Source organism: Flavobacterium sp. H122 (genome assembly GCF_004959765.1).
GTDB lineage: Bacteria > Bacteroidota > Bacteroidia > Flavobacteriales > Flavobacteriaceae > Flavobacterium.
The window spans coordinates 288,358-338,211 of record NZ_SJZD01000004.1 but is presented as its reverse complement, the minus strand read 5'-3'; the positions used below and the strand labels follow the sequence as shown (position 1 = coordinate 338,211).

The window sequence follows — 49,854 nt, the reverse complement described above, 5'->3', positions numbered from 1 at the left end:
GCATTCGACCACTCTGCCATTTCTCCAGTATGTCGCACCACTTCCGTAATGCGAGTGCAAATATAATGCTGTTTTTTATTTCTCCAAATCTTTTTTTGATAAAAAAGGTAATTATTTTTCTGATAATTTATAACTAATTCATTTTGTATGAATTAGAAATGGAATTTTTTTCTAATAATTTATATATTCTACTATTTCTAATCCATAACCAATCATACCAACACGTTTTCCAACGTTAGAATTAGTGATTAAGCGAAGTTTAGAAATGTCTAAGTCGTGTAAAATTTGAGCTCCAATACCATAATCTTTACTGTCAATTACAATTTTTGGTGCTTTCATTTCACCTTGTTGTTGTAATTCTTTCAATTCAGCTATTCGGTTTAATAAGCTTACAGATTGCATGTCCTGATTTACAAAAATAACAGCACCTTTTCCTGCTTCATTAATCACTTTGAACATATCGTCCAATTGTTTGTCGGCATTGTTTGTAAGTGTACCTAAAAGGTCATTATTCACTTGTGATGAATTGATACGGGTTAAAATTGCTTCACCTGTATTCCAAGTGCCTTTTGTTAGTGCAATATGGATTTGTTTGTTGGTTGTTTGCTCGTATGCTCTTAATCTAAAGGTTCCAAAACGCGTTTGGATGTCAAAATCTTCTTTTTTAACAATCAAACTATCGTGCTGCATTCTGTAAGCAACAAGTGCTTCTATGGAAACTAATTTTAAATCAAACTTTTTCGCCACTTCGGCTAATTGCGGTAAACGGGCCATCGTACCGTCCTCATTCATGATTTCCACAATAACACCTGCTGGTTTAAAACCAGCTAAACGAGCAAAATCTATTGCCGCTTCTGTATGTCCTGTTCTCCTTAAAACGCCGCCTTGTTTTGCTATTAATGGGAAAATATGTCCCGGTCTAGCTAAATCGAATGGTTTTGTCTCTGGATTTATTAATGCCTGTACTGTTTTGGCTCTGTCTGATGCAGAAATTCCGGTAGTAACACCATGACCTTTTAAATCTACCGAAACCGTAAAAGCAGTTTCCATATGATCGGTATTGTTGGTAACCATTGGGCGTAAACCTAATTCTTTACAGCGGCTTTCAGTCAGCGGTGTACAAATCAATCCGCGGCCGTGAGTTGCCATAAAATTAATCATCTCCGGAGTTATTTTTTCGGCTGCGGCTAAGAAATCTCCTTCATTTTCTCTGTCTTCGTCATCAACAACAATGATTACTTTTCCTTGTCTGATATCTTCAATTGCTTCTTCAATGGTGTTGAGCTTAATGGTTTGAATGTCCATTTTTATTCTGTTTTGCGTTGTGTGAGTTTAGTATATATTTTTTGAAATGGTTCCGTGATGAAATCAAAGTTGACATCGCCGTTATCATTTACAGCTTTTTTGGTTAAATAAATTGCTAAAGGGGTAAGGAAAATGGAAGACATCCAAGCGCCTAAAAAAGGTGCTATCTGGGACTCCTGAGCCATTTTTTTTCCAAAGGTATTCATGAAATGGAATGTGATGAAAATCAACATAGCAAATACAATAGGCAGTCCTAATCCTCCTTTTCTGATAATCGCACCTAATGGGGCTCCGATAAAGAACATCAATATACAGGCGTAAGCGATGACAAACTTTTCAAATATGGAATGCCAGTGGTTGTTGATTTCCTTTTGTCTGGATTGAAATGAAGATTCGTTCATTTCCAGATTTTGCTTGGCACTTAATAAATCACTTTCTGCAACATTTAATACTATCGGTTTTTGTTCAACCGTCAATAAAGTCTCTAAATCAGTGGTTTTTGGTTTTGTAATTTTTGTTGTATCAACATTATAATTGTTGGTTACTCCAAAACGCTGATAATTATTGTCTGCAAATGATGAAACTTCTTTTTTATATGATTTGGTTAATGAATCCAAAGAGTATCTAAGATCACTGATTTTCAGCATGGTATTGGTATTCTTGATTTCCTCCTTCAGGCTTTCATCAGTGTTCAGTTTTGACAAATCAATATTGATGTTGTATTTTTTAAAATACACTTTGGCAAAAGGTAATTTATTTCTTTCCCGGTAATCTTTAGGTGTAATGTCTTCGTAATAATAACCATCGATTAAAACCAATTGAAGCAGATTTGAATTTAAAGAAGAGATTAATTCACCTTTTTTTGATTTTATGACTGTTTTTGCACCTTCTCCAAGATTTGATTTTTTATGAATGGTAACGCCTTCAAGATGCTCTCCTTTGTCGCCTGATTTCTTTTCAACTTTGATGTTGATGTTTCCTATGTCGTTAAACTGACCTTCGGCAATAGCCATAGCGGGTTTTACCTGAGCAATGTTTTTTCTGAAATTGATGAATTTATATTCAGAGTAGGGGATGACATTGTTGGCAAAGAAAAATGCTGCCAGACTTAAACCAAAAATAAAGATAATAAGTATTTTTAGTGCTCTGAAAAATGAAACGCCTGCCGATTTCATTGCGGCAAATTCATAGTGTTCCGCTAAATCACCAAACATCATAATTGATGAAAGTAATACGGTAAGCGGTAAAACCATTGGCATTAATTTAGGTGTGGCAAAGGCTAAGAATTTGACAATCATGACTATGTCAAGGTCTTTACCTGCTAATTCTGAAATAAACAACCATACGGTTTGTAGTATGAATATAAAAAACAAGATTACAAATACCGAAGTAAATGTAATCAGGAATGATTTTAATAAGTATCTGTCAAGAATTTTCATTCGAAGGATTAATCCAGATTGTTGATGTAATAATTTGGATATTTAGATTTAACAAATGTAAAGTGATTTTTTGGTAAAGCGGTATTAGTTTTAAAAGAATTAACAGTCAGTGTAACACGTGTACCGTTTTTATTTACAGTAATAGTATTGTAAATCAGGTTGGTAGCTGTGTCAACACCTACTAAAATTTGTTTTCTGTCATCTTTTGAGCTAATAGGGGTAAGCTTTACGAATTGTATTTTTTTTCCTTTAATAGTTTGTGCAATATCCCATGAATATTTGAATCCCTTGTTGAAAAATGTCAGCATTTTTGCCGGGGTATCCGCTTCATCATCAGAGCCTACCTTAGCAATCGAAACTTCCTCGTCTTCTTTTGAAATTGTGTAGGTTTTAGCTCCGTCACACATTTTTGTTACACCTAAAAAGTTTAAAATGTATTTATTACCGCTTAAAGTTACATTTCCTTTATTGTCCTGATTGATGTTCTCTTTAGTATTTTGCAGATTATATTTGAAATCAATCTGAATGTTTTTGTAAGTTTTAACTTTTGCAGTTACTTTATCCAATAATGCTTTCGCTTTAGCTTCATTTTGTGCTTGAGCTGATAAACCAACCAATAAAATTAATAAACCAATTATTTTTCTCATTTTAATTATTGTTTTGTTCATTACTTAAAAATTGTTCCAAGGCTACCAAGTCAGGAATGTTTACTGAACGTGCTTTACTGCCTTCAAACGGACCGACAATACCGGCTGCTTCCAACTGATCGATCAATCGTCCTGCTCTGTTGTATCCTAGCTTTAATTTTCTTTGTATTAACGATGCAGAACCTTGCTGTGCAGTTACTATAACTTCTGCTGCTTCCCTGAATAATGTGTCCCTTTCAGAAATATCAATATCAAGATTTATGCCATTGCCTTCCTCGCCAATGAATTCAGGCAGCATATACGCTGTTGGATAAGCTTTTTGTGAGCCGATAAATTCGGTTACTTTTTCTACTTCAGGAGTATCAACAAAGGCACATTGTACACGTACCAAATCATTACCGTTTGAGAATAACATGTCTCCACGCCCAATTAACTGATCAGCGCCACCTGAATCCAGGATTGTTCTTGAGTCAATTTTAGAAGTTACCCTGAATGCAATTCTGGCAGGGAAATTGGCTTTGATCATACCCGTAATTACGTTTACCGAAGGTCTTTGCGTAGCAATTATCAAATGAATACCAATGGCACGGGCTAACTGTGCTAAACGGGCAATAGGTGTTTCCACTTCTTTACCTGCTGTCATAATCAAGTCGGCAAATTCATCAACTACTAAAACTATATACGGTAAGAAACGATGTCCGGCTTCCGGATTTAGTTTACGCTGTTTGAACTTGTCGTTATACTCCTTAATATTACGTACCATCGCGTCTTTAAGTAAAGAATAACGATTATCCATTTCCACACAAAGGGAATTCAATGTGGTGATTACTTTTGAATTATCAGTAATAATTGCATCCTCTGAATCAGGTAATTTGGCTAAATAATGTCTTTCAATTTTATTGAAAAGTGTTAATTCCACTTTTTTAGGGTCAACCAATACAAATTTTACTTCGGCTGGATGTTTTTTATACAATAATGAAGTCAGTACAGCATTTAATCCAACAGACTTACCTTGTCCTGTTGCCCCGGCCATAAGCAAGTGAGGCATTTTAGCTAAATCAACTACAAATGTTTCATTGGAGATAGTTTTTCCCAATGCAATAGGAAGTTCCATTTCTGCTTCCTGGAATTTAGCCGATGCAATCACACCTTTCATTGGCACCATGCTCGGGTTCTTGTTAGGAACCTCAATACCTATCGTTCCTTTTCCAGGCATAGGAGCAATGATACGGATACCAAGTGCAGCTAGTGATAAGGCAATATCGTCTTCCAGACTTTTAATTTTAGAGATACGAACACCAGCTTCAGGCACAATTTCGTATAAAGTTACCGAAGGACCAACAGTCGCCTTGATTTGCGCAATATCTATTTTATAATTGCGGAGTGTCTCTACAATTCTGTTTTTATTTTCTTCTAATTCTTCCTGATTGATAGTGATGCCGCCTGTGCCATAATCTTTTAACAAATCGATGGTCGGGAATTTATAATTGGAAAGTTCCAGTGTAGGATCAAATTCTCCAAAATGAGCTACAAGTTTGCTTGCCAGATTTTCTTCAATGATATCCTCTTCTTCAACTTGTTCAATTACCAATTCTTCAGCATGATGTACTTCGGTTAGGGGTTCAGGTTTTTTGCTGATTTCAAGCGTCAATTCTGAAGCCGTACCAATTGTTGGTCTTAATGCTTCTTTATTGATCTCAAATTGTGAAGGAGCAGTTTTTAAGGTTATTTCGCCCAATTCTTCTTCATCTTCCTCAAAATCTTTCTGATTTGGTCTTGTTGTCAGAGAGTCTGAAACCGGTTCAGTTTTATCTTCTGCTTCATTTAAGGCGTATTCTTCTAAATTATACGCAACTGAAGCATCCTTGTTCAGAGGAGTATTTAATTCTTGTTTTAATTCTGACTTCGTTTTTTCAAAAGCATCCTTAATTTTATCCGGTGATATTTTTATTTTGAAAATCAGATAGATAACGACACCAAAAAGTAATGTTAATAAAGTACCTACTTTTCCTAAATAATCCTGAAGATACAGATTCATTTCATAACCAATCACACCTCCTAATTCAGGTAATGATGTACTGAAAAAACCAAAAAGTATTGAAAGAATTATGATTACAAAAATGTCCCAAAACCATGATTTTTTTAGTTTTGAAACTGCCAGATCCAACACTAAATAAGCGCCTGTTAAAAACATCAGGCGGACAAGCAGAAATGAAGCCACTCCAAAGCCTTTATAAATAAAGAAATCAGATAAAAAAGCGCCTAGTTTTCCCAGCCAGTTTTGAACATGGGATTCACGGTCAGAGAAATTTCCTAATTCGCTTTGGTCATATTTTCCGTTTACAAAATAAGAAATGAAAGAAACACCCAGAGCTATTGCTGAAAGCACTAAAAGTATTCCCAGTGTTATTTTTTGCTGGCGGCTAGGGGACAGCTTATTTAAAAACTTAGTTTCTTCCGGTTCTACGGTGTTAGTTTCCTTCTTTTTAGATTTGGCCATTTTAGTTTTCTACTTTATAACAAAAATAAATAATCTGCCGGATTATACTAATTTTGGTATGTAAATTATCGAACCGATAGTTATTGCTGTCATTGCAGCAAAAAATACTGCTCCGGCCGCAATGTCTTTTATGAATCCGATTTTTTCATGAAAATCAGGATGTACAAAATCTGCAATTTTTTCAACAGCTGTATTCAAGCCCTCAATACTGAGTACCAGACCAAAGGCGAAGACCTGAAAAAGCCATTCTTCTTTTGTGATTTCAAAATAAAAACCAGCCAATGTCATGATGACAACCAATGAAGACTGTACCATAACACTATGCTCGGTAGTTATTAATTTATATGCTCCTTTTGCGGCAAAACCAATGCTTTTAAGCCGGCCGGTAAAAAGAGTTTCATCTTTTTGAAATTCCATTTTTATAATGCAGCTAACGCAGATTCATAATTAGGTTCGTCAACAATTTCTGATACTTGCTCAGAATATTTTACAATACCATTCTCATCCAATACTACTACGGCACGTGAATGTAAACCCGCTAAAGGTCCGTTTTCGATTGTCAAACCGTAATCATTTCCAAAAGATGCATCTTTAAAATCTGAAAGATTGATAACATTCTCTAAACCTTCAGCACCACAAAAACGGTTTTGAGCAAAAGGTAAATCACGTGAAATACATAAAACTTTAGTGTTTTCTAAAGAAGATGCTTCCTGATTAAATTTTCTTACTGAAGTCGCGCAAGTGCCTGTATCTATGCTGGGAAAAATATTTAAAACTAATTTTAATCCTTTAAAATCAGTTAAGGATTTTACTGACAAGTCAGTTGCTACTAATTTAAAGTCTTTTGCCTGTGTTCCAACTGAAGGTAAGTTACCAATTGTCGCTATTTTGTTTCCTTTTAAAGTTATTTCTGCCATAATTGAATTTATAAGGGACCAAAAATAAGCATATTTTTTTAAATATTTTTTTCAAATGAATATTGCTTAGTTAAATTAATATCGTAATATTGCAATATATAAATATGATTAAAATGGGAGCTTCTAAAACAGATTTTTTTACAGAGGAACAAAACGAGCTGGCTTTGTTGTTTAAAGCATTGGCAAATCCTGCAAGGGTTGCAATTGTAGAGTATTTATTGAAAGTGGATACTTGTATCTGTAATGATATTGTAGAAGAGCTTCCTTTAGCACAGCCTACTATTTCGCAGCACTTAAAAGAATTAAAACAGGCCGGGCTGATTAAAGGAACGGTAGAAGGGAAGTCTATTTGTTATTGTGTGGATAAAGAGACTTTGCAGAAAATGGAAAATTATTTTTCTAAAATGAGAATACACTTACAAAGTAAATGTTGTTAAATATATAAATAAGGTTATTATGAAATTATCAGAATTTAAAAAGTATTTGGCAAATACGGAAAGTTTTGCCGTACAGTTACCTGACGGGACTTTTGTTCCTGAGCATTTCCATATTACAGAAATGGGAGTGATTAATAAAAAATATACGGACTGCGGAAATACCTTCAGGGAAGAAAATTATTTTACTTTCCAGCTTTGGTATTCTACAGATACCTGGCATAGATTGACTTCAGAAAAAGTATTGAAAATTATTGCCGGGATTGAAAAGAATATAGGATTTGAAGATTATGATATTTTAGTTGAATATCAGGGAGAGAAAACGATAGGTAAATTCGGATTGGATTTTAACGGAAAAGGCTTTTTGCTGACATCAACAAAAACGACCTGTCTGGCACAGGACAATTGTGGTATTCCGGTTGAAAAAGTAAAGAAAAATTTAAACGAAATTGCGGCTTGCTGCACTCCTGAATCTAATTGCTGTTAAAAAATAATGAGAAATATTTTAGTCCTTTGCACAGGAAATAGTTGCCGCAGTCAAATTGCCCATGGCTATTTAGATTTTTTTTTGAAAGATAAAGAAGCAAAAGTATATTCTGCAGGTGTGGAAACTCATGGGGTAAATCCTAAAGCCATTGTAGTTATGATGGAAGATGGTATAGATATATCAAATCATACGTCAAATAATGTTAACGAGTATACAGGAATTGACTTTGATTATATCATTACGGTTTGTGATAATGCCAACGAACGTTGTCCGTATTTTCCATCGACAGCTAAACGTTTTCATTATAATTTTCCGGATCCAGCAAAAGCTTTGGGAACAGAAGAGGAAAACTTTTCTGAATTCAGAAGAGTGCGGGAAATGATAAAAAAATATTGTGAGCAATTTGTTAAAGAAAATCTAGGAAATTAATATTGTAGGAATATTTTTGGTAACTTTGATATATAACTCAAATTCAGTTTATTATGAAAGTTGCTACAACAATTGTGAGGATTTTGTTAGGAGCATTGTTTATTTATGCTTCATTGATGTTCTTTTTAAAAATGGCTCCTGAGCCTGAAACCACAGGTGATTTTAAAGCGTTTAATACGGGTATTGTTGCTTCGCAATACATATTGCCTTTAGCCAAGACACTTGAGTTTTTATGCGGTGTAGCGTTTTTAAGTAATCGTTTTGTGGCTTTGGCTAATTTGGTCATACTGCCTGTTGCTATTAATATTTTTATGATTAATTTTTTCATGACGCCTGAAAATTTGCCTGTAGCTGTTTTTGTGTGTGTAGCAAATGTTTTTTTGATATTTAGATATTGGGATCATTATAAAGGATTATTCCAGGCAACATAAAAAAGTCCCGATACCGGGACTTTTTTATTCTTTAATTACTTTGATTGTTTTCAATTGATTTTCTTTTTCAAGTGTTATTAAATACATTCCTTCGGATAAATCCGACATGTTGATAGATTGTGTGTTTTGTAAATCAGAAGCATTGATTTCTTTTAGTTTTTTACCTATAAGATTTGTGATAGTCGCTTTTTCAAATGAAGCATTTTCTACTGTTAGTATATTTGAAACCGGATTAGGATAAAAATTTACAGATTCAAATGCTGTTGATTGATTGTTTAAAGTTGCATTTATTGTGAATTTATAAGGATTTTGATAGCTGGCAGCAGTAGGGGAATTGGTTGTTAATTTTAAAAAATAGGTGCCTGCTGTCAGTGATCTTGAAAAATTAATAGCGCCGTTATTACTGTTTTGTATTGTACCGACTAAAGTTCCTGTGTTATCCAGAATTGAGCCTGTACCCGTACCGAAATTTTGAACAACGATATTGGCCGTGACAGCATCAGCAACTACAATTTTATAAAAGTCATTATCAGCCGAAGTAGTGTTTTCCTGCACGGTTGCATAGCCGTTATATTCTTTGTTTATATCAACTTGATAAGCCAGCTCTTTAAATTCAGGTTCGTCCAAGCCTTGCATGATCAAGTCGTAATAGCCGGGTAATTCTGTATGGTTTTCAATAATATCGTAACCTGAATTAAAATAAAACACTTTTGCAGGATAAGTTAAAGCAGGGTAATATTGATTTATTTTTGAGGATGGCTCAGCAACAACTCCGTCTGTGGTTATATTTGTCCCAAAAGCATTAGTTATTCTTCCAATTATGTTAGAAAAATCAATTAAATTATCCAAAGGTCTTTGATTTAAGCCCATGATTGAAGATTCATTTGTAATTCCATTGCAATTTATGTCTGTATTATAAAAATCAGGTATAGAAGAATTGTCATTCATGTTATTGTTGTCCTGTGTTTCATTACCGCCAAACAGGAAATGACTCTTTTCTCCGCTGTAATAATAGGTTTCTTTTAAGTCTCTGATTGCTTCTGAACTTACATCAACACCGGTAAAACCAGCTAATGAACTGTCACTGGCGTTGCTGCCTCCATGAGGTGTGCCCAGAGTAAGTAATTTGGCAACATGATGTTTGCCGTCTGATTGCCGGTTTTCACTATTTTGAATGTATTCTCTGGAACATAAACCACCCATACTGTGACCAACAAGTATTACTTTGTCTTTATCGGTGATTTGCAGAATCCGCTCAATAACTCTTTTTAAAGCGGCTCCTTGTTTTGCAATTGCTGCCTGATTGCTTAATACATCGGTATCAAATGTGCCGTCAATTTTTACATTAAAATTTACGGTATAATAATCACCTTCAATTACAGAAGTTTCAAATGCAGCAATATCAGCTCCGGAAACGGGATAGAAATTTTTATTAGCTAAAGTATTATTGTTGTCAGCATTAAGGCAAAAATCAAAACGACCACCGTAAATATAGTTATACTGTGTGTCAAAATAATCAGTAGTGGCATTCCAGGTCTCTGAACTCGAATTTAAGCCATGTATGAAAATAATAGGATACGGGGTTTTGCCTTGAAAAATTATTTTATTGTTCTCATTTGGAATCTTAGGAGATTTAAGAGCAATAATTGAATCCCCTTTTTTATAAGTGAATTCAAATTCTTTAGGACGGGATTTAAACTCAGTATTGGTGTCCTGTGAGTAAGCGGCTTCAATAGAAAATGCACTAAAAATTAGTGCATAAAGAGTCTTTTTAAACATATTCAGGTTGGTATTATAAACCTGCAATATAATTTATTTTGTTAAGAAAAAGCTTATAATTAAAAATTTTGTTATTTATTGTGTTAATTTGGTTTCAAAATGATAAAATAAAAGGTGTTTCTATTTGTCGATAGAGCCTAACACACGTTGCATGAATTCGTTTAAAGCCGTTTTCTTATCTTTTCCTTCTTTGATCAATTTTTGTACTTCCAAAGCACCATACATATTAGAAATCAATTCGCCTATAACATCTAATTCTTCGTCTTTTAAAGATTCTAATTCGGTTAAGTTTTCTAATACTTCAATGGTTTCAACGATATAATCCTGATCGTTGTTTTCAATGAATTGTGTCAAATGTTTTATTACGGGGAGTTTCATTTTAGTTTTTTTGGATATTTAGACCATTAGATTTTTAGATTATTAGAATTTTTGATATCTGTTAAAAAATGTTTCCGATTCTCTTAAAATCGAATAATCAAATAATCGAATAATCGAATAATCTTTGCAGTTAAACTATTTCATTAACTAATTCAGCTAATACTTCTGCTTTGTTGGTTTGTGTTTCGTTTACTAATTTTCCATTTACAAAAGTGGCAAAAGTCGGTAAATTGGAAACGTTAGCCAGTTTTCTTGATTCGGGTGAATTTTCAGCATCAACAATTACAAAATTTATTGTTTCGTTTTCAGTTGCCAGTTTTTTGAATTTAGGTTTCATGATTCGGCAGTTACCACACCATGAAGCAGAAAATTGAACTACTACTTTTTCGTTTTCTGCAATGATATTCTGAAGCGTATCTTCGTTTAATTCGATTAACATAGTTTTTAAAATTTAAGTAGCAATGACAATAACAATTACAATTACAATATGCAATGATTGACATTAAGCATTGTTATTGCCATTGCATTTTTATTATTAGTTTTGGCTTAAGTAAGCAGCTGTACTTAAACGGTCAGCATTCATCGCTTCTTTACCTTCCTCCCAGTTTGCCGGACAAACTTCACCTTTAGTTTGTACATGAGTGTAAGCATCGATTAAACGTAAATATTCGTTTACGTTTCTGCCTAACGGCATATCGTTTACACTTTCATGGAAAATTTTACCAGTCTCATCAATTAAGTAAGTTGCACGGAAAGTTACGTTAGAACCGTCTAATAAAATATCACCTGATTCTTCATCATATACTTCTTCAGCATCTAAAATATCCAATGCTTTAGATAAGTTACGTGTTGTATCAGCTAAAAGAGGGTAAGTCACACCTTCAATACCACCATTGTTTTTTGGAGTGTTTAACCAAGCAAAATGAACTTCGTTAGTATCACAAGAAGCACCAATTACCATTGTGTTTCTTTTTTCAAATTCAGGTAAAGCTGCCTGAAAAGCGTGTAATTCTGTCGGGCAAACAAAAGTAAAGTCTTTTGGATACCAGAAAACCAATACTTTTTTGTTGTTTTTTGTTGCTTCTTCAAGAACATTGATTCTTAAATTGTCACCCATTTCAGAGATTGCGTCTACAGTGATGTTAGGGAATTTTTTTCCTACTAATGCCATAGTTAAATTTATTTTTAGAATTATGAATTAATATTTCGATGGCAAAAATAAGTAGAAAGTTCGCACTGCAGAATGATTTTAATCACATTTATAAATTAGTCTATAAATTATCTTTATAGCGTATTTATTTTCAGGCTTATTTTCTCTCATAATCATTTATTTCCGTTTGGTTTTATATATTTGTCCGCTATTAAAAACAAAAACCAAACTAACTATATGTCTTTTTTACAATTATTTAGAAAAAAATCATTAGATACAATTTTAAAGCAAGGAGGCGACGGGGAGCATTCCGGTTTGAACAAAGTTTTGACTGTTAAGGATTTAACTTTTTTCGGAATTGCGGCAATCATTGGGGGAGGAACATTTTCAGCTATTGGAAATGCGTGTTTTTCAGGAGGTCCCGGAGTAATTTTATTATATATTATTTGTGCTGTTGCCTGTGGTTTTACCGCCATGTGTTATGCCGAATTTGCTTCACGTGTACCGGTTTCGGGAAGTGCTTATACCTATGCCTATGTTTCATTTGGTGAGTTATTTGCATGGATTATCGGTTGGGCATTATTGATGGAATATTCCATCGGTAATATTTACATTGCCTTTTCATGGAGTGGTTACTTCACAAATTTATTGGAATCTTTTCATCTTCATTTGCCTGAATGGCTGACGATTAACTATAAATCGGCTCATGCGGCCTTTTTAGAAAATAAAATGGGTGAAGGACTTTTAGCCTGGCAAAATGCTCCTCAAATAGGCGGGTTAAGGATAATTTTTGACATGCCGGCCGTTGTGGTTAACATATTGATTACTTATTTGATTTATAAAGGTACCAGTGAGTCTAAAAATGTAAGTAATTTTATGGTGTATTTAAAATTGATTATCATTTTACTGGTAATTATTGTTGGTGCTTTTTATATAGATATAGACAATTGGACGCCATTTATGCCAAACGGGTTTAAAGGAGTTATGGCAGGAGTTTCCGCAGTATTTTTTGCTTATATAGGTTTTGATGCTGTTTCAACTTTAGCTGAGGAAAGTAAAAATCCACAGCGTGATTTACCTAAAGGAATGATTTATTCATTAATTGTTTGTACGGTTGTGTATATTATTTTAGCCTTAGTATTAACTGGAATGGTAAAATACGATTTACTAGGTGTTAGTGATCCGTTAGCCGAGATTTTTGCAATCAAGGGGATGAAATGGATGTTATTTATAGTTTCTATTGCTGCGGTGGCGGCAATGACAAGTGTGATGCTGGTATTCCAAATGGGACAGCCACGTATTTGGATGACTATGAGCCGTGACGGACTGATGCCTAAAAAATTCTCGGAAATTCATCCTAAACACAAAACACCAGGGTTTGCAACAATTATTACCGGTGTTGTAGTAGGATTGCCTATTTTCTTTACAGACGAGAACTTCGTATTGGATTTTACCAGTATAGGGACTTTGTTTGCCTTTGTTTTAGTTTGTGGTGGTGTATTAATGCTTTCGCCGCAAAGCGAAGCTGAATTAGCAGAAAGAGCAACAAAAGGAAAATTCAAAATACCTTATATAAACTCCAGATATATATTCCCTGCATTTGTTGCCGGTGCAGCGATATTGATTAATTATTTGTATCCAACATATTTTGCAGAAACTCTAAATATTTCTGAAGGGAATATGGCTACTAATTTACCATTAATCATTTTCTTTATTTTTACGATTATTATGTCAGTTGTGGCATTTATAAAACATTTGTCGTTAATACCGCTTTTAGGGCTGATTTCATGCTGTTATTTGTTAACAGGTATGGCGGTTTCAAACTGGAAATGGTTTGGAGTATGGTTGGTGATCGGGTTAGTGATTTATTTAGCATACGGATTCAGAAAAAGTAAACTAAATAAAAACAGAATTGAAGCTACTATTGAAGATTAAAATTGAATCCCGGTTATTTCACCGGGATTTTTTATTATATTGAATAAAAGTTTAGGCAATGCATCATTTTAAAGCCGAATTAAATATTATAGGAATCAATCCGTTTGTTTTTGTTCCTGAAGAGATATTGAATGAAATTTTTAAAGCATTCGGGAAAAACAAAGGACAAATTCCAGTCTGCGGATCGGTTAACGGTAAGTCCTATAAGCAAACTCTTGTGAAATTCAGTGGCGACTGGCGTTTGTACATTAATACAGTAATGCTTTCAAAATCTCCGCAAAGAATTGGAGAAATCATTGAAGTGACAATTGCTTTCGATACGGAAAACAGAAGTCTGACTCTTCATCCCAAACTGACTGTCGCTTTAGAAAAGAATAAGGAAGCTAAAAATGTTTTTGACAGTCTTCCGCCTTATAAACAAAAAGAAATCATCCGTTATATAGGTGCTTTGAAAAAAGAAGAAAGTATAGCTGAAAATGTAAAAAAAGCTATTAACTTTTTATTGGGACAGGGACGTTTTATTGGCAGGGATAAGCCTTGATAAATTGCAACTATTTTTATTCCTTTACCCAATCTTCTATCTCAATTCGATAAATATTCACGGGCATACCATTATAATCAATGGTTTTGTCTTTTTTCATGCCGTTATTTTCTGCAACTTTTTCAGAATTACTATTTTCAGTATGAATTATTGAAATCAGACTTTTTGAGAGGTTATTTTCAAATGCAAATTCTTTACATTTTTTAGTTGATTCATATGCGAAACCTTTTTTACGGTATGCAGGCAAAATTGAATAGGCAATTTCTATTTCTTGTTTTCCTTCAACTTCTCTAACAATAAGTCCGCTTTGACCAACAATTTCGTTGGTGATTTTATCCAACAATACATTAGCACCGCCCAAATTGTTTTTATATCGTTCAAATGTTATTTCAAACCAAAATTTGCATCTTTCATCTGGTGTTTCAATTTTATCAACTCCTAAAAATCTGCAAACTTCTATATTCTCAAATAATTCAACCCAAATATTAAAATCTTCGGTATTCAATAACCTGAATTTTAATCTTTCTGTTTCTTGCCCTTCCAGTGTATAGTTCATTCTGCAATTGTTTTTTCTATTTTTGTTAAAAATGATTTAGGACTATTAGAAATCAGCTTCTACCAGCAAGGTTATAACTTCCTTGCTTATAGGATGCTCAAAAGTGATTGATTTTGCATGTAAATGCAGACGGTTAGATTTTGTACCATATAAATCATCACCGGTTATCGACGTGTTTAATCCTAATGGATGCGAAGCATGTACCCGTAATTGGTGTGTACGGCCTGTAATAGGGTAGAAGTGCACACGGGTTTTGTTGTTTTCAATAGCAATTTTTTCCCATTCTGTTTGTGCAGGTTTGCCATATTCATAACATACCATTTGACGTGGACGGTCATCTAAATCTACCCGTAATGGCAAATCAATAAATCCCTCATTTTGTTCAATAACACCATCTAATAAAGCCTCATAGCATTTTTTTACTTTTCGCTTAATGAACTGACTTTGGAGTTGTACATAAGTTTCCTCATTTTTTGCCAGCAGCATAATTCCGGATGTAGACATATCCAATCGATGTACTACTAATGGACCGGTTGCGTCAGGATACATTTGTTTGATACGTTCGTAAACGGAATCGGTTACTAACTTCCCTGGAACCGATAGAAATTCAGCGGGTTTATTAATAGCCAGCATGACATCATCTTCGTAAATAATTTCCAAAGTTTTACCTTCAGCCGGATTTTCTAAAAAAGGATTTTCATCCATTATAATATCATCAAGCATATGTCCTAACAAAATAGGCTCGCATTTTCCTTTGCAGGCAGGATAAAACTGTTTGTGTTTACGGACTTCACTTCTTGGAGATTGTCCCCACCAGAATTCTGCCATTGCAATTGGTCTTAACTGATGTTCAAATGCATAGTGCAACAGTTTTGGAGCGGCACATTCGCCGGCACCTGCAGGTGGATTGTCATTGAATATTTCACCTATGCTTTTTCTTTTTCCGGATTGATTTAAAAAGGAATACTCGGCAAATAAACGCTGTTGCAGTGTTCCCGACATTTCACGGCGTTTTTCTTTTAGCTGATTGATTTCGGCTTCAATTGACTCTAGATTTTGTTGTACTTCTGCTTTTTTGTAATTCCAGTATTTGGTCATTTTTTTCAGCAGAATAGCTTCACGCTTGCTTTGTTCGCTTAATTGCAAATTGTAAGCTTCAAATTCTTCAATTGTCTTTGTGTTTTGAGCGTCAATTCTAAGTTGGTCACGCAACAGTTTTTGTGTTTTTATGTGTTGTTTTTGTCGCTGGATGTCGTTTTCTGCTTCCGAAAATATCTGGTTTAAAGTTTCTTTCGCCATAAGGTATTCAGAATTTTCTTCAAGTTGTTCTATCTGACGGTTCAACTGATTGATTTTTGCTTCTTCATTTTTGTAAAAGCTTGATGGATGAAGCATGTCGTATACAGTTGGTACAAAATAAGGCAGTTGATTTTGTTCTGCCAGTTTTCCTGAAAAAGCCCACAGATAACCTAATTCTCCTTTTTGGTTTTGACAAACTAGAACCCCAAACATTTTACCAATTACCAATCCGTCTTGATCTTTTTGTAAACCAAAATTATGTTCGAAATCAGTTTGTGTTTCAAGATACGATTGTAGTTCAAGTACAGCAACTTGACTTAACTCGTGAGGTTCGTAATAAAAAGGGAATGTGAATTTTTCAGGCAATGAAATTCCTGATATACTGGTTTTGAATTTTTGAAATAAAGATTTAGGCATGGGGCAAAGATAATGGAAATAAAAAAAGTTGACTAAAGAGAACACTTCGACTCTGCTCAGTGTGACACCTCAGTCAACTTTTAAAATAGTTTTGTAGTACACCTGAAAGGTTTTTAAAACCTGTCAAGTGTTGTGATATTATTTTTTCAAATGTACATCAAAATAATCTGCTATTTTAGCATACATGTGAATCCTATCTTTACCACTTACATTATGTTCATGGTTTGGATATAAGAAATAATCAACTTGTTTACCAGCCTTAATACAAGATTCAATAAAGTTCATACTGTTTTGTTGAACTACAACAGGGTCTTGTGCTCCGTGAATGATTAACAAACGTCCTTTTAAGTTTTTAGCTTTATCTAATAATGAAGCTTTTGCGTATCCTTCAGGATTTTCTTGAGGAGTATCCATGTAACGTTCACCATACATGATTTCGTAATATTTCCAATCGATTACCGGTCCGCCTGCAACACCAACTTTAAATGTATCTGCTTGTTTGGTCATTAAAGAAGTAGTCATGAAACCACCAAAACTCCATCCGAAAACGCCAATTTTATCTTGGTCAACAAAAGATTTAGATTTTAAAAATTCTACACCTTTCATTTGATCTGCCATTTCATTGACTCCTAATTGTCGGTGTGTTACATCACAGAATTTTTTTCCTCTTGCATCACTTCCTCTGTTATCCAATGTAAATACAACATAACCTTGCTGTGCCATATAATAATCAAAATAACCGGCGCCACCTAGCCACTTGTTAGTTACCAGTTGCGCATGTGAACCTCCGTAGACATAAATCATTACTGGGTACTTTTTTGAAGCATCAAAGTTGGCAGGATAAATAATACGACCGTTTAATGGTGTTTTTCCATCTGCTGAAGTTAATCTGACCAATTCCATTTTAGGCATGTCAATTTTGCCTGTAAATGGATTGTCAGCTTTAACTAAAGTGGTATTCGCCATTTTGGTTTTGATATTTAAAATCGAAATCTCATTTGGCGTTGTAATATTACTGTATTGATCTAAAATCATAGTTCCATCTGAAGAAACTGAAGCAGTGTGTGTTCCTGAAACTGAAGTTAACTGAATCGTTTTTCCCGATTTTAAATCTACTTGATATAATTGACGGTCTAAACCATTATTTGCAGTACCTATGTAATTGATTTTTGACGCGCTGTTATTAAAATCTAAAAGATCTTTAACAACAACATCACCAAAACCTAAATTTTTCAATAATTTTCCATCAGTATTGTATAAATACATTTGGTTAAAACCATTAAAATCGGTTTGATAAATGAATTGAGATGGGTTGTTTGGTACGAATGTCAAAGCATGTTGTGGCTCAACCCAAGTTGATGCTTTTTCTTCAAACAGCGTTTTTATAAAAGCACCCGTTTGCGCATCGTATTTGTTGAATTTTAAATGATTTTGTCCGGGGTTTAAAACCCCTGTGAAAATATATTTTCCAGTAGGTTCCCAGGAAACCATGGTTAAATATTGTTCTTTTGGTTCGCCGGTTTGAATAGTCACTTTTTTTCCCGAAGCAATATCAAAAACTACCAATGTTACATTCTCACTGGTCATACCGGCCATAGGATACTTGATATTCTTATTTACAGCTTCGCGCTCGTTCCAATTGGTTAACGGATAATCAGCCACCATGGTTTCGTCTTTGCGGTAATATGCTAATTGTGTTCCTGCCTCGTTCCACCACATACCATCTTTAATACCAAATTCTTGACGGTGTACATAATCCGAACCGCTTACAATACCTTTATCAGTATCAGTCGTAACATCAATTGTATTTCCGGATGCAGTTGTGATTCTGATATTGTTTTCTTTCAGCCAGGCTACATTTCCATTAGAGGCAAATTTTGCCTGTTCACCTTCAGTGGCATAAGAAATTACATTGGTTATTTGTTTTGCAGTTACATCGTAAGTTACTTTGTAATTATTCTTTTTGCCATTCACTTGAGTTTCAAAAGTGTTTGCAGTTTTCCACTCTATGACAGTTGGAAAAGTTTTTATTGTAAATTCATCTGAAGAAATTTTGGATTTTAAAGCATTTTCAAAATCTGCTTTTGTTGCCAGAGTAGTTTCTTTCCAGCCATTAGAAGCACTTTTTTCCAATAAATTTGCATAATCAGCACTTATGTAAGTAATAGATTTTGTGTTTTTGCGCCATTGCTGTGCAACTTGCGTAGTAGGAGCGTATTTTCTTCCTCCGGTAACAGTTTCTTCAATAGTCAGCTTTTGAGCAAAAGCTATGTTTCCTATTATAAGCAAACTAAAAACATATTTTTTCATTGTTTTGTTTTTTTGTAAAAGTATTCAAATGTAATAATACATTATTAATTTTTATCTATTGTGAGTCCTTAAGGTTGTTAAAAGTAATCAGAAACTTTTTTTGGTATATTGAAAATAAAAATCAGGTTGCGTTGTTTTTGAAAATAAGCGGATAATTGATTGTAAAAAACATAGTCATTTTGAGTATAATAATAATGTAATCTGTGAAAAAAAAATGAGCTCAATATTTAATTGAGCTCATTTTGTGAAAATATTTTTTATTAATCTTCATCATCTTCTTCGCTTTCTTCGTCAGCTGCATCATCATCGTCATCATCGTCATCATCGTAATCATCATCGTCAGCTTTTTCAGCTTTTTCTTCATCAGCTGCAGTATCGTCATCGATTTCCAATTCTTTCAATGCGTCTAATGAATCATCTCCTGCAAGATCGTCATCTTCATCATAGTTCTCGATTCTATCAGCAAGTTTTGTGCTGACTTTAACTAGATAAATAGTGTCTTCAGTTTTAACTTCAACAGCTTCAATAGTTTCGTTTTTAGCATTTTTAAAACGAACGATATCTGAATCGTCGTAACCTTCAGGAAATTTTTCAACCAATAAATTTAAAATTTCACTTGTTAGTTTAGAATAATCAACTATAACTCTTTTCATATTTGGGGTATTCTTTTATTGACCTAAAACGTATGCAAAAATAAGTGGAGCAACAATAGTTGCATCCGATTCAACAATAAACTTTGGAGTTGTGATGTCTAGTTTACCCCAAGTGATTTTTTCGTTAGGAACAGCTCCTGAATAAGAACCATAACTTGTTGTAGAATCTGAAATCTGACAGAAATATGCCCAGAATGGAACATCATGCATTTCCATATCCTGATAAAGCATTGGCACAACACAAATAGGGAAGTCACCGGCGATACCACCTCCGATTTGGAAGAAACCTATTCCTTTTCCTGAACAATTATCTTTATACCAGTCAGCTAACCACATCATGTATTCAACACCGCTTTTCATAGTTGTAGCTTTGAATTCACCTTTGATACAGTATGAAGCAAAAATATTCCCCATAGTACTGTCTTCCCATCCAGGAACTACAATAGGAAGGTTTTTTTCTGCGGCAGCAACCATCCATGAATCTTTTGGATCGATTTCATAGTATTGCTCCAATACACCTGAATTGATCATTTGGTACATGAATTCATGAGGGAAATATCTTTCACCTTTAGAATCAGCGTTATTCCAAATGTTGAATAAATGTTGCTGTAAACGGCGGAAAGCTTCTTCTTCCGGAATACATGTGTCTGTTACACGGTTATAGTGATTTTCCAATAAATCCCATTCTTCCTGAGGTGATAAATCACGGTAGTTAGGAACTCTTTTATATGAATTATGAGCAACAAGGTTCATAATATCTTCTTCTAAGTTAGCCCCGGTACATGAAATGATGTGTACTTTATCCTGACGTATCATTTCTGCTAATGATTTTCCAAGTTCAGCAGTACTCATTGCACCGGCTAACGTAATCATCATTTTACCATTATCCAACAAATGTTCTTCATACCCCTTTGCAGCATCTACAAGCGCAGCAGCATTAAAATGTAGATAATGCTTTTCAATAAATTGACTAATAGGTCCTTTGCTCATTTTAATCTTGTTTGTTTGTGTGTTTTATTTTGATAATAAATACAAGTTCAAAAATAAATTATTTTTTGTTGTATCCTAATATTTCTAAAATTTCTTCTGCATTTTGTTCTTCAGAGAATACCTCGTGTGCAAAAATGCCGTTTTTATCTTTGTCAATCAAGATATGCTTAGGTTGTGGTAAAATACAGTGATGTAAACCACCATGGCCTCCTATGGTTTCTTGATACGCACCTGTATTAAAGAAACCAATATATAATGGTTTCTCTTTATTATATTTAGGTAAATAAATGGCATTCATGTGTTGTTCAGAGTTGTAATAATCATCACCGTCACAAGTTAATCCTCCTAATAATACTCTTTCGTAGGAGTCGTTCCATCTATTTACTGCCATCATTACAAATCGCTTGTTGATTGCCCAAGTATCAGGTAAAGCTGTAATGAAAGATGAATCTATCATATTCCAGTTTTCACGATCATTTTGTTTCTTTTGATATAGTACCTGAAAAATTGCTCCTCCGGCTTCACCTACGGTAAATGACCCAAATTCAGTGAAAATGTGAGGTACGGGTACTTCAGCTTCATCACAAGCAATTTTAATCTGGTTTAAAATTTCTTCAACCATGTATTGATAATCATAATCAAAAGCTAAAGAGTTTTTGATAGGAAAGCCACCACCTATATTTAAGCTGTCTAATGAAGGACATTCTTTTTTTAAAGCAATGTAAACTTTCATACATTTTAATAACTCATTCCAATAGTAGGCTGTATCTCTAATACCGGCATTGATAAAAAAGTGAAGCATTTTAAGCTCTACTTTTTTGTTATCCTGAATTTGCTTGCGGTAAAAAGGAACAATGTCTTTGTAGCCAATTCCTAAACGTGAGGTATAAAATTCAAATTTTGGATCTTCTTCTGCCGCAATTCGTATTCCTATTTTGAACTTGCCATCGATTTCTTCCTGAAGTAAGTCTAATTCTTCAAAATTATCAATAACTGGTATTGTATTTTTGTGTCCGTTGTTTATTAAACGAGCAATATTTGTGATGTAAGCGCCTCTTTTAAAACCGTTACAAACTACAAATGTGTTTTTGTTTATCTTTCCTTGCTCCATTAAGTTTTCAACAATGTTGATGTCAAAAGCTGAAGAAGTTTCGATGTGGATATTGTTTTTTAAAGCTTCATTTAAAATGAATTCAAAATGTGAACTTTTAGTGCAGTAGCAGTAAAAGTATTTAGCTTCGTAACCTTGCTTTTCCATAGCATTACGAAACCACATTTTTGCTTTATTGATATTCTCAGATATTTTAGGTAGATAGGTAAATTTTAACGGTGTACCATATTCTTCTACCAATTTCATTAAATCGATACCATGAAACTGAAGATTGTCTTTGTTTAAAGTAAATTCTTCCTGTGGGAAATAAAACGTTTGATTGATTAAATCGAAATATTTTGTATTCATTTGAATTAGAGTAAATTGTAATTAAAATTAATAAAAAATCTCAATACAATTTATTCAGATGCGAATATTCGCAAAAATGATTTCCAATTCGGTATAAAGGGGTACGTCCATAGCGGGCAAAAATAAAAAAATATATTTTTTTACTGCAAAGTTTTTATTCAAAAAAATACTAATTCCTGTAATCTTTAAAAGCACTTATAATCGTTTCGTTATCAGTGGTTTGGTTTATTATGCAGTTCCCGATTTTATCTAAAAGCGAAAATTGAATTTTTCCAAACTCATTTTTCTTGTCATGAATAAGCAATTCAATGATTTGATTTATGTCGTTTTTTTCAAAAGTAATGGGGTCATAAATAGTCATTAATTGATTTTTAATTTCCATGTATTCTTCTGCCTTTAATAATCTTTTGGTAACTGAAATGTAACTTTCAAGAATCATACCGCAGGCAATAGCTTCACCATGTAAAAGTCTTTCTTTTTCAGGGTTGTCAAGAAAATAAGTCTCAATAGCATGTCCTAATGTATGTCCAAAATTCAAAGCTTTTCTGATTCCGTTTTCTTTAGGGTCTTCTTCTACAATTTTTGCTTTAATAGCAACAGATTCCTCTATTAATGAATCGAATTCGTCAAAATTGATTTCGGTTATATTTTTGAATTTATCCCAATGCGCTTTATTTGCTATTAAACCATGCTTAAGCATTTCCGCTAAACCAGATTGCATTTCTCTTTGTGAAAGCGTTTGTAAATAATTGGAATCTATTAAAACCATCTCAGGTTGTGTAATGGTACCAATCTGATTTTTTAATCCTCCTAAATCCACTCCGTTTTTGCCTCCTACAGAAGCATCTACCATTGATAATAATGTGGTAGGCACATTTATAAAGGCGATACCTCTTTTAAATGTAGAAGCAATAAATGCTCCCATATCTGTAATTACACCGCCACCTATATTAATAATAAGACTTTTTCTGTCTGCTCCAAGCTCAGTTAGTGCTTCCCAAACTTGAACACAAGTTTCAATTGTTTTGTTTTCTTCGCCGGGTTCGAGTTCAATTATTTCAAGCGCAACTTCTGTTTCAAGCTGGGGTAAAAAATATGGAAGGCAATATTCATTGGTGTTTTCGTCGACAATAATGAAAATTTTAGAGAATTTGTTTTCTCTTAAAAACTGATTTAAAATTTGGTAATTGTCATTAATGAAATGAACTGTTGAATTTGCAACCATTTTTTTAATTAATGTTAAAGATTTGGTGCAAAATAAAGTAAAAATACTAGAATAAAATAGGGCTGTGTTTTATATTTGCATAACATTATTATAATTATGGAAAAAATATTTGATAATACTAAAAACGCTTTCACTTTAAAAAGCGATACAGAGCTGGAACGTGCTTATTTTCTTTTTAAATTAATCGATTCTCAGCCTCTTGTAAAAATTGGTACAGCAGTAACAAATTTTGCTCTTAAAGCGCATTTACCTGTTGAAGGGCTTATCCGCGCAACAGTTTTTGATCATTTTTGCGGCGGTGTATCCGAAGATGACTGTATTTCGGTAGTAGACAAAATGTTTACTAAAGGGGTTTCGTCGGTCTTGGATTATTCGGTGGAAGGAAAAGAAGACGAGAGTGCTTTTGATGATGCAATGAATAAGACGTTAAAGATTATCAATTTTGCTAAAGAAAAGAAAGCCATTCCTTTTGCAGTGTTTAAACCTACAGGTTTTGGACGTTTTGAACTGTATGAAAAATTAGGTGAGGGAAAAACGTTGAACGAAGCTGAACAGGCAGAATGGGATAGAGTTGTAGAACGTTTTGATAAAGTATGTAAAGCAGCACATGAAAATGATATTGCTTTATTGATTGATGGTGAGGAAAGCTGGATGCAGGACGCTGCTGATGAATTAGTAGCTACTATGATGCGTAAGTACAATAAAGAGAAGGCTATTGTTTACAATACACTGCAAATGTATCGTTGGGATCGCTTGGATTATTTGAAAATATTGCATGTACAGTCACAGGAGGAAGGTTTTCATGTAGGAATGAAACTGGTTCGCGGTGCTTATATGGAAAAAGAAAACAAACGCGCTGAGGAAAAAGGATATAAATCACCTATCTGTACTTCAAAGCAAGCTACCGATTATAATTTTGACGATGCAGTGGCTTACATGATGGAGCATATTGATACTATGGCTATTTTTGCAGGAACCCACAATGAGGAAAGCTCGTATAAATTGATGGAAATAATGAACCACAAAGGAATTGCTAAAAACGATTCCAGAGTTTGGTTTGGCCAATTGTACGGAATGAGCGACAATATCAGTTTCAATTTAGCGGCTGAAGGGTATAATGTAGCAAAATACCTTCCGTTTGGACCGGTTAAAGATGTTATGCCTTACTTAATCCGCCGTGCGGAAGAAAATACTTCGGTTGCCGGACAAACCAGCCGTGAGCTTACATTAATCAAAAGAGAAAGAGACAGAAGAAAGGGTAAAAACTAATGAACTTAACCATATTAGGTTGTTACGCGGCCACGCCAAGGACATTTACTAATCCAACCTCACAGGTTTTAGAAATTAATAACCGATTGTTTTTAATTGATTGCGGAGAAGGAACACAGGTGCAGCTGCGTAAAAACAAGGTAAAGTTTTCAGCTATTAATCAAATTTTTATTTCGCACCTTCATGGTGACCATTTTTACGGATTAATAGGATTGATTTCGACCTTTAATTTATTAAACAGAAATAACCCTTTAACTGTTTTTGGTCCGGAAGGAATAAAAGAAGTAATTAAACTGCAATTACGTTTATCAAATTCATGGCCGCAATATGAATTGAATTTTGTGGAGTTGAAATCGAAAGAATCTGAAACTATTTTCGAAGATGACAAAGTAACTGTAAAAACAATACCTCTTAAACACAGGGTATATACTAACGGGTTTCTATTTCAGGAAAAACCTAAGGAACGTAAATTAAATGTTACAGCGGTTCAGGAATATGAAATAGAAACCTGTTATTATCAAAATATTAAAAACGGACGTGATATTACCCTTGAAGACGGCAGGGTAATTCCTAATGACCTATTATCTTTCGATCCGCCTGCAGCTAAAAGTTATGCTTTTTGTTCAGACACGATGTACGAAGAAAGTATAATTCCTATTATTGAAGGTGTTGACGTTTTATACCATGAAACGACTTTTTTGAATTCGGAAGAACATCTTGCTGAAAAAACGATGCATGCCACTGCAAAGCAAGCTGCGATCATTGCAAAAAAGGCTGAAGTAAAGCAATTAGTACTTGGACATTATTCCACCCGATACGAATCTATCGATTTGTTTAAAGAAGAAGCCTCGGTAATTTTTGAAAATGTTTTATTGGCAGATGACGGAGTAGTTTTTGAATTTTAAATACTATGAAAACAGTTGTTATCACGGGAGCGAATAGAGGAATTGGTTTAGCATTGGTTAACAAATTCCTGACAGAGGGATTTATGGTTATAGGTACTTCAAGAAAAGATCAATTTGATCAAATTTCACATCCTGATTTTCATGGAATTGTTTTGGATGTGACTTCATCTGTTTCTATTCATAATGCAGTTTCTTTGATTAAAGAAAAACTTCTGAAAATTGATTTGTTGATTAATAGTGCAGGGGTAGGATTGGATTTGAATGACGAAACTCCTGAAATTGACATTATTAAAACCACTTTTGAAACAAATGTTTTTGGTCTGTTTAGTTTTACTGAAGCTATTAAAGATTATATAGTTGACGGTGGGACTATTTTTAATATTTCATCTGTAATGGGAATGCTTAACAGAGATAAAATATTGCCCAATGCAACAGCTTACAGAATGTCAAAATCGGCATTGAATATGTACACAAAAACACTTTCGGCCAGACTGGCAGAAAGAAAGATTAAGGTAGTTTCTATTCATCCGGGCTGGGTTAAAACAGATATGGGCGGACAAGAAGCAGATGTCACTCCTGAATTTTGCGCCAACGGAATTTATCAATTATACCTTAAAGACATACCAACAAATTCTTTTTGGGCCGCTGACACACAAACACAACTAAACTGGTAACTATGGAAGATTTAAGTAATTATAGAAAATCGTATGAAAAAAGTGAGCTTCTCGAAGTAAATATTCCTGAAGATCCAATTAACTTATTCAACACATGGTTTCATGAAGTGGAAGATTTTGGTGGTGTCGATGAAGTGAATGCTATGACTGTTTCAACTATTGGTTTGGATGGTTTTCCTAAATCAAGAGTGGTTTTATTAAAAAAATATAATGAAGAGGGTTTTATTTTTTATACCAATTATAATTCTGAAAAAGGAAGGGCTATAGAAAATAATCCAAATGTTTGCCTGTCATTTTTTTGGCACTCGATGGAAAGACAGATAATAATCAAAGGCGTGGCAAAAAAAATCGCTGAAAACTTATCTGATGGTTATTTTGAAAGCAGACCTGACGGCAGTAAGCTGGGAGCTATTGTTTCCAGTCAGAGTGAAGTTATTCCCTCACGTCAGTTTTTGGATGATAAATTGAAACAATTGGAAATTGAGCTGGAAGGAAAGGAGATTGCAAGACCAAAATACTGGGGTGGTTATATGGTTGAACCTAAGGAAATTGAATTTTGGCAGGGACGTCCTAACCGTCTTCATGACAGAATCCGGTATCATTTAGAGGAAGATTTTAACTGGAAAATAGACCGGTTATCGCCTTAAATTGTAAGAAAAAACTTAAAAAATGTTAAATTTTAAACATTTCATCGATTTTATTTGCTAGTTAATCGATAATTGACCTATATTTGAACTGTAAATGAAAACAAAATTTGTTTTTAGATAGATTTTCTGAAAATAAATTCATGATAGTTTAGTTTTTTAGTTTGTTTATTTGATTGAAAAGTGCTTCTTGTCCCCAAAGAGAAGCACTTTTTCTATTTTAATACCATCTTCGTTTATTCTTTTTTGAATTTTCCGATTTTCTTGAATTATTTTTCCCGCTTCTATTATTGCTTTGTTTTTTTGTTGTATTTGTAGCTGAGTCAGCTGTTTTTTTATTTTTGGCTGAAGAATTGCTTTTCCATGGAAATGGGTGATTGTCTATAGTTTTTACTTTTGACTTTAAAAGCTTTGTAATTTCTTTCCAGTAAACTTCTTCGTCTTTCCCGCAAAATGAAACAGCAATACCTGAATTTCCGGCACGTCCTGTTCTTCCTATACGGTGTATATAGGTTTCTGAAATATTAGGTAAATCAAAATTGATAACAACCGGCAGCTGGTCAATATCAATTCCTCTCGAAGCCACATCGGTAGCAACTAAAAAGTCTATTTTTTTGTCTTTAAAATCTTCTAAAACTTTTTGTCTCGCACTTTGCGATTTATCTCCGTGTAAGGCATTGGCGTTTATATTGTGTTTGGTAAGAAACTCAACTACATTTTCAGCTCCATGTTTTGTTCTGACAAAAATTATAGCATCTTTTAGTTCTAAATCTTTGATTACGTGAAGCAAAAGTTGCTTTTTTTCTGATTTTTCAACAAAATAGATAGACTGGTTTATGTTTTGGCTGTTCGATACCGTTGATTTGACTTCTACGTATTTTGGTTTAGTAAGGAACTCATCAGCTATTTCCCTGACTTCAATAGGCATAGTAGCAGAAAAAAGAAGTGTTTGCCTGTTTTGTGAGGCTAACTTTGTAATTTTTCTAACATCGTTTATAAAGCCCATGTCCAGCATTAAATCGGCTTCATCAATTATAAGGTGATGTAAATGATTAATGTCTATAAAACCTTGCTTGTTTAAATCTAAAAAACGCCCGGGCGTAGCAATTAAAATATCAACGCCCTCTTTTAGTTTATCTACCTGTGCATTTTGACTGACACCCCCATATAGTGTAAGAGTAGTGCAGTTAGTATATTTCCCGTAGTCATTAAAGCTTTCTTCAATCTGTAATGCCAGTTCGCGGGTTGGAGCCAGTACAAGTGTGCGGATTTGTTTTCGCTTTTTCATTGATCCAACTATGGGAATCAGATAATTTAAAACCGGAATTGCAAAAGCGGCTGTTTTGCCGGTACCTGTCTGTGCACAGCCTACCAAATCATGTCCCTCAAGAATAATTGGAATGGCTTTTTCCTGTATTTCAGTAGGTTTTGTATATTCGGCTTCTTTAATTGCCTGGGCAATATTGCGATGTAAAGAAAGTTCTTCAAATGTCATTGTCAAATTTTTGACAAAGGTAAGGCTATTTTTAAATTGAAGAGTTTCCTTTTAAGAAATCGGTTACTAAATAACCTATAAGTTTGCCAATCAAATGTTGGTTTTTTTCTTCCCCTAATACAGGAGCACCTTCACAAATATGTAAATAAGCCGCATTTTTGTGTTTAGCGAAATAATAGGTGAATTGACGTAATTCCTCAACTGAAAATCCGCTCAGCGTCATAGCACTGGATGCAATATTAGGAACAGCATCAAGATCAATTTCAATACCATAGGCATCTGTTTTAATATGATCCAAAGCATTTTTCATTTCCAGCTGAAATGTCTTTTCCTGACGGATTTTAATTTCGTCATAAGTGTTGTATTTAACGCGCTCATTTATCCCTTTTATTAGGTCCAGTACGTTTTTTGAAGTATAGCTTTCATGCAGTCCGAAAACAAAATAATTTTTCAGGAAACCTTCATCGTAGGCATATGAAAATCCGTTGCCGCTGTGTCTTCCTTCAAGGATTCTAAAATCGGAATGTGCATCAAAATTTACTGCATTTACTGCTTTGCCTAATCCCAGTGCTGTTCCTTTTATGCTGCCGTATGCATTGTTGTGGCCGCCACCAATTATAATAGGGATTTTACCGGCTTTTACAATTTTATAGACAATGTGTGACACTTCTTTATCGATGTTCTCGACAATTTTAAAGAGTTGTTTACGGTCTTCAGGATTATTCTGATCTAAATTTTCAGCTTCAGTCATTTCCTGGGATACATCAACACGGCCTAAAATTATAATCTGATTTCCTTTACAGAATTTATTATGCTGGATGTTGGCAATGCTTTGTAAAGAACTTTCCCATGCCGAGTCAGCTCCCGGGCGGCCTAAATTAGCACGGACTCCCACATCTTCCGGAATACCCAGAATAACATATTTGGCATCAGTACGTTTTAAGAACTCAAAAACATCTTCATCTTTAGGTACAATCAGCATTTTTTCGCCAAATTTTACTTCACCGTTTCTGAAGCTTGTGATTTTTGATAAGTCTGATTGTTTAAAACGTATTAAATTTTCCATTGTTTTGTAAAAAAAGTCAACCAAAAATACTATTTTTATAGAAACGTGCGTTATGTTTTGTATTTTTTACCAAAAAAATTAAATTCGCATAAATAATACCTAAAAACTAAATTTAATTCATGGAAACTGATAGCCTTTCAAAAAAAACAAATAATTCAGGTTTAAAGGCGGTAATAGTAATTCTTAGTTTGTTGCTTATAGGGAGTTTAGCTTATATGTATAAACTTTCTTCGGACTCTCAGGTTGCTATTTCATTACTTAAAACTGAAAAAGAAACAGTAATCAAAGATTTGGAAACTACCAAAAAATCTTTGGAAGAGGCTATTGCTTCAAACACATCTTTATCAGATGAGTTAATTGCTGAGCGGGATAAAATTCAGCAGTTAATGGCTGAATTGGAAAAATCAAAGGACATTGATCCTGAGTCTCTGGCAAAGTATAAAAACGAAGCTGAGCGCCTAAAAGCCAAAATTGCTGTGCTGATGAAGCAAATTGAAGGTTTGAAAAGCGAAAATAAAACGTTGGTTACAAGAATTGACAGTACAAGTACTGAACTTAAAAAAACCAGATCTATTAATGATACTTTAGTGTCTAAAAATGACTATCTGGCTAAAACGGTTGAAAGAGGTTCTAAATTGTCTATTGTAAATTTACAGACTACAGCGGTTAAACAAAAAAGCAGTGGCAGACAAGTTGAAACTGATAAAGCAAGCAGAGCCAATGTTTTGAAAATCAGTTTTACAATTGCGGAAAACCAAATAGCTAAATCAGGTGATAAATATTACTATGTACAGGTTATAGACAGTAAAAATAATGTATTGGGGGACAAAAAGAATGAAACTTTTGGAGATAAGTTACTAACTTACAGTTTTGTTTCGACTGTTCGTTATGAAAATAAAACAGTGAAAGTTGAAAAAGATTTACCGGTTACTGATGTTAATGAAGGTACTTTTTTTGTGTATGTTTTTGACAAATCTGAATTAGTTGCAAAATCGAGTTTTACACTTAAATAAGACAATATTCGTATATATATTGAAAGGCTTCCTATATGGAAGCCTTTTTTATTTAATGTATTTAAAAGTATTTAATTCTTTAAAATAACCGAACAGATAAACGATAAACGTTTTTTTTTGTAACATATCGAGTAATTTTTGTTAATTTAATCTGTGTATGTACTTTTGAGGTGTAATAATGCTTTGAAATAACACAAATATATTTTCATTTTACTATTGGGTTAATAGTAAAGCCCGAAGATCTGCAGAGATCTTCGGGCTTTTTATTTAAACTTCAGTCTATTTTAATTGAAAACTTTTAAAGATTGCATACTGCATGGCAAAGTAAATAGGAAAAGTAAAAAATATACCTATGCACAATCCAATAATACCTAAATAACCTATGATTAAGGCAATTATCATTAAAAGCAGGATTTTTAAAAAGTTTCTGGAACAATTGGTAATACTATTGATAATTGCTTCGCTAGGATTCATATCCTTAAAAATCACGTTGGGCAAAGCAATTAAAGTTAATACAGAAAAAGCAATAGAAATCAGCATTGAAATTACTTTTCCAAAGCTGCTTCCTCCTATACTTTTTTCCAATCCAATATTTAAAATAAAGCCAAACAGACTTAATACAATGGTAGTTGTAACAATAGGTATAAAGTATTTTGAGTTTATATAATAAAAAAGACTGCTTATAGTAGGTTCTTCCTGTCCTTCATCTGCATCTTTCATTATTTTTAAAATGCCGGCATTAAAAGGAGCAATTAAAATTACAATTAAAGAAAGTCCGCCAAAATACATTAGTGTTCCTTCGGTTGATAATTCTTCTGGATTAAATGTTTTCATTTTTTCTGCAAAATTTTCAAAGCCAAAGAAGAAATTGACACCCGTCATGAACATCATTAGTAAAACCACCGTTAATAATAAAAAAGCTATTCCGGCAATCAAGAAAGTTTTCTTGTAAACTTCAAAACTTCTGTCCAAAGTTGTTTCAAAACTTAAATATGTTTTTGTTTCCATTTAATATAATTATATCCAGTTTAAAATTCGTTTAATCATGTTCAGTTTTCCTTTGTAGGGAGCATATCGTAAAGGTATGTCCAGCCAGTTTGTTTTTTTGACCACTGATTTTTTATGTGAAAAGGAATCAAAACCCAGTTTTCCATGATAAGCCCCCATGCCACTATGACCTACACCACCAAAGGGTAAGTTTTTATTGGCAAAATGTGTCAATGTATCATTTATGCATCCGCCTCCAAAAGAATATTTGTTTAAAATTTCTTTTTGAAATTTTTTGTCTTCAGAAAAAAGATACAGCGACAGTGGCTTTTCATAACGGTTTAAAATTCTATGTAAATGCTCTTTGTTCTCATACGAAACAATAGGAAGAATAGGACCAAAAATTTCCTCCTGCATTACAGGACTTTCTGCAATTGGTTCGTCAAGCAGGGTAGGAGCTAAATAAAGATTTTCTTCATTGTTTTGACCTCCATAAAGAAGAAACTGATTTTCAATCAGGCTTAACTGGCGTTTCCAGTTTTTTAAATTGATAATCCGTGCAAAATCTTCAGAGAGTTCAGGGTTTTCACCTAACGCATTTTCAATTTCTTTAATTAAAAGCGGTACTAATTTTTTCTTTATTCTGTAATGAACCGCTATATAATCCGGTGCTATGCAGGTTTGTCCTGCATTGAATAATTTTCCCCAGATGATTCGCTTAGCAGCCAATGGTAAATTGGCAGTTTCATCTACTATACAAGGACTTTTTCCGCCAAGTTCCAATGTTACCGGAGTTAAATGTTCAGCAGCGGCTTTAGCAACTATTTTTCCTACAGGTACACTGCCTGTAAAGAATATATAATCCCAGCGTTTTTTTAATAAATCCTGTGCTATGGTGTGATCTCCGGTTACAACAACAACGTGTCTTATATCAAAAGATTCCCTTATGATTTTTGATACAACGGCTGAAGTATAAGGCGTTAGTTCTGATGGTTTCAGAGTAATGCTGTTACCTGCCGCAACTGCTGCAATTACCGGTGATAAAGCCAGCTGGAAAGGATAATTCCAGGGAGAAATTACCAAGACTTTTCCATAAGGTTCCTTATAAATGTAATCAGAAGAAGGGAAGTTTAAAAGAGATGGAAACACTCTTTTCGGTTTTGCCCAGGATGAAAGATTTTTTAAAGTGTATTTTAAATCATTAATCACATAAGAAGTTTCAGAAATGACACTTTCAAATCTTGGTTTCTTAAAATCCTTCTGCAGTGCATCGAGTATTTCTTCTTCATGTAAAATAATGTTTTTTAAAAGCTTGTTTAAAGCTTCTTTTCTTTCGTTTATCGAATACATTGAATTTTTTCCTTAAAGATAAAAATTATATCGAATTCCAGATTACATCATCCGGAGTTGGTGCAGTAATTTCTAATATTTCCTTTGAAACAGGATGAATAAGTTTTAATTTACGGGCATGTAAATGTATACCTCCGTTAGGATTACTCCGATCAAAACCATATTTTAAATCGCCTTTAATTGGGCAACCAATTGCGGCTAACTGACTTCTGATTTGATGATGACGACCTGTGTGTAAATTGATTTCCAAAGCAAAATAATTTTTAAGTTCAGCTATTATTTTATACTCCAGACTTGCTCTTTTGCTGTCTGGAACTTCTTTTAAGTGAGCTTTTGAAGTATTACTTTTTTCATTTCTTTTTAGAAAATGTACTAAATTGTCTTCGGTTTTTGGCGGTTTGTTTTTCACAATTGCCCAATATGTTTTTTCGGTTTCACGGTTTTTAAATAAATCGTTTAAACGAGACAAGGCTTTACTGGTTCTTGCAAAAAGAACTATGCCAGTTGTAGGTCTGTCCAGTCTATGAACTACTCCCAAAAAAACATCTCCAGGTTTATTATATTTATCTTTAATGTATTCTTTTACTACATCAGATAAAGGTTTATCGCCAGTTTTATCTCCCTGTACAATGTCTCCTACGCGTTTGTTGACCACAATGATGTGGTTGTCTTCAAAAAGGACTTGGAGATTATTCTTGTTTGATATTATTTTTTCTGTCATCTGTTAACGAAATACTGTTAACTGATTAATATTGTTCATTCGCATTAGGGAAGTCAACTGCCTTTACGTCTGTTACATATTGACCAATAGCTTTAGTCATATCTTCAAAAAGATTCATATAGCGACGTAAGAAACGCGGACTAAATTCATGTGTCATACCAATCATATCATGAAGAACCAACACCTGCCCGTCAACTCCGCTTCCTGCACCAATTCCAATTACAGGTATCGAAATGCTTTCTGCAACTCTTTGTGCCAATGCAGCAGGAATTTTTTCAAGTACCAATGCGAAACATCCTATTTTTTCAAGTAATTTGGCATCTTCAATTAATTTTTCTGCCTCCGCATCCTCTTTGGCACGAACTGTGTAGGTGCCGAATTTATAGATTGACTGCGGTGTCAATCCTAAATGTCCCATAACAGGAATACCTGCCTGAAGAATTTTTTTAATAGATTCTTTAATCTCTTTTCCGCCTTCCAGTTTTACAGCATGTCCGCCGCTTTCTTTCATAACACGGATAGCAGAACGCAAAGCTTCTTTAGAATCAGATTGATACGAACCAAAAGGTAAATCAACTACTACCAAAGCTCTTTCTGCTGCTCTAACTACAGAGGAAGCGTGATAAATCATTTGGTCAAGGGTAATAGGTAAAGTTGTTTCGTGTCCAGCCATTACATTACTGGCAGAATCACCTACAAGAATGACATCAACTCCAGCAGAGTCTACAATTTTTGCCATGGTGTAATCGTATGCAGTAAGCATAGAAATCTTTTCACCATTAGCTTTCATATCAATTAATGATTTTGTGGTAACTCTTTTATAATCACTTTTAGCTGTAGACATAATTCAAAAAATTTAGAATGTAAAATTACTAAAAAGAATGGTTTTGTAACAAAATACTTAAGTTTTCGTCAAATGGTTTAAAATCAAAAAACTATGAGAAAGATTGTTGTTTGTTTACTTATACTGCTGCCGTTTTATACCAAGGCGCAAAATCAGGAAATTGAAAATACGGTAAAAACCTTTTTTGAGGGATTTCATGCAAAAGATACCACAAAGATAAAATCAGTTTGTCATGATAAAATGCTTTTACAATCTATCATGGAAGGTAAAAAAGGGACAAAACTGGAAGAAGAAAAAGCATCAGAATTCATCAAGTCATTTGCTGCTTTTCCTAAAGACTTAAAATTTGAAGAGAAGATTCTAAGTTATAAAGTCCAGATCGATGGAATGATGGCTCATGCCTGGACACCTTATGAATTTTATATTAACGATAAATTAAGTCACAGTGGTGTAAATTCATTTACTTTGTATTTCGAAAACAATCAATGGAAGATTGTACACATTATAGATACAAGAAGAAAGAAATAATTTGAATTCTAAACTTTTAAATTCACTTAAAGAAAGACCTCAATATTTAGTAGTGTTGTTCATTGTTGCAGTAACAACACTTTCTTTATTTGTGGTTAAATCGTTTATAGGCTATAAAATTGTGGCATTAATTTACTTGCTTATCGTATCGATAAAAGCAATGTTTTTAGATTTTAAGCCCACCTTATTATCTGCTTTTTTAAGTGCATTGTTTTGGAACTTCTTATTTATTCCACCAACTTTTACCTTTCATATTTCAGAACCTGAAGATGTTTTAATGTTTATTATGTTTTTTGTAGTAGCATTAGTAAACATTGTTTTTCAGAACCGGATTAGGAAAATTGAAGCCAAAAGCAGACAAAAAGAAGAAAATGAAAGAACTTTAAAGTTATATAGCACGTTATTGAATTCTCTTTCACATGAATTAAGAACCCCAATAGCTACGATTATAGGTGCTATAGATACAATAAAGGACAGTAAAGATAAATTGAGCTCCACTAACTATGATTTGTTACTTAATGAAATTGAAATAGCGGGTAATCGATTAGATTATCAAGTTGAAAATCTACTCAATATGAGCCGTCTTGAATCTGGAATGCTGAAGTTAAAATTGGATTGGTGTGATGTAAATGAGATGGTTTATTTGTTAATTGAAAAGCAATTCGATGGTAATGCTAGAATCATTTTTGAAGAGGTGAATAACTTTCCTTTGTGTAAAATGGATATGGGCCTCACAGAGCAAGTTTTAATAAATCTGATTGGTAATTCGTTACAATATAATTATGAAAATTGTCAAGTAATTATTAGTATTAGTACCGAATCTGAAAATTTAATTATAGAAATAAAAGATAACGGTGTGGGGGTTTTACCTGAATATTTACCATATTTATTTGAAAAGTTCTACAGAGTGCCTAACACCAAGTCTGGTGGAACTGGGTTAGGTCTTTCCATTGTGAAAGGTTTTGTAGATGCCATGAATGGAACTATTTTTGTTGAAAATGTAACTCCTAAAGGTTTGTGTTTTAAAATTACTATTCCTGTTGAAATGACTTATTTAAACAATATTAAGAATGAATAATGCCGAAGTATTATTAATTGATGATGAACCCCAAATAAGAAAGCTTCTTGAAATTACTTTAGAAAGTAATGGTTATAAAACTATTTTGGCTGAAAATGGCAAACAAGGAATTCTGCTGGCTGCTCATCATTCTCCCGATTTGATATTGTTAGATTTGCAATTACCTGGTAAAAGTGGTCATGAAGTTCTAAAAGAATTAAGAACATGGTATAGCAAATCAATTATCATTTTATCGGTTTTAAACAATGAAGAGGATATTGTTCAAGCATTAGATAATGGTGCAACCGATTATTTGACAAAGCCTTTCAGAAGTGCCGAATTAATGGCAAGAATACGTTCTGCAATTAGAAGAAACTGGAATGATAATTTTGAATCCGTTTATAAAAACGAGGACCTGGAAATAGACTTAGTCGCTAGAACTGTTAAAAAAAATGAAGACTATGTAAAACTTACTTCAACCGAATTTAATTTATTAGCGTTATTTATTAAAAATGAAGGTCGTGTTCTTACCCATCAATATATTTTGAAAGAAATTTGGGGTGTGGGTTCGCAAACCGAAACGCAGTATTTAAGAGTTTTTGTGGGTACACTTCGTAAAAAAATAGAAAATGACCCTAACAAACCTCAATATATCATTACTGAAAGTGGGGTAGGATACCGTTTTTGCTGATCTTTATATTTTCTTTATACTTCTTGATTTAATCTTTACTTTTTACCAACACTTATCATCCGAAATTTGTCCTGTTAAATAATTATAATATGGATAAAAATTACGGGCACAGTATCAATAGTAAAGTTACTGTTGCGTCATTGTTAGTAGCATTGGGAATCATTTATGGGGACATAGGAACCAGTCCTTTGTATGCATTAAAAGCCGTTATTGGAACTAGAAAAATAGATGAGATTTTGGTCTACGGAGGACTTTCTGCAATTTTTTGGACTCTAGTAATACAAACGTCTATAAAATACATTTGGCTTACACTTCGTGCAGATAACAATGGAGAAGGGGGGATTTTTTCTTTGTATGCTCTTGTGAGAAGATATGGTAAAAAATTAGTTATCCCAGCTATTTTAGGAGCTACAACATTATTAGCCGATGGAATTATTACACCACCTATTTCAGTTGCATCTGCCGTGGAGGGGCTAGGAATGGTTAAAGGTTTTGAAAGTAGTATTGTTGCAGGAAATAATTTAACTGTAGGAATAGTTGTTGTTATTTTATCTTTACTTTTCTTTTTTCAGCGTTTTGGAACTCATATTATAGGACGTTCTTTTGGACCAATAATGTTGGTTTGGTTTACGATGTTATTGATTGTGGGAATAAATCAAATCCTAATTCATCCAGACATTTTGAAGGCATTAAATCCTTACTATGCTTATGAAATGCTAACACAGTATCCTAAAGGGTTTTGGTTGTTGGGGTCTGTATTTTTATGTACAACAGGAGCAGAAGCATTGTACTCAGATTTAGGGCATTGTGGAATTAAAAATATCAGAATTAGTTGGATTTATGTAAAAACATGTTTGGTTATTGCTTATATAGGACAAGCGGCTTGGTTAATGCATCAAGGTCAAGATTTTTTAAATGGTAGAAATCCATTTTTTGAAATTATTCCTTCCTGGTTTTTATTACCTAGTATAATCATAGCAACCATGGCAACTATTATTGCCTCACAAGCTTTGATTAGTGGAAGTTATACATTGATTAGTGAAGCAATGAACCTAAATTTCTGGCCAAGAGTTGCGGTTAGACAGCCTTCTGAATTAAAAGGACAAATTTACATTCCTAGTGTAAATAATGTGCTTTGGATGGGGTGTGTTTTGATGATTTTATATTTCCGTTCTTCAGAGCATATGGAAGCTGCCTATGGTTTTTCGATAACCATAACCATGATGATGACTACTTTGCTGTTAGGTTATTTCTTGTATTATAGATTAAAATGGAACAAATTCTTAGTTCTTTCTATTGTAAGTGTTTTTTCAGTAATTGAATCAGCTTTTTTTGTAGCCAATGTGGCTAAAATTAAAGAAAGATGGATGTTTTTGTTCTTCGAACTGGGGATTTTCATGGTCATGTATATTTGGTATAACGCCAGAAAAATACACAATAGATATACAAAATTTACCGAACTTGGGAAGTATAGTCAAAAATTGGCTGAATTGAGTGAGGATGATTCAATACCTAAATTTGCAACACATTTGATTTACCTAACTAAAGCGGATAGAAGACATAATATTGAAGGAAAAATTATTAAATCGATTTTTTCCAAAAAACCAAAAAGAGCTGATGTATATTGGTTTTTGCACTTAAATAGAACCAATGAGCCGTATACCTTGTCGTATAATGTTTCAGAATTGATCGATGATAAAGTAATTAAGGTCAATATTAATGTTGGATTTAGAGTTCAGCCCAAAACCGAATTTTACTTCAAGAAAATTGTTCAAGAGCTCGTGGCTAATAAGGAATTAAATTTGCATATACGTCCCGATGGTTCTACGAAATATAACAATGAACCAGATTTCAAATTTGTTGTTTTGGAAAAATATCTATCTGTAGAAAATGCCTTCGAAATCAAAGATAGTATCCTTCTTAATTCCTATAAATATTTAAAAAGAATGGGAGTGAGTGATGAGAAAGCATTTGGTTTAGATAAAAGTGACGTGATTACAGAACAAGTTCCTTTGGTTTATCAGCCTATTGCAAATATTGATTTAAAAAGAGAGAATTATGAGACTAGATAAAACCAAAATAATATTCGAAAAATGGGAGCAATTAGAAAATAAAAAAGTAAAATTATTGCTAAATACTGGAGAAGAAAAAATTGGGACTATCGAAAGCTTTACTCATGGAACTAAAAATTTCATAGCCTATTGGATTTTGAAAAGTAGCAATTCGCCTTTTAATTTACTATTTGAAGATGGAGAATGGATTAAAAGTAGTGATATCCTAGAGATTTATTTCTACTCAGATAATTCAATTATTATATTATAGTTTTGCAAAATGGAAAAAATATATTTTACGCTTTTAATGTCTTCTTTGTTTTTTAGAATGACAGCTCAAGAAGATTCATCAACTGTAAATAAACCTAAAATTGATATATCAGGTTTTATAGAGGCTTATTATTCGTATGATTTTAGTGAGCCTAATTTAAAACATAAACAGCCATTTCTATACAATTACAACAGACATAATGAGTTCAATGTTAATATAGCATTACTGCGTGCAAGTATTAGTTATAAAAATGTCTATGGAAAAGTTTCTGTTCATGCGGGGACTTATGTAGATGATAATTACGCAAATGAAGATGTTAAATTGTTAAATGAAGCATTTGTTGGTGTTTATTTAGATCAATCAATGAATACTTCAATAGAAGCAGGTATAATGCCAAGTTATATTGGGTTTGAAACAGCAGTATCACATTCCAATTTAACTGTGACAAGATCCATTCTTGCTGAAAATTCGCCTTATTTTATGACTGGAGTTAAACTGAGCCATCAATTCAACAAAAAATTTTCAGGATCATTTTTAGTGACTAATGGTTGGCAAAGAATTCAGAAAGTAAACAATAAATTAGTTCCATCTTTTGGATCACAATTGGTTTATAAAGCTTCAGAGAAATCTGCTTTTAACTGGAGTACTTTCATAGGTGAAGAGTTGGTTAATACTAGTTTTACGGTTCGATATTTTAGCAATTTGTTTTGGGATTATACATGGGATGAAAAGTGGAGAACTATTTTAGGTTTTGATTATGGTATCCAAGATTTGGTTTCACTGAATGATGATTATGGGATTTGGTATAGTCCAGTATTAATTACGCAATATAAACTCAATCCGAAATGGAATTTAGCATATCGAATGGAATATTATCAAGATAAAAAGAATGTTATAATCGCTTCAGGATTGCCTTTTGAAGTATTAGGAAATTCATTAAATTTAGATTTTTTACCTAACTCTAAATGTAAAATTAGAACCGAAGGAAAATGGTATCGAGCAACTGAAAATATATTTGATGAAGGAACTAAAAAAGACAATTTTTCAGTGACTACCACCATGAGTTTTGAGTTTTGATAAAAAACATAAAAAAAATACTACCTTATGATGCATTAGATGCAAATAAGGTAGTATTATATTAGATGTGGTTATAATTAAAATAATCCGCCTCCACCACCTTGGGTTTCGTTAGCATCACGTTGTTTGCGTTGTAATGCTTTGTTTTTTCCACCACCAAAGTTATAATTGAAGCCAACATAAAGTGTTCTGCTTTCCCAGTAAAAAGCTCCTTTTTGTCTGTAAGGAATGTTACCGTCAAACTCAAAGTGCATTGTATTGAACATATCATTTAAACGTGTTGTAATAGTACCTTTCCCTTTTAAAATAGTATAAGAAGCACCTAAATCCATTTTGTACATAGGTAAACGCTCAAATTGCAGACTTAAATCACGTCCTCTGTACATTCCAAATAAAGTAAAACGTAAGTTTTTCGCAGCTGTAAATGTATGATTCATTCTGGCATTGAAGGCTACAACATCAGCTTCTGCAAATTCTTTTTCTAAAGTGTTTGCGTTTTGTACAGTACCTCTAACTGTTTTGAAATACGCATCTGTACTCGCATTAACTGACCACCATTTTGCTAATTTTAAGTTAGTTGATAATTCAAAACCAAAAGAGTTATTATCTTTAAAATTATCAAAGGATAATATTCTTTGCTCTTTATTCACATCGTCTTCATCAAAATAGGATATTCTTGAAATTTCATCATAAATTAATCGATAGAAAGCCCCAAATGTTATTGAACCTAACTTCATTGTACGTGTATAATTTGCTTCAAATGAATTTGTAAATTGCGGTTGTAAGTTAGGATTACCTCTTGATTCGACTGTTGGAGTTGTCCACTCACGTATAGGACTTAATTGCCCTACACTAGGTCTGTCAACGCGTCTTGATACATTAAAATTAAACGCATCTTTGTCATTTGGCTTGTACGTCAAAAACGCAGATGGGTATACGGTAAATAACTTGTCTTCTAATTTATCGTTTTCATTTAAATCTTCAGAATCGACGGTAGAATTTGTGATATTTCTAAAGTCACCAGATATATCATTGTATTCTAAGCGTAAACCAAATTGACCACTCCATTTGTTCCATTGTTTTCCTAAAGTGGCATATGCAGAGCTGATACTTCTATTAAAATCAAATCCAGAGTTTGTGGTTTTTGTGTAACCTGTACCTTGTTCTTCAATTTCCTCAAAGAATGTGTTTCCAATATTTTGAATTCTGCTTTCAGCTCCTAATTCTAATTTTAATGTTTCTGATATTGGGTTTACATAATCTACATTTAATTGTAAGTAATCAGTATCTCTGTTTACATCATTTACAGTTAATCTGTCATTGTTACTTTGTGGGTTGGTTGTAGCAAGAATATAGTTTGATAATTCAGGTGATTTTGTATTTGAAAAATTAGCTTGAATTTCTAGATTTTCCCCTTTTTTATCAAACTCATGTTTGAATGATGCGTCGTACGTTTGTGTTTTGTTTTCAGAATCGGAATCAAAACCTTGATTAGTATCTTTATTTGTAGTTTCAATATAGGTGCCTTCAACATCAGGATCTGTTGGGTCTGGGTTTAGCGGATTATCAATATATTTAAAACTATTATCTACAAAATCAACTATTGTATTACCAAAACCTTTGTTGTTGACGATATTTTGATTAGTGAAAATAGAGAATGTATTCTTGTCGTCTATATAATAATCCATTCCGAATTTTATAAGATGAGAAGTACTTTTGTTGTCAAACTTGAATAATTGTTGGTTTTCTGCATCAGGTTGCCAGCTTGTAATATCTCCATGATTTGCATTTTTACCATGATTCAAACCATAGTTAGTGTAGAAGTTTACTTTTCCTACTTTGTAGTTTAAGTTTAATGCTGTGTTTACTTTTGGAGTAATACCAAAAGTTACTCCAGTATTTATACTTCCATTAAACCCTGTGTTTGCATTTTTGTGTAAAATAATATTGATAATTCCGCTCATTCCTTCTGGATTGTATTTTGCAGAGGGATTTGTAATCAATTCAATTTGTTTAATTGACGAAGAGGGAATTTGTTGTAATAATTGTGTAGCATCAATATTAGTTGGTTTTCCATCAACTAAGACTCTAACATTAGTGTTTCCACGTAAGCTTAATTCTTTTGTTTGTGGATCCACACTTAAAGTTGGAATGTTATTTAACATTTCAGATGCTGTTGTGCCTGATGCAATTAAATCTTTACCTACATTCACAACTTTTCTGTCAATTTTTTGTTCAATGGTAGAACGTTCTTTAACGACACTGACTTCATTAAGCTGCTGTGCCTCTTCTTCTAAAAGAATGTTTTTCAGTGTTATATTTCTATCGTCATTTGATAAAGTAAAACTGGTTACATATTTTTTAAAACCCATAAACTGTACTTCAACAGTCAACGTTTTTAATGGAAGATTGGCTACAGTAAAGCTGCCGTTGTCTTTTGTAATTCCTCCGGAAATTATTTTACCTTCGTCTTTCACTGATACTGTTGCATAGGGAATAGGCTCGCCATTTTTCTTTTCAATGACTTTTCCATTGATGCTTCCAGTAGCATTTACATTTCCTGATGGGGCAGAAGTTTGTGCTTGCAGTCCGGCTATTTGTGCTAACAAGCAAAGTAATAAGAACTTTAATTTCATTTTGAAAAATTTGATTATGATTGATGAGTTTTTCATCGCTGCAAAGTTATATGCTACAGGACGTATAGACTTAAATACTGTTACAGTTTTAAGAAATGTTTAACATCAAAAAAGATACGCTCCAAAGAAAACTTTGAAGCGTATCAGGATTTAACCCAAACTTAATCTAATCAAATTTATTTTTAAAACATTCCGCCACCCTGAGCTTCGTTTTTATCTCTTTGTTTGCGGTCTAAAGCTTTGTTTTTACCACTACCAAAACGGTAACTGAAATTGATATTTACGGTTTGGTTTTCCCAACGGAATTTACCCGAAAGATCTGCCGGTTCGCTGCTGTTAAACCTTGCACGCATAGTATCAAACAAATCGTTGTAACGAACACTTAAAGTTCCTTTTCCTTTTAAAATGTTTAAACGCGCTCCTAAATCTGTTTTCCACATTTCTTTGTTGGTAAATTGTAAGCTTCTCTCGCCGGCTCTGTACATCGTGAACCAAATTAATCTGAAATCTTTTGTCAGTTTGAAAGTGTGATTCATTCTTGAGTTGAATAAAACCGCATTAATTTCATCTTCTATTAAATCGCCGTTTCTGTTTTCAATGATTCCTTTGTTGTTTTTGAAATAACTATCTACTCCAAAGTTTACATTCCACCATTTGTTAAAGTCTAAATTTCCTGAAACTTCCACACCATATTCAGTATTATGGTCAAAATTTGTAAAAGTCATTAATTGTTTATCTGCATCGTAAGGATTACTTGTCAATACCTGTGAAATATCATCTTTAATGTATCTGAAGAAAGCCCCTGATGTTATTGAACCTATTTTTACTTTTCTTGTGTAGTTGACTTCTACAGAGTTTGTAAACTGCGGTTTTAAGTCAGAATTACCTATTTGTTCTACAGTAAGACCTGTCCATTGTCTGATTTCGTTAACCTGCTCCATGTTTGGTCTGTCCACTCTTCTTGAATAATTGAAATTGAAAGAGTTGTTTTCAGATGGAGTATAAGTGAAAAAAGCTGAAGGATACACTGTAAAAATATAATCTTTAAAAGTATCGTCGTTTTGACCCGTTTTTTTGAAAGTTCCGTTTACATCATAACTTTCAAAACGTAATCCTAACTGATAACTCCATTTGCCTGCCTGTTTGCTGTAATTTCCGTAAGCTGATTGGATATTTCTGTTGAATTCAAAATCCGAATCGTAATTCCCGTCCAAAATGAATTTGTTTTTTGTACCGTCAAAACGGCTTTCTAAACCTAATTCAATTTTAGCCGTTTCACTTATCGGGCTTGCATAATCAATATTGGCAATGAAATTTTTACCGTCTTTGTCAATTTTGTTTGTTTTGAACAGTACGTTGTTTTCATCTCTGAAAGTACTGTTTTCAGGCTCTTCAGTTGCGTTGTAGTTAAGTTCTACATCAAGTGTCTTCTCTGGTTTTTCAAACTGGTGTTTGTAGGCTAAATTGTAGGTTTGATTTTTCTCATTTCCTGTTGCATCCTGTATTTGTAATCTGTCAGGAGTTGAAGGATTAACATAGTTTACTCCATTTTTGAATATTGTAACAGGTCTGTTGAATGACTGAATGGTATAAAAAGATAAAGTGTTTTTGTCATTAATATAAAAATCTGTACCTAGTTTAGTGAAATGATTTTTGTTGAAACTATTGATGTCAAAAGCAAGATCATAATCTTCTGTACTGTTATAATCGTTCCAGTGAATCAATCCTTCATTAGCATTTTTACCATGATTCATAGAATATGTAGTGTAAAAATTGAATTTGTTTACTCTATAATTCATGTCGATTGAACCATTGAATTTTGGTGTTTTTCCAAAAACAACTCCTGTGTTTACATTTCCATTAAAACCTAAATTGGCATTTTTATGCAAAACAATATTGATGATACCGCTCATTCCTTCTGGATTATATTTAGCAGAAGGGTTCGTAATTAACTCAATTTGTTTGATTGATGTTGAAGGAATTTGCTGTAAAGCCTGAGCAGCGGAAAGATTTGACGGCTTTCCGTCTACAAAAATTCTCACATTTTCATTACCGCGTAGAGAAACGGTATTGTTTTGTTGGTCAACACTTACTGATGGTATGTTGTTCATCAGTTCCGCAGCAGTAGCTCCGGATGAAAGTAAATCTTTACCTACGGTAATTACTTTACGGTCAATTTTTTGTTCTACTGATGACTTTTCCTTTACAATACTAACCTCATTAAGCTGTTTTGCTTCATCTTCAAGAGCAATACTTTTTAGATTAATTGAATTGTCTTCGTTTGTAAGTGTAATGTCGGATTCATACTTTTTGTATCCCATGAAAACAACTTCTATGTGAAGTGTTTTAATTGGTAAGTTTGAAACCGTAAAATTACCATTGTCTTTAGTCATAGCACCGGAAATAACTTTCCCGTCTTCTTTAATAGTAACAGAAGCATAAGGAAGAGGTTCGTTATTTTTCTTGTCGATTACTTTACCGTTGATTGTTCCAACTAGAGTTGGGATTGTTGGAGGTACTGATGTTTGTGCTTGCGAACCGGTATACCATACCAGTAAACAAATTAAAATTGCTTTTAATTTCATTTTGATGATTTATTTTGATTGATGATGATGCAAAGCTAATGCAAAAAATAATACTGTGCAATACAAAGTACTATTTATTTTAAAAAACATTTACTTTGTTGTTATAATAGACGATTAAATAAGTGTTTCGTTACAAATTTTGATGTAAAAATTTATCTGTTTTTATTTTTGTTTGCAGAAAATGTATCTTTGCACCCTTAAAAATCATTAATTATGACACTTACACAAATTCTTACGCCAAAAATTCAGGAAGCCATTCAGGCTTTGTTTTCTGTTTCACTTGATAAAGTTGAATTTCAGGCAACACGCAGGGAGTTTGAAGGTGACATTACCGTGGTGGTTTTTCCTTTGTTGAAATTGGTTAAAGGCACCCCTGTTGAAATAGGAACAAAAATAGGTGACTATTTAGTAGAAAACGTTGAAGAAGTTGAAAAGTTTAATGTAGTACAAGGTTTCTTGAATATTGTTATTTCAGATGTCTATTATCTTAATTTTTTCAATTCAATTAGAAATGTTGAAAATTTTGGTTTTGTTGCGCCTAAAGAAGATGATAAAGCTATTATGGTTGAATATTCTTCGCCAAATACTAATAAACCATTGCATTTAGGACATATCCGTAATAACTTATTGGGGTATTCGGTTGCTGAAATTATTAAGGCTTCAGGTAAAAAAGTCTACAAGACCCAAATTATCAACGACCGTGGTATTCATATTTGTAAGTCAATGTTGGCTTGGCAAAAGTTTGGCGAAGATCAAACACCAGAATCAACAGGATTGAAAGGGGATAAATTAGTTGGTAACTTTTATGTAGAGTTTGATAAGCAATACAAAAAAGAAATTAACGAATTAATTGCCCAAGGGAAAACTGAAGAAGAAGCTAAAAAGCTAGCCCCATCTATCCTTGAAGCGCAGGAAATGCTTCGTAAATGGGAAGCTGGTGATGCGGTAGTAGTGGAGCTTTGGAAAAAAATGAACCAATGGGTATATGATGGTTTTGAACAAACGTATAAAAACCTGGGAGTTGATTTTGATTCGTATTATTATGAAAGTAATACCTATTTATTAGGGAAAGAAGTCGTTCAATTTGGATTGGAGAAAGGGATTTTTGAAAAAGATCCAGATGGCTCTGTATGGATTGACTTAACAGAAGATGGTCTGGATAGAAAGATAGTTTTACGTTCTGATGGTACTGCGGTGTATATGACACAGGATATTGGAACAGCAATTCAACGTGTAAAAGACAATCCGGATGTAGGAGGAATGGTCTATACTGTTGGTAACGAACAGGATTATCATTTCAAAGTATTATTCTTAATTCTGAAGAAATTAGGTTTCGACTGGGCAGCCGATTTGTTCCATTTGTCTTACGGAATGGTAGAATTACCTTCTGGTAAAATGAAGTCTCGTGAAGGGACTGTAGTGGATGCTGATGATTTAATGGCGGAAATGACCACTACTGCGCAATCTATTTCTGAAGAATTAGGTAAATTAGAAGGGTATACTGATGCTGAAAAGGCTGAATTATACAAAATAATTGGTCTTGGTGCCTTGAAATATTATATGCTGAAGGTTGATCCAAAAAAAACAATGATGTTCAATCCCGAAGAATCAGTTGATTTTGCTGGGAATACAGGGCCTTTTATTCAATATACCTATGCTCGTATTCAATCCATTTTAAGAAAAGCCGATTTTGATTATAATCTTACATCGAACGTAACTGAAATACATGAAAAAGAGAAAGAACTTGTAAAAGAAGTGGCTTTATTCCCTGAAGTAATTCAAAACGCGGCACACAATCACAGTCCGGCACTAATTGCTAATTATACATACGATTTGGTTAAGGAATTCAATTCTTTCTATCAGAATGTTTCTATTTTAGGTGAGGAAGACCAAGATAAAAAAGTATTCCGTGTGCAATTGGCTAAACAGGTGGGTGATGTTATTAAAAACGCATTCGGACTATTAGGGATTAATGTTCCGGAAAGAATGTAATTCAAAAATATATTTGATATAGATCAAAGCAGTCCGTATGGGCTGCTTTTTTTATTATATCTTTGTTCAACTCATATCGGTAAAATCAATTTAGAAAGCTTAGCTTTCAATATGGAATCAAGTTAAATTCTTGAACTGTCGTGCAACTGTGTTTCTTTTTAAAAGATAAGTCAGATACATAAAATTGATTTTGTTTGAGCATCACGACAAGTGCTTGAGCGAAAGTATATTTCCATTTATTGAAAAATGGAAATACTTCTGTAGTTTTCACTTGTCATATAACATGAATTATTAAACAATTTTCATATGCAAAGACAAGAAGAAAGAATCAATGAATCTGTAACCAGAGTATTCAAGGCAGTTTTTCCTAATACTACCAATCATTATGACACCTTATTTGGCGGTACAGCCATGCAGTTTATGGATGAAGTTGCTTTTATTACGGCGACACGTTACAGCCGTCAGAAAATGGTAACGGTCAGCAGTGATAAAATCGATTTTAAAAAACCCATACCACACGGTACAATTATCGAATTGGTTGGGAAAGTGACTTATTTGGGAACTACAAGTTTAAAAGTCCGGGTAGATATTTTTGTAGAGGAAATGTACAGCAGTCAAAAAGATAAGGCTGTTACAGGGGAATTTACATTTGTAGCTATCGACGAAAACAAGAAAGCAATGAATATAATATAGTTTTTTAACGATTTCCAATTTATCAGTCTGAGGTTCCTGAAAGCAGTAAAATATGAAGCTTAAAGTTGAATAATGTTTCTGTTTATAATAATATGCTAAACTAAAAACTTTGTTACTTTGTGGCTTTGCTGCTTAGTAACTTTAATTTATCTTTGCCACTTCAAAAAAAGAAGAATTATGTTCAATAATTTATCAGAAAAATTAGATAAAGCGTTTCATATATTAAAAGGTCACGGCAAAATTACAGAAGTAAATGTTGCCGATACTTTAAAAGAAGTTCGTCGTGCGTTATTGGATGCAGATGTTAACTTTAAAATTGCTAAAGATTTTACTACCCGTGTAAAAGAAAAAGCAATGGGGCAGGATGTATTGACTACATTACAACCTGGACAACTTTTAATTAAAATCGTTAAGGATGAATTAACCGAATTGATGGGTGGTGATGTTTCCGGGATTAATTTATCTGGAAATCCTACAATCATCCTGATGTCCGGTTTACAAGGTTCTGGTAAAACGACTTTCTCAGGTAAATTAGCGAACTTTCTAAAAGATAAAAAGAATAAAAAACCTTTATTGGTTGCCTGTGATATTTATCGTCCGGCAGCAATTAATCAGCTGCACGTTGTAGGGGAACAAATAGGGGTTGAAGTATATTCTGAACCTGAAAATAAAAATGCTGTTGATATTGCTCAAAACGCGATTAAACATGCAAAAGCAAACGGTTTCAATGTGGTTATTGTCGATACGGCAGGTCGTTTGGCAGTTGACGAAGAAATGATGACGGAAATTGCGAATGTTCACAAAGCAATTACGCCTAACGAAACATTATTCGTTGTTGACTCAATGACTGGTCAGGATGCGGTAAACACTGCAAAAGCCTTCAATGACAGATTAAACTTTGATGGTGTTATTTTAACCAAATTAGATGGTGATACCCGTGGTGGAGCAGCTATTTCTATTAAATCGGTTGTAAATAAACCAATCAAGTTCATCGGTACAGGTGAGAAAATGGATGCGATTGATGTGTTCTATCCTGAACGTATGGCAGACCGTATCTTAGGTATGGGTGACGTTGTATCGTTAGTAGAACGTGCACAGGCGCAGTATGATGAAGAAGAAGCGCGTAAATTACAACGTAAAATTGCTAAAAACGAATTTGGTTTCGACGATTTCCTAGCGCAAATCCAACAAGTTAAGAAAATGGGTAACATGAAGGATTTAGTTGGGATGATACCGGGTGCAAGCAAGGCATTGAAAGATGTTGAAATCGAAGATGATGCTTTCAAACATATTGAAGCTATTATTCATTCAATGACTCCTGCTGAGAGAAGTAAGCCTTCTATCATTGATGTAAAACGTAAAAACCGTATTGCTAAAGGTTCCGGCCGTAAAATTGAAGAGGTTAACCAATTGATGAAACAGTTTGACCAAATGAGTAAAATGATGAAAATGATGCAAGGTCCCGGAGGAAAACAGTTAATGAAAATGATGGGTGGCATGAAAGGCGGATTGCCGGGAATGAAATAAGAAAAAAAAGGTGCGCTTTTGCGCGCCTTTTTTATATAAGCAACACACAATTTTTAAATATTAAACAATGCAGATTTTAGACGGGAAAAAGGTATCTGAAGACATTAAAAATGAGATTACTGCTCAAGTGCAGGAGATGAAGAATAAAGGTGAAAAAGTTCCTCATCTGGCAGCAATAATTGTTGGTAATGACGGAGCCAGTTTAACTTATGTGGGCAGTAAAGTAAAAGCTTGTGAGCGTGTAGGTTTTGAATCCACTTTAGTTAAAATGCCCAGCACAACTTCAGAGACTGAATTATTGAAAAAAATTCAGGAATTGAATGAAAATGATGATATTGATGGTTTTATAGTTCAATTGCCTTTACCAGAGCAAATTGATACCCAAAAAATATTAATGGCTATTGATCCAAGTAAAGATGTTGATGGTTTCCATCCTGAAAACTTCGGTAAAATGGCTTTGGATATGACTACATTTATACCAGCGACTCCATTTGGTA

The 49,854-nt window shown here is 33.5% G+C and carries 46 protein-coding genes (1 of these 46 only partly in view); 21 read left to right on the top strand and 25 right to left on the bottom strand.

Going from position 1 to position 49,854, the window contains the following annotated elements; translation table 11 throughout:
- Nucleotides 1-171 precede the first annotated feature (171 nt).
- The 6 genes from ribB to tpx are packed head-to-tail and all read right to left on the bottom strand — an operon-like array spanning nucleotide 172 to nucleotide 6,808.
- Nucleotides 172-1,305, bottom strand: a complete 1,134-nt coding sequence (ribB, locus tag EZM65_RS08565) for a 3,4-dihydroxy-2-butanone-4-phosphate synthase (protein ID WP_136668136.1) — start codon at nucleotides 1,303-1,305, stop codon at nucleotides 172-174.
- 2 nt (nucleotides 1,306-1,307) lie between these two features.
- Nucleotides 1,308-2,744, bottom strand: a complete 1,437-nt coding sequence (locus tag EZM65_RS08560; protein ID WP_136668135.1) for an LptF/LptG family permease — start codon at nucleotides 2,742-2,744, stop codon at nucleotides 1,308-1,310.
- 8 nt (nucleotides 2,745-2,752) lie between these two features.
- Complete coding sequence (locus tag EZM65_RS08555) at nucleotides 2,753-3,391, bottom strand: outer membrane lipoprotein carrier protein LolA (protein ID WP_136668134.1); 639 nt, start codon at nucleotides 3,389-3,391, stop codon at nucleotides 2,753-2,755.
- Between the two features lies 1 nt (nucleotide 3,392).
- Nucleotides 3,393-5,891, bottom strand: a complete 2,499-nt coding sequence (locus EZM65_RS08550; protein ID WP_136668133.1) for a DNA translocase FtsK — start codon at nucleotides 5,889-5,891, stop codon at nucleotides 3,393-3,395.
- Nucleotides 5,892-5,933: 42 nt separating this feature from the next.
- Nucleotides 5,934-6,308 (bottom strand): diacylglycerol kinase, encoded by a 375-nt coding sequence (locus tag EZM65_RS08545; protein ID WP_136668132.1) that lies wholly within the window; start codon nucleotides 6,306-6,308, stop codon nucleotides 5,934-5,936.
- 2 nt (nucleotides 6,309-6,310) lie between these two features.
- Entirely contained in the window at nucleotides 6,311-6,808 is a 498-nt protein-coding gene (gene tpx / locus EZM65_RS08540; protein WP_136668131.1) for a thiol peroxidase, read from the bottom strand.
- A gap of 113 nt (nucleotides 6,809-6,921) precedes the next feature.
- Here tpx and EZM65_RS08535 point away from each other — a divergent pair, with 113 nt between their 5' ends.
- Genes EZM65_RS08535 through EZM65_RS08520 form a run of 4 tightly spaced genes read left to right on the top strand, consistent with a single transcriptional unit; the run spans nucleotide 6,922 to nucleotide 8,589 of the window.
- Nucleotides 6,922-7,245 (top strand): helix-turn-helix transcriptional regulator, encoded by a 324-nt coding sequence (locus tag EZM65_RS08535; RefSeq protein WP_136668146.1) that lies wholly within the window; start codon nucleotides 6,922-6,924, stop codon nucleotides 7,243-7,245.
- 19 nt (nucleotides 7,246-7,264) lie between these two features.
- Nucleotides 7,265-7,729 carry a DUF6428 family protein gene (locus EZM65_RS08530; protein WP_136668130.1) on the top strand — a complete coding sequence of 155 codons (465 nt, stop codon included), beginning with the start codon at nucleotides 7,265-7,267 and terminating at the stop codon, nucleotides 7,727-7,729.
- A 6-nt stretch (nucleotides 7,730-7,735) separates the two neighbouring features.
- Nucleotides 7,736-8,158, top strand: coding sequence for an arsenate reductase ArsC (locus tag EZM65_RS08525; protein WP_136668129.1), 423 nt, complete (start codon nucleotides 7,736-7,738; stop codon nucleotides 8,156-8,158).
- 53 nt (nucleotides 8,159-8,211) lie between these two features.
- Complete coding sequence (locus EZM65_RS08520) at nucleotides 8,212-8,589, top strand: DoxX family membrane protein (protein WP_136668128.1); 378 nt, start codon at nucleotides 8,212-8,214, stop codon at nucleotides 8,587-8,589.
- A gap of 24 nt (nucleotides 8,590-8,613) precedes the next feature.
- Here the strand turns inward: EZM65_RS08520 and EZM65_RS08515 are convergent, their stop codons facing one another.
- The 4 genes from EZM65_RS08515 to EZM65_RS08500 all read right to left on the bottom strand — a co-directional run bounded on the left by EZM65_RS08515 (nucleotide 8,614) and on the right by EZM65_RS08500 (nucleotide 11,917).
- Nucleotides 8,614-10,368: an alpha/beta fold hydrolase gene (locus tag EZM65_RS08515; protein WP_136668127.1), complete on the bottom strand. Its 1,755-nt coding sequence runs from the start codon at nucleotides 10,366-10,368 to the stop codon at nucleotides 8,614-8,616.
- A gap of 120 nt (nucleotides 10,369-10,488) precedes the next feature.
- Complete coding sequence (locus tag EZM65_RS08510) at nucleotides 10,489-10,746, bottom strand: hypothetical protein (protein ID WP_136668126.1); 258 nt, start codon at nucleotides 10,744-10,746, stop codon at nucleotides 10,489-10,491.
- Nucleotides 10,747-10,876: 130 nt separating this feature from the next.
- A complete protein-coding gene (locus EZM65_RS08505; RefSeq protein WP_136668125.1) occupies nucleotides 10,877-11,185 on the bottom strand; it encodes a co-chaperone YbbN in 309 nt (102 codons plus the stop codon).
- A 96-nt stretch (nucleotides 11,186-11,281) separates the two neighbouring features.
- Nucleotides 11,282-11,917 carry a peroxiredoxin gene (locus EZM65_RS08500; protein ID WP_136668124.1) on the bottom strand — a complete coding sequence of 212 codons (636 nt, stop codon included), beginning with the start codon at nucleotides 11,915-11,917 and terminating at the stop codon, nucleotides 11,282-11,284.
- 216 nt (nucleotides 11,918-12,133) lie between these two features.
- Between EZM65_RS08500 and EZM65_RS08495 the strand changes: the two genes are divergently transcribed.
- Together EZM65_RS08495 and EZM65_RS08490 are read left to right on the top strand one after the other, a co-directional pair.
- A complete protein-coding gene (locus EZM65_RS08495; protein WP_136668123.1) occupies nucleotides 12,134-13,831 on the top strand; it encodes an amino acid permease in 1,698 nt (565 codons plus the stop codon).
- Nucleotides 13,832-13,889: 58 nt separating this feature from the next.
- Nucleotides 13,890-14,372, top strand: coding sequence for a YdeI/OmpD-associated family protein (locus EZM65_RS08490; protein WP_136668122.1), 483 nt, complete (start codon nucleotides 13,890-13,892; stop codon nucleotides 14,370-14,372).
- Between the two features lie 16 nt (nucleotides 14,373-14,388).
- Here EZM65_RS08490 and EZM65_RS08485 read toward each other — a convergent pair whose 3' ends face one another.
- The 7 genes from EZM65_RS08485 to aroB form a co-directional block, all read right to left on the bottom strand.
- On the bottom strand, nucleotides 14,389-14,928 hold the full coding sequence (locus EZM65_RS08485) for a GNAT family N-acetyltransferase (RefSeq protein ID WP_136668121.1): 540 nt from the start codon (nucleotides 14,926-14,928) through the stop codon (nucleotides 14,389-14,391).
- Between the two features lie 45 nt (nucleotides 14,929-14,973).
- Complete coding sequence (locus EZM65_RS08480; RefSeq protein ID WP_136668120.1) at nucleotides 14,974-16,644, bottom strand: RluA family pseudouridine synthase; 1,671 nt, start codon at nucleotides 16,642-16,644, stop codon at nucleotides 14,974-14,976.
- A gap of 138 nt (nucleotides 16,645-16,782) precedes the next feature.
- The gene (locus tag EZM65_RS08475; RefSeq protein WP_136668119.1) at nucleotides 16,783-18,954 is read right to left on the bottom strand and encodes a DPP IV N-terminal domain-containing protein; all 2,172 of its coding nucleotides are present in this window, start codon (nucleotides 18,952-18,954) and stop codon (nucleotides 16,783-16,785) included.
- A 260-nt stretch (nucleotides 18,955-19,214) separates the two neighbouring features.
- Nucleotides 19,215-19,607: a DNA primase gene (locus tag EZM65_RS08470; RefSeq protein WP_136668118.1), complete on the bottom strand. Its 393-nt coding sequence runs from the start codon at nucleotides 19,605-19,607 to the stop codon at nucleotides 19,215-19,217.
- A 15-nt stretch (nucleotides 19,608-19,622) separates the two neighbouring features.
- Entirely contained in the window at nucleotides 19,623-20,597 is a 975-nt protein-coding gene (locus tag EZM65_RS08465) for a deoxyhypusine synthase family protein (RefSeq protein WP_136668117.1), read from the bottom strand.
- A 58-nt stretch (nucleotides 20,598-20,655) separates the two neighbouring features.
- Nucleotides 20,656-22,056: an arginine decarboxylase gene (locus tag EZM65_RS08460; protein ID WP_136668116.1), complete on the bottom strand. Its 1,401-nt coding sequence runs from the start codon at nucleotides 22,054-22,056 to the stop codon at nucleotides 20,656-20,658.
- 169 nt (nucleotides 22,057-22,225) lie between these two features.
- Entirely contained in the window at nucleotides 22,226-23,281 is a 1,056-nt protein-coding gene (gene aroB, locus EZM65_RS08455; protein WP_136668115.1) for a 3-dehydroquinate synthase, read from the bottom strand.
- Between the two features lie 96 nt (nucleotides 23,282-23,377).
- Between aroB and EZM65_RS08450 the strand changes: the two genes are divergently transcribed.
- From EZM65_RS08450 to pdxH, 4 genes are read left to right on the top strand one after another with little or no spacing between them, the layout of a single operon-like run.
- Nucleotides 23,378-24,550, top strand: coding sequence for a proline dehydrogenase family protein (locus tag EZM65_RS08450; protein ID WP_136668114.1), 1,173 nt, complete (start codon nucleotides 23,378-23,380; stop codon nucleotides 24,548-24,550).
- Nucleotides 24,550-25,455: a ribonuclease Z gene (locus EZM65_RS08445; RefSeq protein WP_136668113.1), complete on the top strand. Its 906-nt coding sequence runs from the start codon at nucleotides 24,550-24,552 to the stop codon at nucleotides 25,453-25,455. The genes EZM65_RS08450 and EZM65_RS08445 overlap by 1 nt, the downstream gene beginning before the upstream one ends.
- A gap of 5 nt (nucleotides 25,456-25,460) precedes the next feature.
- A complete protein-coding gene (locus EZM65_RS08440) occupies nucleotides 25,461-26,129 on the top strand; it encodes an SDR family NAD(P)-dependent oxidoreductase (protein ID WP_136668112.1) in 669 nt (222 codons plus the stop codon).
- 2 nt (nucleotides 26,130-26,131) lie between these two features.
- The gene (gene pdxH, locus EZM65_RS08435; RefSeq protein WP_136668111.1) at nucleotides 26,132-26,776 is read left to right on the top strand and encodes a pyridoxamine 5'-phosphate oxidase; all 645 of its coding nucleotides are present in this window, start codon (nucleotides 26,132-26,134) and stop codon (nucleotides 26,774-26,776) included.
- A 217-nt stretch (nucleotides 26,777-26,993) separates the two neighbouring features.
- Here pdxH and EZM65_RS08430 read toward each other — a convergent pair whose 3' ends face one another.
- Nucleotides 26,994-28,268, bottom strand: a complete 1,275-nt coding sequence (locus EZM65_RS08430; RefSeq protein ID WP_136668110.1) for a DEAD/DEAH box helicase — start codon at nucleotides 28,266-28,268, stop codon at nucleotides 26,994-26,996.
- 31 nt (nucleotides 28,269-28,299) lie between these two features.
- Nucleotides 28,300-29,334 (bottom strand): formimidoylglutamase, encoded by a 1,035-nt coding sequence (locus tag EZM65_RS08425; protein WP_136668109.1) that lies wholly within the window; start codon nucleotides 29,332-29,334, stop codon nucleotides 28,300-28,302.
- Between the two features lie 119 nt (nucleotides 29,335-29,453).
- Here EZM65_RS08425 and EZM65_RS08420 point away from each other — a divergent pair, with 119 nt between their 5' ends.
- Entirely contained in the window at nucleotides 29,454-30,347 is an 894-nt protein-coding gene (locus tag EZM65_RS08420; protein WP_136668108.1) for a hypothetical protein, read from the top strand.
- 279 nt (nucleotides 30,348-30,626) lie between these two features.
- Here EZM65_RS08420 and EZM65_RS08415 read toward each other — a convergent pair whose 3' ends face one another.
- Genes EZM65_RS08415 through panB form a run of 4 tightly spaced genes read right to left on the bottom strand, consistent with a single transcriptional unit; the run spans nucleotide 30,627 to nucleotide 34,249 of the window.
- Nucleotides 30,627-31,355 (bottom strand): hypothetical protein, encoded by a 729-nt coding sequence (locus EZM65_RS08415; protein WP_136668107.1) that lies wholly within the window; start codon nucleotides 31,353-31,355, stop codon nucleotides 30,627-30,629.
- 9 nt (nucleotides 31,356-31,364) lie between these two features.
- Nucleotides 31,365-32,684 carry an aldehyde dehydrogenase gene (locus EZM65_RS08410; protein WP_136668106.1) on the bottom strand — a complete coding sequence of 440 codons (1,320 nt, stop codon included), beginning with the start codon at nucleotides 32,682-32,684 and terminating at the stop codon, nucleotides 31,365-31,367.
- Between the two features lie 25 nt (nucleotides 32,685-32,709).
- Nucleotides 32,710-33,405: an RluA family pseudouridine synthase gene (locus EZM65_RS08405; RefSeq protein ID WP_136668105.1), complete on the bottom strand. Its 696-nt coding sequence runs from the start codon at nucleotides 33,403-33,405 to the stop codon at nucleotides 32,710-32,712.
- A 25-nt stretch (nucleotides 33,406-33,430) separates the two neighbouring features.
- Nucleotides 33,431-34,249, bottom strand: a complete 819-nt coding sequence (panB, locus tag EZM65_RS08400) for a 3-methyl-2-oxobutanoate hydroxymethyltransferase (protein WP_136668104.1) — start codon at nucleotides 34,247-34,249, stop codon at nucleotides 33,431-33,433.
- A gap of 93 nt (nucleotides 34,250-34,342) precedes the next feature.
- On the opposite strand from panB, the gene EZM65_RS08395 reads away from it, so the two are divergent.
- From EZM65_RS08395 to EZM65_RS08370, 6 genes are all read left to right on the top strand, one after another.
- On the top strand, nucleotides 34,343-34,777 hold the full coding sequence (locus tag EZM65_RS08395; RefSeq protein WP_136668103.1) for a nuclear transport factor 2 family protein: 435 nt from the start codon (nucleotides 34,343-34,345) through the stop codon (nucleotides 34,775-34,777).
- A gap of 1 nt (nucleotide 34,778) precedes the next feature.
- Nucleotides 34,779-35,855: an ATP-binding protein gene (locus EZM65_RS08390; RefSeq protein WP_248574843.1), complete on the top strand. Its 1,077-nt coding sequence runs from the start codon at nucleotides 34,779-34,781 to the stop codon at nucleotides 35,853-35,855.
- Nucleotides 35,848-36,525, top strand: a complete 678-nt coding sequence (locus EZM65_RS08385) for a response regulator (protein WP_136668102.1) — start codon at nucleotides 35,848-35,850, stop codon at nucleotides 36,523-36,525. Before EZM65_RS08390 ends, EZM65_RS08385 begins: the two co-directional genes overlap by 8 nt.
- Before the next feature lie 89 nt (nucleotides 36,526-36,614).
- Nucleotides 36,615-38,597 (top strand): KUP/HAK/KT family potassium transporter, encoded by a 1,983-nt coding sequence (locus tag EZM65_RS08380; protein ID WP_136668101.1) that lies wholly within the window; start codon nucleotides 36,615-36,617, stop codon nucleotides 38,595-38,597.
- Nucleotides 38,584-38,847, top strand: coding sequence for a hypothetical protein (locus tag EZM65_RS08375; protein ID WP_136668100.1), 264 nt, complete (start codon nucleotides 38,584-38,586; stop codon nucleotides 38,845-38,847). Before EZM65_RS08380 ends, EZM65_RS08375 begins: the two co-directional genes overlap by 14 nt.
- A 9-nt stretch (nucleotides 38,848-38,856) precedes the next feature.
- Nucleotides 38,857-39,924: an outer membrane beta-barrel protein gene (locus EZM65_RS08370; RefSeq protein ID WP_136668099.1), complete on the top strand. Its 1,068-nt coding sequence runs from the start codon at nucleotides 38,857-38,859 to the stop codon at nucleotides 39,922-39,924.
- A 77-nt stretch (nucleotides 39,925-40,001) separates the two neighbouring features.
- Here the strand turns inward: EZM65_RS08370 and EZM65_RS08365 are convergent, their stop codons facing one another.
- Nucleotides 40,002-42,560 carry an outer membrane beta-barrel family protein gene (locus EZM65_RS08365; RefSeq protein ID WP_136668098.1) on the bottom strand — a complete coding sequence of 853 codons (2,559 nt, stop codon included), beginning with the start codon at nucleotides 42,558-42,560 and terminating at the stop codon, nucleotides 40,002-40,004.
- A 182-nt stretch (nucleotides 42,561-42,742) separates the two neighbouring features.
- Nucleotides 42,743-45,145 carry an outer membrane beta-barrel family protein gene (locus EZM65_RS08360; RefSeq protein WP_136668097.1) on the bottom strand — a complete coding sequence of 801 codons (2,403 nt, stop codon included), beginning with the start codon at nucleotides 45,143-45,145 and terminating at the stop codon, nucleotides 42,743-42,745.
- A 213-nt stretch (nucleotides 45,146-45,358) separates the two neighbouring features.
- Here EZM65_RS08360 and argS point away from each other — a divergent pair, with 213 nt between their 5' ends.
- From argS to EZM65_RS08340, 4 genes are all read left to right on the top strand, one after another.
- On the top strand, nucleotides 45,359-47,137 hold the full coding sequence (gene argS / locus EZM65_RS08355) for an arginine--tRNA ligase (protein ID WP_136668096.1): 1,779 nt from the start codon (nucleotides 45,359-45,361) through the stop codon (nucleotides 47,135-47,137).
- Between the two features lie 306 nt (nucleotides 47,138-47,443).
- Nucleotides 47,444-47,830, top strand: coding sequence for an acyl-CoA thioesterase (locus EZM65_RS08350; RefSeq protein WP_136668095.1), 387 nt, complete (start codon nucleotides 47,444-47,446; stop codon nucleotides 47,828-47,830).
- A 177-nt stretch (nucleotides 47,831-48,007) separates the two neighbouring features.
- Entirely contained in the window at nucleotides 48,008-49,357 is a 1,350-nt protein-coding gene (gene ffh, locus EZM65_RS08345; RefSeq protein WP_136668094.1) for a signal recognition particle protein, read from the top strand.
- 67 nt (nucleotides 49,358-49,424) lie between these two features.
- Nucleotides 49,425-49,854 carry the beginning of a bifunctional 5,10-methylenetetrahydrofolate dehydrogenase/5,10-methenyltetrahydrofolate cyclohydrolase gene (locus EZM65_RS08340; RefSeq protein ID WP_136668093.1) on the top strand. 452 nt of this gene lie beyond the right edge of the window, so the window shows 430 of its 882 coding nt (coding positions 1-430); it begins with the start codon at nucleotides 49,425-49,427; the stop codon falls past the right edge of the window.

Coding starts and splice junctions, on each gene's coding strand:
- ribB (WP_136668136.1), bottom strand. CDS start 1,305: ATGGACATTCAAACCATTAAGCTCAACACCATTGAAGAAGCAATTGAA.
- EZM65_RS08560 (WP_136668135.1), bottom strand. CDS start 2,744: ATGAAAATTCTTGACAGATACTTATTAAAATCATTCCTGATTACATTT.
- EZM65_RS08555 (WP_136668134.1), bottom strand. CDS start 3,391: ATGAGAAAAATAATTGGTTTATTAATTTTATTGGTTGGTTTATCAGCT.
- EZM65_RS08550 (WP_136668133.1), bottom strand. CDS start 5,891: ATGGCCAAATCTAAAAAGAAGGAAACTAACACCGTAGAACCGGAAGAA.
- EZM65_RS08545 (WP_136668132.1), bottom strand. CDS start 6,308: ATGGAATTTCAAAAAGATGAAACTCTTTTTACCGGCCGGCTTAAAAGC.
- tpx (WP_136668131.1), bottom strand. CDS start 6,808: ATGGCAGAAATAACTTTAAAAGGAAACAAAATAGCGACAATTGGTAAC.
- EZM65_RS08535 (WP_136668146.1), top strand. CDS start 6,922: ATGGGAGCTTCTAAAACAGATTTTTTTACAGAGGAACAAAACGAGCTG.
- EZM65_RS08530 (WP_136668130.1), top strand. CDS start 7,265: ATGAAATTATCAGAATTTAAAAAGTATTTGGCAAATACGGAAAGTTTT.
- EZM65_RS08525 (WP_136668129.1), top strand. CDS start 7,736: ATGAGAAATATTTTAGTCCTTTGCACAGGAAATAGTTGCCGCAGTCAA.
- EZM65_RS08520 (WP_136668128.1), top strand. CDS start 8,212: ATGAAAGTTGCTACAACAATTGTGAGGATTTTGTTAGGAGCATTGTTT.
- EZM65_RS08515 (WP_136668127.1), bottom strand. CDS start 10,368: ATGTTTAAAAAGACTCTTTATGCACTAATTTTTAGTGCATTTTCTATT.
- EZM65_RS08510 (WP_136668126.1), bottom strand. CDS start 10,746: ATGAAACTCCCCGTAATAAAACATTTGACACAATTCATTGAAAACAAC.
- EZM65_RS08505 (WP_136668125.1), bottom strand. CDS start 11,185: ATGTTAATCGAATTAAACGAAGATACGCTTCAGAATATCATTGCAGAA.
- EZM65_RS08500 (WP_136668124.1), bottom strand. CDS start 11,917: ATGGCATTAGTAGGAAAAAAATTCCCTAACATCACTGTAGACGCAATC.
- EZM65_RS08495 (WP_136668123.1), top strand. CDS start 12,134: ATGTCTTTTTTACAATTATTTAGAAAAAAATCATTAGATACAATTTTA.
- EZM65_RS08490 (WP_136668122.1), top strand. CDS start 13,890: ATGCATCATTTTAAAGCCGAATTAAATATTATAGGAATCAATCCGTTT.
- EZM65_RS08485 (WP_136668121.1), bottom strand. CDS start 14,928: ATGAACTATACACTGGAAGGGCAAGAAACAGAAAGATTAAAATTCAGG.
- EZM65_RS08480 (WP_136668120.1), bottom strand. CDS start 16,644: ATGCCTAAATCTTTATTTCAAAAATTCAAAACCAGTATATCAGGAATT.
- EZM65_RS08475 (WP_136668119.1), bottom strand. CDS start 18,954: ATGAAAAAATATGTTTTTAGTTTGCTTATAATAGGAAACATAGCTTTT.
- EZM65_RS08470 (WP_136668118.1), bottom strand. CDS start 19,607: ATGAAAAGAGTTATAGTTGATTATTCTAAACTAACAAGTGAAATTTTA.
- EZM65_RS08465 (WP_136668117.1), bottom strand. CDS start 20,597: ATGAGCAAAGGACCTATTAGTCAATTTATTGAAAAGCATTATCTACAT.
- EZM65_RS08460 (WP_136668116.1), bottom strand. CDS start 22,056: ATGAATACAAAATATTTCGATTTAATCAATCAAACGTTTTATTTCCCA.
- aroB (WP_136668115.1), bottom strand. CDS start 23,281: ATGGTTGCAAATTCAACAGTTCATTTCATTAATGACAATTACCAAATT.
- EZM65_RS08450 (WP_136668114.1), top strand. CDS start 23,378: ATGGAAAAAATATTTGATAATACTAAAAACGCTTTCACTTTAAAAAGC.
- EZM65_RS08445 (WP_136668113.1), top strand. CDS start 24,550: ATGAACTTAACCATATTAGGTTGTTACGCGGCCACGCCAAGGACATTT.
- EZM65_RS08440 (WP_136668112.1), top strand. CDS start 25,461: ATGAAAACAGTTGTTATCACGGGAGCGAATAGAGGAATTGGTTTAGCA.
- pdxH (WP_136668111.1), top strand. CDS start 26,132: ATGGAAGATTTAAGTAATTATAGAAAATCGTATGAAAAAAGTGAGCTT.
- EZM65_RS08430 (WP_136668110.1), bottom strand. CDS start 28,268: ATGACATTTGAAGAACTTTCTTTACATCGCAATATTGCCCAGGCAATT.
- EZM65_RS08425 (WP_136668109.1), bottom strand. CDS start 29,334: ATGGAAAATTTAATACGTTTTAAACAATCAGACTTATCAAAAATCACA.
- EZM65_RS08420 (WP_136668108.1), top strand. CDS start 29,454: ATGGAAACTGATAGCCTTTCAAAAAAAACAAATAATTCAGGTTTAAAG.
- EZM65_RS08415 (WP_136668107.1), bottom strand. CDS start 31,355: ATGGAAACAAAAACATATTTAAGTTTTGAAACAACTTTGGACAGAAGT.
- EZM65_RS08410 (WP_136668106.1), bottom strand. CDS start 32,684: ATGTATTCGATAAACGAAAGAAAAGAAGCTTTAAACAAGCTTTTAAAA.
- EZM65_RS08405 (WP_136668105.1), bottom strand. CDS start 33,405: ATGACAGAAAAAATAATATCAAACAAGAATAATCTCCAAGTCCTTTTT.
- panB (WP_136668104.1), bottom strand. CDS start 34,249: ATGTCTACAGCTAAAAGTGATTATAAAAGAGTTACCACAAAATCATTA.
- EZM65_RS08395 (WP_136668103.1), top strand. CDS start 34,343: ATGAGAAAGATTGTTGTTTGTTTACTTATACTGCTGCCGTTTTATACC.
- EZM65_RS08385 (WP_136668102.1), top strand. CDS start 35,848: ATGAATAATGCCGAAGTATTATTAATTGATGATGAACCCCAAATAAGA.
- EZM65_RS08380 (WP_136668101.1), top strand. CDS start 36,615: ATGGATAAAAATTACGGGCACAGTATCAATAGTAAAGTTACTGTTGCG.
- EZM65_RS08375 (WP_136668100.1), top strand. CDS start 38,584: ATGAGACTAGATAAAACCAAAATAATATTCGAAAAATGGGAGCAATTA.
- EZM65_RS08370 (WP_136668099.1), top strand. CDS start 38,857: ATGGAAAAAATATATTTTACGCTTTTAATGTCTTCTTTGTTTTTTAGA.
- EZM65_RS08365 (WP_136668098.1), bottom strand. CDS start 42,560: ATGAAATTAAAGTTCTTATTACTTTGCTTGTTAGCACAAATAGCCGGA.
- EZM65_RS08360 (WP_136668097.1), bottom strand. CDS start 45,145: ATGAAATTAAAAGCAATTTTAATTTGTTTACTGGTATGGTATACCGGT.
- argS (WP_136668096.1), top strand. CDS start 45,359: ATGACACTTACACAAATTCTTACGCCAAAAATTCAGGAAGCCATTCAG.
- EZM65_RS08350 (WP_136668095.1), top strand. CDS start 47,444: ATGCAAAGACAAGAAGAAAGAATCAATGAATCTGTAACCAGAGTATTC.
- ffh (WP_136668094.1), top strand. CDS start 48,008: ATGTTCAATAATTTATCAGAAAAATTAGATAAAGCGTTTCATATATTA.